Below are 47,870 nucleotides of genomic sequence, written 5' to 3' on the forward strand. Positions count from 1 at the left end.
CTGCTTCCTTAATACTCCAACCAGGAGCGATAGATGACCGGACCAGGAATTCAAGCGGTCCTCGACCGCTCCGTGGCGGCCGGCGACGCGGCGGGCGTGGCGGCCGCGGTGATCGGGCCGGAAGGGCCGCGTTTCATGGGCAGCGCCGGCACCACCGCGGCGGGCGGCAGCGTGCCGGTTACGGAAAGTTCCGTGTTCTGGATCGCTTCCATGACCAAGCCGGTTGCCTCCGTCGCTGCCATGCAGTTAGTCGAGCAGGGGAAGCTATCGCTCGACGCGCCGATCGGCGATTTGCTCCCTGTCCTCGCCCATCCGCAGATTCTCGAAGACAGCCGCCTGCGCCCAGCGCGGCGCAAGATCACGCTGCGGCATTTGCTCACCCACACCGCCGGCTTCGCCTATTCCTTCACCCGCGCGGAATACGGCGCCTATATTGCGGCCCACAACATCCCGCCCTCCGGCACGCTCGGCGCGCTCAACATGCCGTTGCTGTTCGAGCCGGGAGAACGCTGGGAATACGGCATCAACACGGACTGGGTGGGTCTGGCGGTGGAAGTGGCCTCCGGCCTCAAGCTCGATGCCTATTTCCAAAACCACGTTTTTGGTCCGCTCGGCATGGATGACACGACGTTCCTGCCGAATGAGGATCAGCAGGCGCGCCGCGTCGCCATGCACCAGCGCGAAGCGGATGGAAGCCTCACGCCGCGCCCGCTTACGCCGGTGAATGCGCCGGAATTCTGGTCCGCCGGCTCCGGGCTCTACTCCACCTTGGCCGATTACCAGAAATTTTTACGCGCGCTGCTCAATGGCGGCGGCGGGCTTTTGCAGCCGGCCACGGTCACAGAAATGTTCAGCAACCAGGTGGGTGAGCTGCGCGCCGGCTATCTGCCTTCCGCCAATCCCGCTTTGCATACCGGTGCCGACGCCACACCGGGCGCGAATTGCGGCTGGGGATTCGGATTCATGGTCTATCCGGAGCAAAAACCCGGCGGACGCCGAGCCGGCAGCGTCAGCTGGGGGGGCCTCGCCAACACGCATTTCTGGGTTGATCCCGCGGCCGGTCTGGCGGCCATGATGCTCACGCAGGTGCTGCCGTTCTGCGACGAACGGGTGCTGAAAACCTATGGCAGCTTTGAACGGGCCGTATACGCTGCATTGCAATAAGCGGTATAAGCGGCGGCGAAACAACAAGCTAAGGGCCCAAGCATGAACGCGTACGCGACGAACGCCTCCAAGACCAAGGTCACAGCGCTCCCCGGGGACGGCATCGGCCCCGAAGTCATGCAGGCGACCATGACCATTCTCAAGGCCGCCAACGCGCCGATCGAATGGGAAACGGCCGAAGCCGGCGCGGAAGTGTTCAAAAAGGGCTTGGTCACCGGCGTGCCGCGCGAAACGCTGGACTCCATCGCCCGCAACGGGCTGGCGCTGAAAAGCCCGCTGGAAACCCCGGTCGGCTATGGCGGCAAATCCGCCAACGTCACGCTACGCAAGCATTTCGAACTCTACGCGAATATCCGCCCGGTGCGTGAGCTGCCGGGTGTCACCACGCCCTTCTCCGGGCGCGGCATCGACATGGTGATCGTGCGCGAGAACGTCGAGGACGTGTATGCCGGCATCGAGCATATGCAGACCACCACCGTCGCGCAGTGCCTGAAGCTGATGACCGCCCCGGGCTGCGAGCGTATCATCCGCGCCGCCTTCGGCCTGGCCCGGGCTGAAGGCCGCCACAAGGTGACGACCGCGACCAAGGCGAACATCATGAAACTGACCGAGGGGCTGATGAAGCGCGTCTCGGAAAAGGTCGCACCGGAATTCGCTGACCTCAAATCCGACCATATCATCATTGACAACTGCGCCCATCAGCTGGTGATCGCGCCGGAAAAATTCGATGTCATCGTCACCTCCAACATGAACGGTGACATCATCTCCGACCTCGCGGCCGGACTGGTCGGCGGGCTCGGCATCGCGCCCTCCTCCAATCTCGGCGACCGCGCCGCGATTTTCGAGGCAGTGCACGGCTCGGCGCCGGACATCGCAGGCAAGGGGCTGGCCAACCCGACCGCCTTACTCTCCGCCGCGATCATGCTGCTGCGCCATATCAGCGCCTTCGAGGTGGCGGAGAAGGTCGAGCAGGCGCTGTTCATCACCCTGGCCGAAGGCAAGAACCTGACCGGCGACCTGTCCCCGCGCGGCCACGGCGTCGGCACCGCCGCCTTCACCGACCAGGTCATCGCCAATCTCGGCCGCACCTCCAACCTGCCCTCACGCCACTACAAGAAACTCGAGCTGAAGAGCTGGCCGGAACTGACCGCGCATATGGAGCCCGGCACCCGTGAACTGGTCGGCATCGACGTGTTCCTGGAGACCGATCTTGGCGCCGAGGACCTGGGCAAGGCGCTGGAAGAGGTGGCGCAGGACACGCCGTTCCGCCTCAACGGCATCTCCAACCGCGGCGTGCAGGTTTATCCGTCGACCGGCGGCCAGACCTTCCTGGTCGACCATTTCGCCGCGCGCTTCATGCTGAAGGCGCCGATCCCCCTCAGCCAGTCCACCGCCAGCGGCCAGCCCGAGATCAGCTACCTGGTGCAGCGCATCGGCGCGAAATTCACCTGGATGCATATCGAGAAACTGCAGCGTTTCGACGGCAAGGACGCGTTCGAGCGGCCGCAGGGCGAAGGTTAAGAGAAGCGGAAGACTTCTTTTTGTGAACAAAAAGAAGCAAAAAAACTTTTTTAATGCTGCGCCATGGGCGTCGTCGCTGACAACGCCCATGGCGCACGCCTCCGTCACTTCATTTTAGCGAAGACCTGACGGTCCTTGTTTTCCTGCATGAGCATGGAGAAGCTCGGGATTTTTTCGAAGCCCAGTCCCAAGGGCCGGTCGGTCTCCGGATCCAGCACAATATCCCCGTAACCGGCGCTGGCGATTTTTTCCCATTTGCCCGCCGGTTTCTTCACCTCCAGCCCGGCGACGGTCACCTTGAAGACCAGCCGTACGATTGCCTCCTTCGGCGCGGATGGTTTCGTCAGGCTGGGGCAGCCGGCCATCATCTGCCAGCCATTGGCCAGCGCCCAGCCGGTCAGTTCTTCACGAGTCATGAAGCGCTATTTTTTCGGGCTGATCTTGTCGATGACAGGCTCCGCCTTCGCAGCAGCGGCTTTCGCCCGCTCCGCGTCGGTCTTTTTCGGCTTTTTCGCTTCGCGGTTCGACCTTAATTGACCTTTGGCCATGACGTTGTCTCCTCATGTTGGACGTCATCTATAATCATAGCACGGAAGAGAAAAAATACAGCAAATACGGGGTCCGGGGCCTCCCGGCCCCGGTGGGGTCCAGGGGCAAAGCCCCTGGCCTTTCTTCGCTTTCCACCCTTTCCGTACGTTTCCCCTTCAGCTAAAGCCGGACCATGAACAAGGCGCTCCCTAATAGTTTACGTTCCGGCCCGGATGGGCGCGGCCGGTTTGGCGAATTCGGCGGCCGTTTCGTGGCCGAAACCCTCATGCCGCTGATCCTCGAGCTGGAAGCCGCGTATGAGGCGGCGAAGGCCGATCCCAGCTTCCAGACCGAGCTGGATTATTACCTCAAACACTATGTGGGACGGCCAAGCCCGCTCTGGTTCGCAGAGCGCCTGACGAAGGAACTCGGCGGCGCGAAAATCTATTTCAAGCGCGACGAGCTGAACCATACCGGCGCGCACAAGATCAACAACTGCCTGGGGCAGATTTTGCTGGCCAAGCGCATGGGCAAGACCCGCATCATCGCCGAGACCGGCGCCGGGCAGCACGGTGTCGCCACCGCCACGGTCTGCGCTTTATTCGGCCTGCCCTGCACCATTTATATGGGCGCCACCGACGTAGAGCGGCAGAAGCCTAACGTCTTCCGCATGAAATTGTTGGGCGCCGAGGTGGTGCCGGTAACGTCGGGTGCGGCGACGCTGAAGGACGCGATGAACGACGCCATGCGCGACTGGGTCGCGAATGTGCGGGACACGTTCTACATCATCGGCACCGCGGCCGGGCCGCACCCCTACCCCGCGATGGTGCGCGACTTCCAATGCGTGATCGGCGTCGAGGCCAAGGCGCAGATGCAGGAGGCTGAAGGCCGGCTGCCGGATGTGGCGGTGGCGGCGATCGGCGGCGGCTCGAACGCCATCGGCCTGTTCCACCCGTTCCTGGATGATTCCTCGGTGCGGCTGATCGGCGTGGAAGCCGCCGGGCACGGGCTGGACTCCGGTGCTCATGCGGCGAGCTTGAGCCGCGGGCGGCCGGGCGTGCTGCATGGCAACCGCACCTATCTGCTGCAGGACGATGACGGGCAGATCCTCGAAGCCCATTCGATCTCCGCCGGGCTCGATTATCCTGGCATCGGCCCGGAACATTCCTGGCTGCACGAGATTGGCCGCGTCGAATACGTGGCGATCACCGACAAGGAGGCACTGGCCGCCTTCCAGCTCTGCACCCGCACCGAAGGCATCATCCCGGCGCTGGAGCCGAGCCACGCGCTGGCGCACGTAGCCAAACTCGCCCCCATGCTGGGCAAGGACCAGATTATTCTCATGAATCTCTGCGGACGCGGGGACAAGGATATTTTCGCCGTGGCCAAGCATCTGGGGTTTGATCTGTGAGCCGGATTGCAAGCGTCTTTGCCGCGCTAAAAGCGCAGAACCGCGCGGCGCTGATCACGTTCGTGGAGGCCTATGACCCGGATCGCGCCACCTCGCTGAGCTTGCTGCGGGGCATGGCCGAACGCGGCGCCGACATCATCGAAATTGGCATGCCCTTCACCGACCCGATGGCCGATGGCCCGACCATCCAGGCCGCCGGCCGGCGTGGGCTGGAAGCCGGCGCCACGATGGCCGGACTGCTTGGCTTGGTGCGGGAGTTTCGCGTTACCGACAGCCGGACCCCGATTGTGGTGATGGGATATCTGAATCCGATCCTCTCCTACGGCGTGGCACGCTTCTGCATCGATGCGGCGCAGGCCGGCGTCGACGGGCTGATCGTGGTCGATCTGCCCACCGAGGAAGCTGACCTGTTGCTGCCCGACGCGGCGACGAACGGGTTGGACGTGATCCGCCTGGTTGCGCCCACCACCAGCGACGAGCGCCTGCCGAAAGTGCTGAACGGCTCCTCGGGCTTTGTGTATTATGTCAGCATCACCGGCATCACCGGCACGCGCACCGCAACGGCCGAAGATCTGGCACGGGACATTCCGCGCCTCCGCGCCGCCACCGACCTGCCGATCGCGGTCGGATTCGGCGTGCGCACGCCGGAGCAGGCGGGCGTCGTCGCGGAACATGCCGACGGCGCGATCGTCGCCTCGGCCCTGATCGAGAAACTGGTGCTGGCCGGCGCGCTGGCGGTGCTGGACGATGTCGCGGCACTCGTCCAGGGCGTCCGTAGCGCCCGCAAGGCAAGCTAGAAAGGGAAGGCTACTTTTTGTGAACAAAAAGCAGCAAAAAACTTTGTTAATTTGGGCCATAAGCGTTGTCTCTGACAACGCCCATGGCCCAGCGAAAAAGAAATTTTTGCGCCGCTTTTTTCAAAAAGCGGCCTCTTCCCTTCTAAACCTCAGTGGCCGTACCCGCCATGGCCGTAATCGCCTTGGCCAGGTCCGCCGTGGCCATAACCGCCATGGCCGTAATCACCGCCATGGTCATGATAACCGTGATGCCACCAGACACAGCCCGACAAGCTGATCGCGAGAAGGGCAAACGCCAGGGGCGCTGAAACGTATTTTTTCATACCCTGGATATGGAAGTTTTCCGACGCGGCTTCAACGTCCGCGAGTAACGGCGGCATGAAACTATCGCAATCCCCAGACAAAGAAATCCGGATTTTCAAAGCCTTGCTTGCCGTAGCGGAGCGGTTCGCCGGCGGTGGTGAGCACGCACCCGCCGGCCGCCTCGAGCACCGCCTGAGGGGCGGCGGTGTCCCATTCCATGGTGCGGCCGAGGCGGGGATAGAAATCCGCCACCCCATCGGCGACCCGCAGGAATTTCAGGGCCGAGCCGATATTGGTCAACGAGGCGATCCTGTACCGCGCCAGCAGTGCCGCCAGCGCCGGGTCGTCGGCGTAATGGCGCGAGGCCATGACTGTCAGCCCTTCCGGCGGCGCCTTGCGGGCAAAAATACGCACCGTCTCGCCGTGCCGGCGGCGAAAGGCCCCCTGCCCCAGCGCGCCATAATGCACCTCATGCAGAGCCGGCGAGGCGACGGCGCCGAGCACCGCCACGCCGTCGCGGATCAGCCCGATATTCACCGCGAACTCCTGCCGCCCGGCCGCGAATTCACGCGTGCCGTCGAGCGGGTCCACCAGCCAGTATTGCGTCGCCAAAGCGGTGACATGGCCGGCGGCCACCTCCTCCTCGGCGATCACCGGAATATCGGGCCTGGCCGCGCGCAGCCCGGCGGTGATGATCGCCTCGGCCTGCATGTCGGCGATGGTGACCGGGGTGTCGTCCGCCTTGGCGGAAACCGAAAACCCCGCCGCGCGCACTTGCATGATGGCGGCGGCGGCCTGCTCGACGAGGGTAACAGCGAGGTCAAGAAGCGCGGAATCGTCCATGATCCTTGGTTTAGACGCATGTTCCGCACTGGCCAAGCGGCGCCGTAATGTTATGGTTATTGGCAGTTTCATGACAGGGGTTAGGAATGCTCGAGATCGCGTTTGCGAAGGCCGTGGCGCAAAAATCCGGCGTGGTGGTGGTGCCGCTGGCCGAGGGCGCAGCACTGACCGGCCAGGCGGCGGCTCTGGACAAGGCACTGTCCGGCGCGCTGAAGCGGGCCATCGCCGCCGCTGACTTCACCGGCAAGAAGGACCAGCAGGCCAATCTCCTGGCGCCGAGCGCCGCGCTGAAGCGGGTGCTGCTCATCGGCACCGGCAGCGAAGAGGCTTTTGCCGCGCGCGGCGCGGAGAGGCTCGGCGGCGCCATCGCCGCTGCCCTGTCGAAGGAGACCGAAGCGACGGTGCTGGCCGAGACGCTGGACGCCGCGGCGGCGGCGGCGCTCGCCCTGGGTGCACGGCTGCGGGCCTATCGGTTCGACAAATACCGCACCACGCAGAAAGCCGACGAGACACCGAAGCTCGCGAAGCTGACGATCATGCCCGCCGACGCGGTGGCGGCGCGCGCCGCCTGTGGGCCGGTGATGGCCGTGGCCCAGGGCGTGGAACTGACCCGCGACCTGGTCACCGAGCCCGCCAATATTTTGTTCCCCGAGGAATTCGCGGACCGTGCCGAGGGCTTGAAGAAACTCGGCGTCAAGGTCGAGGTTTTCGACCAAAAGGATCTCGAGAAACTCGGCTTCGGCGCGCTCCTCAGCGTCTCCCAGGGCAGCGCGCGCGCGCCGCGCATGGTGGTGATGCAGTGGCTCGGCGCCTCCGGCAACGTGGCTGCCGACGGCAAGAAGATCAAAAAGCCGAAGGACCCGGTGGTGTTCGTCGGCAAGGGGGTGACCTTCGACACCGGTGGCATCTCGATCAAGCCCGCCGGCGGCATGGAGGACATGAAATGGGACATGGCCGGCGCCGGCACCGTGGTGGGGCTGATGGCGGCCCTCGCGGGGCGCAAGGCGAAGGTGGACGCGGTCGGCCTGGTCGGGCTGGTGGAGAACATGCCCTCCGGCACCGCCATGCGCCCGGGTGACGTGGTGACGAGCTATTCCGGCCAGACCATCGAGGTTTTGAATACCGACGCCGAAGGCCGGCTGGTGCTGGCCGATGTGCTGTATTACGCGCAACAGCGCTTCGCCCCGAAATTCATGATCGACCTGGCGACGCTGACCGGCGCCATCATCGTCGGGCTCGGCCATGAATATGCCGGCCTGTTCAGCAATGACGACGCGCTGGCGGAGCGGCTGTTTGCCGCCGGCAAGGCGACCGGCGAGGATGTGTGGCGCATGCCGCTGGCCCCGCTCGGCGAGCGCTACGACAAGAACCTCAAATCCGCGATCGCCGACGTACAGAATATCGGCGGCGGCCGGGCCGGCGGCTCCATCACCGCCGCGCAGTTTCTGCAGCGTTTCGTGGACGGCAAGCCCTGGGCGCATCTGGACATCGCCGGCATGGCCTGGGCCACGAAGGACTCGGCCGTGACACCGAAAGGCGCCAGCGCCTTCGGCGTGCGCCTACTCGACCGATTGGTCGCCGACCATTATGAAGGCTGAGTCTTAGAGAGCCTTTGCGTGCGTTGAGCGGAAAGCCTGAAACTTCCCGCTTAACGCACATTGCTCTGACGTTATGATCGCTTTAAGGTTGATATTCGCGCCACATGAACAAAAGAACAACCGTTAAAAATCTGCATCTTTTTTTGCGATTGCATGGCGGTGACAGTTATTTTTTCTAACCAAAGGCTGGCGGCACCGAATGCGGCATGACGATATCTGGCGGGCGATTGACACCCTGGCGGCCGAGCATGGGCTCTCGCCCTCGGGCTTGGCGCGCAAGGCGGGGCTCGATCCGACCAGTTTCAACCTCTCCAAACGGCGCACGGGCGAGGGCAAATTCCGCTGGCCCTCCACCGAGAGCCTGGCGAAGGTGCTGCAGGCGACCGGCGCGCGGCTGGAGGATTTTACCGCCCTGGTGATGGGCGCACGCGCCCTGCCCGAGGGACGGCAGCGGCGTGGCCGGACCAGACTCCCGCTGATCGACATGGCGCAGGCCGGCCGCGCCGGGTTTTTCGACGATGGCGGCTACCCCGCCGGCGCCGGCTGGGACCAGACGGAAATGCCGGCCACCAGCGACGCCAATGCCTACGCGCTGCGTATCGCCGGCGCTTCCCTGGAGCCGGTGTATCGCGAGGGCGACATCATCCTGGCGTCACCCGCCGCCCCGGTGCGCGTGGGTGACCGGGTGGTGGCGCGCGCCGTAGGCGGCATCGTGATGGCCAAACGTCTCGCGCGGCGAACCGCCACGCGCATCGAACTCGCAGGCCTGAACCCGGCAGATCCCGAGCTGCGCTTCGCGACGGAAGAACTCACCTGGATGCACCGCATCGTCTGGGCCAGCCAGTAAACAAAAAAGAAAGGCTACTTTTTGTGAACAAAAAGTAGCAAAAAAACTTTACTATGCTGGGCCATGGGCTGTGTCTGCGACAACGCCCATGGCCCAGCATAGCCAAAAGTTTTTGCGCCGCTTTTTTCAAAAAGCGGCTGCTTCCCTTCAGGCGCTGCGCGGCAATTTCGGCTGCTTCACCATGCGCAGATAGGGCTTGAGCGTCTTGAAGCCTTCGGGGAAACGGGCCTTGGCCTCCTCGTCGGACAGCGACGGCACGATGATCACGTCCTGCCCATCCTGCCAGTTCACCGGCGTCGCCACCTTATGCGCGTCGGTCAGCTGCAGGCTGTCCACCACGCGCAGAACCTCCTGGAAATTGCGCCCGGCGGAAGGCGGATAGGTGAGGATCAGACGCACCTTCTTCGCCGGGTCGATCACGAACACCGAACGCACCGTGACCGACGGATCAGCCTCGGGATGCACCATGCCATACAGACCGGAGACCTTGCGGTCGGCATCGGCCAGCACCGGGAAGTTCAGCTCGGCACCTTGGGTTTCCGCAATGTCCCGGGCCCAGCCGACATGATTCTCACCGGTATCGACCGAGAGACCGAGCGGCTTGACGTTGCGCTTGTCCCATTCCGGCTTCAACCGCGCGACCTCGGCGAGTTCGGTGGTGCAGACCGGGGTGAAGTCCTTCGGATGGCTGAACAGAATGCCCCAGGACGAGCTGAGATACTCATGCAGGCTGATTTTGCCCTGCGAGGACTCCTGCTCGAAATCCGGTGCGATCTGGCCTAGTTGGATGGTCATATTCGATGCGTTCCTTCACCAATGGCGGTTGAGGCGGTATCGCCCAGAAAGAAAAAATTGTCTACAAAGTGACGATTTTTCGGGCAAAAAAACAAAAAAATTTTAACACGACGTTTTGTTTTGTTAAATATTGGCCAAACTAAAAACAACGACAGCAGAAGTTTCGCGCCTGAAAAACGACGCACCAGCGCACGGCTAACGCAATGGCCTGAGCGCCCCGCCCCGACGGCCCACAAGGCCTCATCGTGCCTCTAAAGACACGATTACAACCAATTGAAAAGATTAATGGATTTGGTGGGCACAACAGGGATTGAACCTGTGACCCCCACCATGTCAAGGTGGTGCTCTACCGCTGAGCTATGTGCCCAAATCCGGCCCGGTCTTTAGCGGCGTTGGAGGCATGAGGCAAGTGGTGGAAGTGATAGAAGACAAACTAAATCGGAGGTCGCTCTGGCTCTCCCGCCGGACCTGGCGGCGGCGCTTGGTCTTTTGGGTTGGCGCCTTGCTGGTGGGCGTGACCAGCGTGCTGTTCACCAAGGCCGCCAACTGGGCGCAGGCCGTGTTTTTGCACGGCAGCCAGCATTTCTGGGGCCTGCCGCTGCTCCTCACCCCCGCCGGATTCGTGCTCTGCGCCTGGATGGCGCGGGAATTTTTTCCCGGGTCCCAGGGCAGCGGCATCCCGCAGGCGATCGCGGCGCGGCATTTCGAGCGCAGCGCCGACCGGCACCGGCTGCTGTCGGTGAAAATCGCGCTGGGAAAAATCTTCTTGACGATCATCGGCCTGCTCTGCGGCGCCTCGGTGGGGCGCGAGGGGCCAACCGTGCAGATCGGCGCCTCGTTCATGCTTCAGGTGGCGCGGCTGCGCGGCCTGCAGCATGAGCGCGGGTTGATCCTCGCCGGTTCCGCTGCCGGCATCGCCGCCGCCTTCAACGCGCCGTTGGCGGGGATCGTCTTCGCGATCGAGGAAATGAGCCGCTCCTTCGAGGCGCGCACCAACGGCCTCGTGCTCTATGCCGTGATCATCTCCGGCCTGGTCTCGCTGGCGCTGGTCGGCAACTACACCTATTTCGGCACCACCTCGGCTACGGTCACCACGACGTTGGACTGGGTACTGGTGCTGCTCTGCGGTGTGGCCGGCGGCCTGCTCGGCGGCCTCTTCGGCCGGCTCCTGCTGGAAGGCACGAATCGCGCGCAGGCCTGGCTCGCCCGGCAAAGCCGGATGAGAAAACTGCTGCTGCCGCTGGCCTGCGGCGTGCTGGTGGCGCTGCTCGGCATCGCCACGCAGGGCGCCACGTTCGGCACCGGCTACGCACAGGCGCACAGCGCCGTGGCCGGTCATGCACTCGCCTGGTATGTCTGGCCGGCCAAATTCGTCGCCAATCTGGCGACCGCCATCTCCGGCATTCCCGGGGGCATTTTCGCGCCCTCGCTCGCGGTCGGCGCCGGGCTGGGGAACTGGCTGGCGGGCTTTGGCATGAAGGCGGTCAGCCTCGGCGCCGTGCTCGGCATGGCGGGATATTTCGCCGGGGTGGTGCAGGCGCCGATGACCGCGTTCGTGATCATCCTGGAAATGACCGGCAACGACAGCAACGTGATCCCGCTGATGGTAGCGTCCGTGCTCGGCTTCGGCGCCTCGAAGCTGGTCATGAAACAGCCGCTCTATCACGCCTTGTCGAAGAATTTCATGCCGCCGGCATAAGCCAAGGGAAGACTTCTTTTTGTGAACAAAAAGAAGCAAAAAAACTTTATTATGCTGGGCCATGGGCTTTGTCGCCGACCCAGCCCATGGCCCAGCGTAACAAAAATTTTTGCGCCGCTTTTTTAAAAGCGGCTGCTTTCTTTTACGGCTGAAACCGCGGATCGCCGGTGCGCCAGAGAATAAAGGCGATCAGATCGGCGGTCTCCCGATCGCGTTGAGCGCGGGTCGACCCGATGCCGTGCCCGGCATCCGCTTCGACCCGCAGCAGCACGGGGTTGTTCGACGCCGTCGCCGCCTGCAGCCGCGCGGTCATTTTCGTCGCCTCCCAGGGGGCGACTCGCGGGTCGTTCAACCCGGTGGTGAGCAGCACGGAGGGATATTTAACCCCGTCATGCACGTGCTGATACGCATCCATTGCCAGCAGGCCGTGAAAGCCCGACTCGGTGGTGACGCTGCCGAATTCCGGGATGTTCGGGGGGCCGTTAGGCGAAAACTCGCTGCGCAGTGCGTCCGACACGCCGACCTCGGAGATCACCACTGAAGCCAGATCCGGCCGCTCGGTGAGCAGCCGCCCGACCGTGATGCCGCCGGCCGAGCCGCCGACCACGGCCAAGCGCCGGTGCGAGGTCCAGCGCTCGCTGATCAGGAACGAAGCGCAATCGATCATGTCCTGCCAGGAGTGGAATTTTTGCTGCGTCTTGCCGGCCATATGCCAGTCCTCTCCGCGCTCGCCGCCGCCGCGCACATGCGCCACCGCGAACACGCCACCGAGATCGAGAAACGGCAGCCAACGTGCGAGAAACACCGGGTCCAGCGTGATGCCATAGGCGCCGTAGGCCTCCAGCAGCAGCGGCGCCTGGCCGTCGCGCTTCAGCCCCTGGCGATAGACGATCGACAACGGAATTCTGATCCCATCCCGCGCCGGGGCAAAAATTTCTTCCGAAGTATAAGACGAAAGATCCAAGGGCGGCGACGGCGCGATGTCGGTCTGCGTCACCGTGCCGTTCGGCGCCACGTGGCAGGCGACGGGTGGGCGCACCCAGCCCTGCAGCAGGAACCAGGCGCCGTCTTGAAGCGAATCGGCGTAGAAGGAGTCCTGGTCGATGGAGCCGGCGAAAGGCAGCTTGATATTCGTGACCGTGCCATCCGGCGCCAGGCGGCGCATCCCGCTGAGACCGGCATCGAGGTCGAGAATGTAGAGCGCGTCACGCGCGGCCTGGATGCCGCGGATCACCGCCGCGCTCTGCGGCACCGCCAGCGCGGCCTGCGCCACGGCGGGGGCGGCGGCGCTGACTTTGAGGATTTGATAGCGCGAGGCGTGCTGATGCGAGAGCAGGTAAATGTCCGCGCCCCGCACGGCGAAGGCGGTGACGTTGTCCGCTGGGGTGCAGATCGTCCGCCAGGCTGGCTTGCCTGCAGCGGCGTCGGCCGCCGTGGCGGCGTAAAGGCCCAGCTCGTTCTGCACGCCCGACTCCAGCATGCCGATGACGAGCGGCGAGCCTGGCGTGGCGGTGACCGAAGGAAAGTCGATATCCCGCACCGGCACGGACGGGCTTAAGCCTTTGCCCAGCACCTTGATATCGCTGGCGGGATCGGTGCCGAGCTTGTGGAACCAGCAGACGCTGTCTTCCTCGTAATGCACGCTGGTTCGCGGCACGTCCTGCAGGCGGTTGTAGAAGAGGCCGGAATTGTCCGGCAGCCAGGAAGGGCTGGCGTCGGTGGTGCGGCTGATGGCCTCCGGCAGCAGCGCCCCGGTGGCGGTGACGAGGATATGCAAGCTCGATTGCTCGCCGCCGCCCAGCGAGATGCCGAATACCACATGCGCCCCATCCGGCGCGCAGGCCCACCAGTCAAGCGCGTCATGCGTGCCGGGCCGGGCATAGCGGTCCGGATCGAGCAGCAGCCGATCCTGGCCCGTCAGGCTCTCGCGCACATAAAGTTTTGAGGTGTTCGCACCGGCCGGGCGCACCTCGGAAAAGATTTTGCTCCCGCCGGTCTGGATCGCGATCACCGCGACGACCACGCCGCTGTCATGGGCGATGGCGGCGGCGATCCGGTCCCGGCCGGGGATTTTTGCGAGCACCGAAGCCGTATAGGCGCCCTGCGCACGCACATAATTCTGCCATCCCGCGTCTTCGGATTCCATCCAGCGGTAGCGGTCAGTGATTTTTACACCGTAGCAAGTTTCGGTGACGGGACGTACGGGGGCGACCGGCGGCCCCTGGCCGGCGATGTCTTGCACCGGCGTCATATAACTTTGCGCCAGCGCTGCGTTAGCGCGGGCCGCTACGAGACTGACGGCGGTGGACGCAAGGAAGGCACGGCGGTGCAGGGCACGCATGAAAATCCCCCAGAAGAAAGCAGCCGCTTTTTGAAAAAAGCGGCGCAAAAACTTTTTTTATGCTGGGCTATGGGCGTTGTCGGCGACAAAGCCCATAGCCCAAATTAACAAAGTTTTTTTGCTACTTTTTGTTCACAAAAAGTAGTCTTCCTTTCTCTCTAAACATCCTCGACCCGTTCCACGCCCGGCACCATTTTCATTGCCTGCGCCAGCTTCGGCGAGACGTTGAAGCCGCCGGGCAGCACCACGTCGAGATTGCGCTCGAACCCGGTCTTCGGCACCAGCGTCACGCGTCCCTTGCCCCTGCCCTCGCGCTCGAGCAACGCGCGGATATGCGGCACCGCCTCGGTGCGGTCGAGCCAGACGCGCAACGAGGCCCCGGCCTTCGCCGCCGCCTCGTCCAGCAGCACCACGTCGCTGGCGGTGATGCGCAGCGCCTCCCCCTCGATCTTCACATCCGCGGTCACCAGCAACGCCGTGCCCTCTGCGAGAAGCTCCCGGCTGCGTCCCAGAACTTCGGAAAACAAAGTGACCTCGAAGCTGCCCTCGATATCGGAGAGCATGATCCAGGCCATGCGGCTGCCGGTGCGGGTGATGCGCTCTTTTTTCGCGCCCATGGTGCCGGCGAGCTTGAGGCGCGTCGCGCCGGCCTGGGCGCGGCGCTCAATGTGCGTGGAGGACACCACGCCGATGCGCTTCAAGGCCAGCGCGTACATGTCGAGCGGGTGCGCGCTGATGTGAAAGCCGACCGCCTCGGCCTCGTTGGCGAGCCGGTCGGTCTCAGGCCAGTCGGGCGTGTTGGGCAGGCGCACCGGCTCCGCAGCACCGCCGCCGAACAGGCCGATCTGCCCGGAGCTGCGCTCCTCGGCCTGGGTTTGCGCCAGACGAATGACCGTTTCAGCCAACGCGAAAGCTTGGGCGCGGTTGGGAACCACAGAATCGAACGTACCGGCTTTCGCCAAAATTTCGATATTCGCGCGGGTGAGCGACTTGGCGTCGATCCTGGCGGCGAAATCCGCAAAATCCTTGAACTTCTTGTCGCCCCGCGCCTTCACCAGCTCCTGCATCGCGGCGATGCCGACGCGCTTGATCGCGCCCAGTGCGTAGCGGATGGCGTAGCTGCCGTCCTCCTGCCGTTCCGGCTGGAAATCAGCGGCGGATTTGTTCACGTCCGGCGGCAGCACCTTGATACCGAGGCGGGTCGCTTCACCGCGCAGGATCGGCAGCTTGTCGGTGTTGGTGATGGCAAGCGACATGCAGGCGGCGAGCATGGCGACGGGATGGTTCGCGCGCAGGTAAGCGGTCTGGTACGAGACCAGCGCGTAAGCCGCCGCGTGCGATTTGTTGAAGCCATAGTCGGCGAACTTGGCCATCAGGTCGAAAATCTCGTTGGCCTTTTCTTCCGTATGGCCAAGCTTCAGCGCACCGTCCAAAAAGATCTTGCGCTGCGCATCCATCTCCGCGCGGATCTTCTTGCCCATGGCGCGGCGCAGCAGGTCGGCGCCGGCGAGCGTGTAGCCCGCCATCACCTGGGCGATCTGCATCACCTGTTCCTGATAGATGATGATGCCGTAGGTTTCCTCGAGAATCTCGTGGATCGCCTTATCGGGCGCGCTCCAGGCAGCACCCCGCTTACGCGCGCAATAATCCGGAATGTTGGCCATCGGCCCCGGGCGGTTCAGCGCCTGGATGGCGACCAGATCCTCGAACCGGTCGGGGCGCAACTGCTGCAGCGCACCGCGATAGATCGCGGTTTCGAAGGTGAACACGCCGCCGGTGTCGCCGCGCGCGATCATCTCGTAGGTTTTCTTGTCGTCCAGCGGGATTTTCGAAATATCCAGCTCGATGCCCTGATCGCGCAGGAAGCCGAGCGCCCGGTCGATGATGGTGAGCGTGGTGAGGCCGAGGAAGTCGAATTTCACCAGCCCCGCCTGCTCGACATATTTCATCGAGAACTGCGTCACCAGCAGATCTGAACGCGGATCCTTGTAGAGCGGCACCAGCTGGTCGAGCGGGCGGTCGCCGATCACTACGCCGGCGGCGTGCGTGCTGGCGTGGCGATACAGCCCCTCCAGCTGCAGCGCGATTTCCATCAGCCGCGCCAGCCCCTCATCGGAATCGCGCAACTCGCGCAGCTTGATCTCGCCGTCGATCGCCTGCTGCAGCGTCACCGGCTTGGCCGGGTTGTTGGGGATCAACTCCGCGACCTTGTTCACCTGGCCGTAGGGCAGCCCAAGCACGCGACCGACGTCGCGCACCGCGGCGCGCGCCTGCAATTTACCGAAGGTGATGATCTGCGCGACGCGCTCGGCGCCGTATTCGTTGAGGACGTAGTTGATCACCTCGTCGCGCCGTTCCTGGCAGAAATCGATGTCGAAGTCCGGCATCGACACGCGCTCAGGGTTCAGGAAGCGCTCGAATAGCAGCCCGTAGCGCAGCGGGTTGAGGTCGGTGATGCGCAGCGCCCAGGCGACCAGCGAACCCGCGCCCGACCCGCGCCCGGGCCCGACCGGAATGCTATGGTCCTTGGCCCATTGGATGAAGTCCGCCACGATCAGGAAGTAGCCCGGAAAGCCCATCTGGATGATGATGCTGAGCTCGAATTCCAGCCGCTTCCAATAGGGCTCCTGCTCGGCCTCCTGGAGGCCCTCCGTCGCCAGCCGCGCGCGCAGGCCTTCCTCGGCCATGGCCTGCACCGTCTCCGCCTCGGTGGCGCCGGGGCGCACCTTCGGGCAGATCGGCAGCAGCGGCTTGCGCGCCTCGGCCATCACCGCGCAGGAGCGGGCGATGGCGAGCGTGTTGTCGCAGGCTTCCGGCAGGTCGGCGAACAATTCCCGCATGGTATCGGCCGGCTTGAACCAGTGCTCGACGGTGACGCGCCGGCGCTCTTGCTCCGCCAGCACCCTGCCCTCGGCGATGCAGAGCAGCGCGTCATGCGCCTCGTGCATCGAGGACTTGGCGAAAAACGCCTCGTTGGTGGCGACCAGGGGAATGGCGCGCGCGTCGGCCAGCGTGATCATGCCGGGCTCGATGGCGCGCTCCAGTCTCTCGCCGTGGCGCTGCAACTCCATGGCGATGCGGTCGGGAAAGCCCTCGGCGAGCTGGGCCAGATACTTGTCAGCCTCGTCGAACAGGCCCTCGGCGAGCAGCCGGCCGATCGGCCCGGACGGGCCGCCGGTGAGCAGGAACAGCCCTTCGGCATGGTCGAACAAGGTGTTAAGCGGAATTTGCGGCTTGGACACGGCGTCGCCCTGCAGGAAACTCGCCGACGAGAGCTTTTGCAGATTGGCGAACCCCGCCGCGTTCTGCGCCAACAGCACCACCGGGTCCGGCGCCAGGTTCAGCCCCGGCCGCGCCAAGCCGAGCTGGCAGCCGATGATCGGCTGCACCCCCTCCTTGGTGCAATATTGCGAGAATTCCAGCGCGCCGAACATGTTGGACGTGTCGGTGATCGCTACCGCCGGCATGCCGAGCTCGCGCGCCAGAGAGGCAATCTTGTCCGGTTTGATCGCCCCCTCGGAGAGCGAGTAGGCGGAGTGGACCCGAAGATGAACGAAATTCTGGTGCGGCATGGGCGACTCCTGGCAGGCAGCCCAGAGTCGCCCCGATTCCGGTCTCGATCAAGCCCGTGAGAGAGGAAAGAAAGCAGCCGCTTTTTGAAAAAAGCGGCGCAAAAACTTTTGGTTAATCTGGGCCATGGGCGTTGTCCCTGACGACGCCCATGGCCCAGATTAATAAAGTTTTTTTGCTACTTTTTGTTCACAAAAAGTAGCCTTGCCTTCAGCTGCGATAATCGATCGGCGCGTGTTCGATCTGCCGGCAGGCGGCGTCCCAGACCATTTCCAGATGCGCGCTGCGCTGCGGCTCCGGCCGCTGGAACTGCGCGGCGGTGTGACGGCAGACCTCTTCGGAGGGGATGTTCAGTTTCGCGCCCCCAGACAGCGCCGCCACCTGCGCCTGGCAGGACCGCTCCAGGTAATAAATTTCCAGGAACGCATCCGCGGCGTTGGTGCCGCCGACCAGCAGGCCGTGATTGACGAGAATCATCGCCTTGTTGGTGGGGCCGAGATCCGCGACCAGGCGCGGGCACTCCTCCTCATCCAGCGCGATGCCCTCGTATTTATGGTAGGAGAGCTTGCCATAAAATTTCATCGAATGCTGCGAGATCGGCAGCAGCCCCTGCTCCTGCGCGGCCACGGCCATGCCAGCGGCGGTATGGGTGTGGATGACGAAGCGCAGATCGTGCCGGGCGGAATGGATCGCGGAATGGATGGTGAAGCCCGCCTGGTTGACGTTTTTCGCGCTTTGCGCGTCCTGGTTCACGATGTTGCCGTCAAGGTCGATCTTCACCAGGCCCGACGCCCGCATATCCTCGAACAGCACGCCGTACTGGTTGATCAAGAAATGATTTTCGGGTCCCGGGAGCCGGGCGCTGATATGGGTGTAGATGAAATCCGTCATGCGGTAATGCGCCATCAGGCGGTACAGAGCCGCAAGGTCACAGCGGACATTCCACTCGGCCTCATCCATCCCCGCGGGGGCGATCCTCGTCGTCACGTTCATTTTTTGATTTCCTCCTGATTTTTATAGTGAAGAAAGTAGCCGCTTTTTAAAAAAAGCGGCGCAAAAACTTTTGTTATGCTGGGCCTGAGGTTGCGACAGCGACAACGCCCATGGCCCAGATTAATAAAGTTTTTTTGCTACTTTTTGTTCACAAAAAGTAGTCCTTCCTTAGCTTTGATGGTCAGTTATCCTGACAATGTTCGGCCCGAAACTATGGAGGGTCAAGTTAAAAGAAGGTCTGTCTCGTAACCGATGCTGACCAGATACAGCCCCTCGGGTGGCGCGGTCGGGCCGGCCACGGCGCGGTTTTTCGCCTCCAGCACGTCGCCTACGCGAGATTCGGGCCATCTGCCCTCCCCCACCATCTTCAGCGAGCCGACCATGTTGCGCACCTGATGATGCAAAAAGCTGCGTGCCTTGGCGTGCACGATCAGCCGCTCCTCCTGCCGCGTGATGGTCAGTTCATCGAGCGTGCGCATCGGCGACTTCGCCTGACAGGCGGAAGCGCGGAAGGAGGAGAAATCGTGGTGGCCGAGCAGCAGGTTGGCGGCGCGCTGCATCGCCGCCTCGTCGAGACGCTGTTTCACGTGCCAGACGCGTCCGGCCTCGACGGCGGGAAACGCCGCGCGGTTGGAAATCACGTAGCGGTAAGTTCGGGAAATGGCGGAAAACCGCGCATTCCACCCCGCCGGCGCGAGGCCGGCGCGCAGCACCACCACCGGATGCGGCTTCATGTGATAGTTCAGCGCCTCGCGGATGCGGTGCGGCGGGAAATCCGGCAGGTCGATCTGCACAACCTGCCCCAGCGCATGCACCCCGGCATCGGTGCGGCCGGACGCGGTGGCCTGCGGCATGGTTTCGCCGCAGATTTTGGCGGCAGCCTCCTCGACGACCTGCTGGATGGCGAGGCCGTGCTTCTGGCGCTGCCAGCCCATGAAGCTGGTGCCGTCATACTCCACTTCCAGAGCCCAGGTGATCAGCTGCGGTTCGGCCATCAAAAGAAGCGGGCGCCGGCGGGGAGCGAAAAGCCGCGCAGAAAATCCTGCGCGCTCATCGCCGCCTTGCCGGCGCGCTGGATTTTGGTCGGCCGCAGCGCGCCCTCGCCACAGGCGATGGTGAGCTTGTCGTCCAGAATGTCTCCGGGAACCGCCTCGGCGTTCCCCGGCACCACCTCGGCGGCGAGAAATTTCAGCACCATGTCGCCGAGCAAGGCCAAGGAGCCCGGCCAGGGCGTGAAGGCGCGGATCTGCCGTTCCAGTTCCGCGGCCGGCCTCGTGAAATTGAGCCTTGCATCCTCACGGGACAGTTTCGGCGCGTAGGTGGAAAGCGCCTCGTCCTGCGCCACGGGGGCCGGCATCTTGTCCAGCGCTTGCAACACCAGGCGACCGCCGATGGCGGCGAGCCGGTCGTGCAGATCGGCGGCCGTATCCCTCGGCCCGATCGGCGTCGCCTCGCGCAGAAGCATGGCGCCGGTGTCCAGCCCCTCATCCATCTGCATGATGGTGATGCCTGTCTCAGCGTCGCCGGCCAGGATCGCCGCCTGGATCGGCGCCGCACCGCGCCAGCGCGGCAGCAGGCTGGCGTGGATGTTGAAACAGCCGCGTCGCGGCGCTTGGAGGATTTCGGCGGGCAGGATCAGACCGTAGGCAGCGACCACCGCCGCATCGAGATCAAGGCTGCGCAAGAAGGCTGCCTCCTCCTCGTTTTTGCGCAGCCGGCGCGGCGTGCGCACGGGAAGCCCCAGCTCCAGCGCCGCCTGGTGCACCGGGCAAGGCGTCTCCTTCTGGCCACGATGCGCCGGCTTGGGTGGCTGCGCATACACCACCGCCACCTCATGCCCCGCCGCGACCAGCGCTTTAAGCGCCGGGACCGAAAAATCCGGCGAGCCCATGAAAGCGAGCTTCACTTGCGCGCCGCCTTGTCCTTCTGCTCCTTGGCGAGCTTGCGGAGCAGCATGTTGCGCTTTAGCGCCGAGAGGTAATCGACGAACAGGACACCGTTCAGATGGTCGATCTCGTGCTGCAGGCAGGCGGCCATCAGCCCCTCGCCCTCGATCTCTTTTTTGACGCCGGTCTCGTCCAGATAGCGGACTGCTACCCGCGCCGGGCGGGTCACTTCGGCGTATTGCTCGGGCAGCGAAAGACAGCCTTCCTCGCGCGAGGCCGTCTCGTCCGAGGCGGCGATGATCTCGGGGTTGATCAGCACGATCGGCTCCAGCACCTTTTCCGGCGCCAGATCGATGACCACCAGGCGGAGCAGGCGACCGACTTGCGGCGCCGCCAGGCCGATGCCGGGGGCCGCGTACATGGTGGCGAACATCGCCGGGATCAGCCCCCGCACCTCCTCCATGTCCGCCGGCGTGACGGCGCGCGCGACCTTGCGCAACACCGGATCCGGCACAATGTGGATGGGCAACAACGGCGTTTCGGTTTCTGCAACTGACATGCCACGCCTCTAGAGCGAATTTACCACAAGGAAAACCGGGGCGGATGAAATTCCGGCCCGCGCCGCTCAGCTCCAGGTTGCCACCTGGTCATTGCGTGCCCCGAAACCCTGCCATGCCGCCGATGCCGCAACGCCACACTGGGCGGAAACCTGCTATGTATCAGGGCATTAGGGCTTGCATTGCCAGGTGTTTATGACAATCTCTGTCGTGGATGCCTTCGGGGTCCATGACCTGCTTCGCTCACACTGGGGGAGCCTGAAAGAGATGAATACACGCGTTTTTACCCCGCCTTTGTTTCTGGGCTTCGACCATCTCGAACAGATGATCGAACGCGCCGCGAAAAACTCGTCGGACGGGTACCCGCCGTACAATATCGAGCAACTCAGCCCCGTCTCGCTGCGTATCACCCTGGCGGTGGCGGGATTCACGATGGACGACCTGCAGATTACCCTGGAGGATAATCAGTTGGTAATCCGGGGTCGCCAGACTGATGACGGGCACGGACGCGTGTTCCTGCATCGCGGGATTGCCGCCAGGCAGTTCCAGCGCGCCTTTGTGATCGCCGAGGGAATCGAGGTGAAAGGCGCGTGGCTTGATAACGGCTTGCTGCACGTCGATCTGGTCCGGCCGGTGCCCCAGCCGGTGGTGAAAACCATCCCGATCTCGCGCGGCCAGGCGAAAACTTCTGTGGCGCCGACTCGCATGGTGGATGGAGAGTCACAGACCTCCGAAGGCTGAACGATCAAGCGTCCGCAATTTTGACACGCTATGGCCAGATACTGGCTTTAAAGTGGCATCTGGCCTGAAAGGATTTTCAATGAACGTGAAAACGCATGATGGCAGCGCCAATTTCGTCCCGGGCACGGTGATCGACATTCATCACATCACCGCCGCCCAGCTGGCGACCCTTGGCATGGAAGAGATCGCCTTCGTCAAACCCGTGATGACCGAGAGCGGGCCAGCTTTCGCGATCCATGCCGCCGACGGCACGCCCATGGCGCTGGCCTCCGACGCCACCCTGGCCGCCGCGGCGATCATCCAGAACGACATGGTGCCCAGCCTCGTCCATTAACGCGCACCCCACGCTCTCTGCAAAGGGGCGGCCCTAGCGCCGCCCCTTTGGCTTGCTCAAGGAAAGCAAAGGGAAGGCTTCTTTTTGTGAACAAAAAGAAGCAAAAAAACTTTATTAATCTGGGCCATGGGCGATGTCGGCGACAACGCCCATGACCCAGCATTAATAAAAGTTTTTGCGCCGCTTTTACTCGAAAAGCGGCCGCTTCCTCTCTCGCCTGTTCACCTTTTGGCCGTTTCTGCGTATGTCTCGTCCATGACCGAAACGCCCATCGACCTGATCCGCAATTTCTCCATCATCGCCCATATCGACCACGGGAAATCCACCCTAGCCGACCGGTTGATCCAATATTGCGGCGGCCTCACGGCGCGCGAGATGACCGAACAGGTTCTCGACAACATGGACATCGAGAAAGAGCGCGGCATCACCATCAAGGCGCAGACCGTGCGCCTCGCCTATCCGGCCAAGGATGGCAAGACTTATACGCTGAACCTGATGGACACGCCCGGCCATGTGGACTTTGCCTATGAGGTGAGCCGCTCGCTCGCCGCCTGCGAGGGCTCGCTGCTGGTGGTCGACGCCTCCCAGGGCGTGGAGGCGCAGACGCTGGCGAATGTGTACCAGGCGATCGACGCCCGGCACGAGATCGTGCCGGTGCTCAACAAGATCGACCTGCCGGCCGCCGACGTGCCGCGCGTCAAACAGCAGATCGAGGACGTGATCGGCATCGACGCCTCGGACGCGGTGGAGATTTCCGCGAAAACCGGGATCAACATCGAAGGCGTGCTGGAGGCGCTGGTGACCCGGCTGCCGTCGCCGAAAGGTGACGCCGCAGCCGAACTCTCAGCGCTTCTGATCGATAGCTGGTATGACCAGTACCTTGGCGTCGTGATTCTCGTCCGCATTAAAAACGGCATCCTGCGGCGCGGCCAGAAAATCCGCATGATGTCGACCGGCGCGGTGCACCCGGTCGAGCAGCTCGGCGTCTTCACCCCGAAGATGCGCGCCGTGGAGGCGCTGGGGCCCGGCGAGATGGGCTACATCACCGCCGCCATCAAGACCGTCGCGGACTGCAATGTCGGCGACACCATCACCGACGACCGGCACCCGGTGGCCGAGGCGCTGCCCGGCTTCAAGCCCTCGGTTCCGGTGGTGTGGTGCGGGCTGTATCCGGTCGATGCCGATGATTTCGAGAAGCTGCGCGACTCCCTGGCCAAGCTGCGGCTGAACGATGCCAGCTTCCATTATGAAGCGGAGACGTCGGCGGCGCTCGGCTTCGGCTTCCGCTGCGGGTTTCTCGGCCTGTTGCACCTAGAGATCATCCAGGAGCGGCTCAGCCGAGAATTCGACCTCAACCTGATCGCCACCGCGCCCTCGGTCGTCTACAAAATTTTCCGCACCAACGGCGAGATGGAGCTGCTGCACAACCCGTCGGACATGCCGGATGGCAGCATCATCGATCATATCGAGGAGCCCTGGATCCGCGCCACCATCATGGTGCCCGACGATTATCTCGGCGCGGTGCTGACCCTGTGCACCGAACGCCGCGGCCAGCAGGTCGACCTTACCTATGTCGGCAACCGGGCGATGGCGGTTTACCGCCTGCCGCTGAACGAGGTGGTCTTCGATTTTTACGACCGGCTGAAATCCATCAGCCGCGGCTATGCCAGCTTCGATTACCAGATCGAGGATTATGCCGAGGCGGACCTGGTGAAAATCTCCATCCTGGTGAACCTGGAGCCGGTGGACGCGCTCTCTTTCATCGCCCATCGCGCGGCGGCGGAAAGCCGTGGCCGCGCGATCTGCGCCAAGCTGAAAGAGCTGATCCCCAAGCAGCTGTTCAAGATCGCCATCCAGGCCGCGATCGGCAGCCGCGTGGTGGCCCGCGAGACCATTTCCGCCCTCTCCAAGGACGTCACCGCCAAATGCTATGGCGGCGACATCTCGCGCAAGCGCAAGCTGCTGGAGAAGCAGAAAGAGGGCAAAAAACGCATGCGCCAGTTCGGCAAGGTGGAAATCCCACAGAGCGCCTTCCTCGCCGCGCTGAAAATGGACGTATAATCTTTTTGTCTCCGGAGGCTCCCTGCCCTTGAGCAGCGCCACCGATTTGGGCTAAGGAGGCCCCGGAGCCGGTTTCCCGGCTCCAGCTCGTTTAAGGGCACGGTTTCCAAAGGGGCGCGACTGCGCCAACCGGACCGTTCCCGTGCCGGAGAGATGGCCGAGCGGCTTAAGGCGCACGCTTGGAAAGCGTGTGTGCGTGAAAGCGTACCCAGGGTTCGAATCCCTGTCTCTCCGCCAAAAATTCTTAATTTTCAATGACTTACGAGGCGATTTGGGAAAATTCCCTTATCGATATCCTTGGCGCTGGGGCGAACAAAACCGGACGGTGATGGACTGAAATCCGTGTGACACGGATGCAACGAGCCATCCTGTCGGTAATCGACTTTCGGCTCCGCGCATCGCAGCCTGGAGCGGCGTCGAGGTAGGGAACACACCAAGGCGCCGGACACCCCCGCTCACCTGCCGGCGCGTTCACAGGTCCGCCAGCAGAAGCCGATTTATCAGGTTTTCCGACCAATGCTACCTTAGATTGTTATGAGTCTTGACGTATCATTGCCGCTTCGGCATAGATTACCGTTAATTTATGTCCTGGATACGTTTGGGTAATTAACTTGAAGAAAGCATTTAAGGCGGCGCATTCGCCAGACGCTGCCGGTTACTCAGAATTTTGCATTCGCGTGGACGGTAAAACGTTCGGAATCTTTTTTTTAAGCCTTACTGAAGCAACGACGGCTGCTCTCGATCTGCAGGCTCAGGGTAGGAAGTGCGAAATATTCTCCCGGGAAAGCGGTCAGGTCGTTATTCGATTTGATCGCTGCAAAATGGCTGCTGGTGCATAGGGCAAACGAAACGGGAGCCTAACCGCTGTCGGGATTACCTGACGTTCGCCAATGAGCCAGCTGGCACGGTGGCTTAGCGTCCCTTATCGCCGTTCAGCCAAGCAGTTCTGCTGCTCCAAAGCGGACGCAGCCCTGGTGGGATGTGGGCAGCATAGCCGCGTTGCTATTCCGTATTGACAGGACCAATTTAGTCCGGATACACCCGTTCTAATTGAGAATAATTCTTATTCGCATTTAGGACGAGGACTGACCGACCATGCCGCGTAATATTCATTACCTTGCCGCGATCGGGTTCACATTGGGCCTCGGCCTTCAGGGCGCCAGCGCACAACCCGACACATTGACCCTCTATAGCGCCCAGCACCCGCAGGTTGACGCCATGCTTGTGGCGGCCTTCACCAAAGAAACGGGCATCAAAGTACGAGTGCACGAAGGTGAAGGGCCGGATATCGCCTCCCAGATCATCCAGGAGGGCTCGGCGTCTCCTGCAGACGTGTTTTTTACTGAAAACTCGCCGGAACTGAATCTGCTTGATGAGAAGCAATTATTGGCGCCTGTCGCACCAGGAACGCTCTCGCAGATCCCCGCTCAATACAATGCTCAGGACGGCGATTGGCTTGGCGTGCTGGCGCGGGAGAACGTCCTCGCCTTTAATCCAGACGAGATCAATGCCAGCGCTTTGCCGCCTTCATTGCTCGATCTCGCCAAACCGGAATGGAAGGGCAAAGTCGGGATTGCCCCGAGCGATGCAGATTTCCTGCCCCTCGTTAGTGCCGTCATCAAACAATATGGCAAGCCCGCCGCCCTCGCCTGGCTCCAGGGACTGAAAGAAAATGGGGCGATCTACCAGGATGACGAAGGCGTGGTCGCCGCGGTCAACCGTGGCAGCGTCGCCACCGGCATCATCAATAATTATTATTGGTACCGACTCGAAACCGAGCTGGGGGCCGACAAAACCATTAGCCGAATTCATCATTTTTCCGACGGCGATATCGGCGCCCTGATCAATGTGTCCGGTGCCGCCATTCTCAAATCCTCCCGTCATCAGGCAGAAGCGCAAAAATTCCTGGCATTTCTTGTGAGCCCATCCGCTCAGGAAATGTTGGGCGCAAGCAATATCGACTATGAATATCCTCTCCGCCCTGGTGTGTCGGCGAACAAAAAATTGCCCCCTTTCAAATCCCTGCAACCGCCCGTGATCTCCGTGTCACAGCTCGGCGATGACCAGGAGGCGGGGCAACTTCTCCAGCAGGCTGGGCTCATTTGAAATGTTCACCGCTTCCCTACGCGCAGGCCTGCTCAAGGCAACGCCAAAACGCCCTCCGCTTGGACTTTTGGCTGCAGGATTCGCTGTCTCTGCTTTGGTGCTGCTGCCGTTCTGCGTGACGGCGGTAAGCGCCGCCAGGGGCGGAATAAGCGTAGCGGTTGACTTGCTGTGGCGCCCGTTAGTGGGAGAGTTACTGTTCAATTCCTTGTTGCTGATCGTTTGCACGACGCTGTGCTGTGCGGTGATCGGTACGACAGCCGCGTGGCTCGTGGAACGGACGGACCTGCCTGGAAAAAAATTTTTCGCCGTCCTGGCTGTCATACCGTTAGCCATACCCGCGTTCATAACAAGCTATGCTTGGCTATCGCTGAGCCCGGCATTGGAGACGTTCTGGGGCGCCTTGCTGGTCGTGACGATGTCCTACTATCCCCTCGTTTATCTGCCGGTGGCGGCGGCGCTGCGGGAGATGGATCCGGCCCTGGAAGAGACCGCCCGGGTGCTTGGCAATAATGTTACCGCGGTGTTTCTGCGCGTGGTTCTACCGCAGCTGCGGCCAGCCTTGCTCGGCGGTATGCTGCTCGTCGCCTTAAATACCCTGGTGGAATTCGGGGCCTTCGCCTTATTGCGCTTCAGAACATTCACCACGGCGATCTATGCAGCCTATCGAGCCGGATTTTCCGGTGCTGAGCCGGCACTTTTGGCGATGATTCTGATCGTGCTTTGCCTGGCCTGCCTTGTCGGCGAGCATTTCGCGCGTGGTAAAGCGCAATATGGCAGGCTGGCCCGTGGGGTACGGCGCGAGGCGGCCAAATATGAACTCGGAGGCAGCGCGGCACTGGCATTTATCGGGTTTATTGTCTTCGCCGTCGTCGCAGTTGGCGTACCGCTCGGAACGATCGGCTACTGGCTTACGCAGCCAAGCGATCCGGCGACGACTGTCTCCCCCTATTCCCTATCGGCACTGGCGCAGGCCACCTGGGCATCCGTGCGGTTGGCGAGCGGCGGTGCGGCACTGACACTCTTTCTGGCACTGCCACTTGCCATTCTGGCGACTCGATACGAGAATTGGTTAACGACGTTGCTCGAACGCTGCGCTTATCTTGCCCAAGGCGCTCCCGGAATTGTCGTGGCCTTGGCATTGATTTCATTGACCGTGCACAGTGTCAGCCCGCTTTATCAAAGCACATTTCTATTGTTGGTCGCCTACGCCATCGTCTTTCTGCCATTGGCGCTCGTCAGCGTGCGCGCCGCCTTGTTGCAGGCACAAAAACAACTCGAGGAAGCAGGAAGATCCCTGGGCTTGGGCCGGCTATCTGTCCTGCTACGAATAACCTTGCCGCTGGCGGCACCAGGACTGGGAGCCGCACTCGCCATGGTGTTCATCGCGACGCTCACTGAACTAACCGCAACATTGCTTTTAGCGCCTATCGGCACGCAAACATTGGCAACGCAGATCTGGGCGGACACATCAACCGTGGCGTTCGCGGCGGCGGCACCTTTTGCTGCGGTCATGGCGGTGCTGTCCATGGCGGCGTCCTGGCTGCTGGCCCGGCGTTTTGGCACGGCCAGCGTGTTTGCCCCCAAGACCTCCGCTGGTGCGGTATGATGGCGGCGTTAAAAATCTCGCATCTTACGAAGTCTTTTGGGAGCTCGATCGTGCTCCGCGACGTGACATTGCAAATCGAGTCCGGCGATCTGGTGGCCATTTTGGGCGCATCCGGCAGCGGGAAGACGACCCTGTTGCGTTTGATCGCCGGTTTCGAGCGGGCCGAATCGGGCGACATTGAAATCGACCGCGAGGTGGTTGCATCTGACACCGTCTTCAAGCGTCCGGAGCAGCGCGGCATTGGCTATGTCGCACAGGAAGGTGCGCTGTTCCCCCATCTTTCGGTTGCGGACAACATCACCTTTGGTCTGAGCAAGAAACTGCGAAAGTCCAGATACCGGGTCAGTGAATTACTCACGCTCGTCGATCTGCCCGTTACCTATGCGGATCGCGGGCCCCAGGCGCTCTCCGGAGGTGAGCAGCAACGCGTGGCGTTGGCCCGCGCGCTGGCACCGAACCCAAAACTGGTTCTCCTCGATGAGCCCTTCTCCGCGCTCGACGCCGGCCTCCGAGCGGAAACGAGAGAGGCCGTGGCACTCGCCATTCGTGCCGCGGGCGCCACGGCGATCCTGGTCACGCATGACCAGTCCGAAGCCCTCTCGATGGGCAGCCGCGTCGGCGTCTTGCAGCAAGGCGTTTTGACGCAGATGAGCAGACCCGAAGATCTATACAGGCAACCGCAGAGCGCAGGAATCGCGAATTTTATCGGTGACGCGGTGTTTCTGCCGGGCATCGCAAGGTATGGAAAAATCGACTGCGTACTTGGCGCTCTTTCTGCGAGTGACCTTGGACTGGACGGCCCCGTCGAGGTGATGATCCGGCCGGAGCAGATCAAACTCATAGATGAACCGAGCGTGGATGCGGCCGAAGCCATAGTCGGGACGGTGGTTTTTCATGGCCACGACGCGATCGTGACGCTTCGTCTCCAGAACACATCCCTTGCCACCGACATCACGGCTCGCGTGTTCAGCCAAATTTTGCCGAAGCCGGACGCCACGGTGTGGTTAAAAGTGGAGGGAGACGTTGTGGCTTACCCGACCTTAAACGCAACGACGCTACCTCGCGCCGTTTCAGCCTTAAATGCTGACACGCCGTATTATGGTTCCAATACACCCTAACAAATTTGTCCCGATGGAGAGACACAAATGACGCGGAATATTCTTTTAAGTATGACGACCCTCTCATGTTTGGCGCTGGCCGCTGCCGTTCCTGGCGCCCACGCACAAACCGCCGATGCGTCGGCGTTCCTTGCGACGGTCCATAAGCATCATCTGCTGACGTCTACGGTCCCGGATAACGGAGATCAGAATCCTTACGCTCTGGTGGTCGCCCCCGTGACCTCTGGTTCCGTGCAAAAGAATGATGTCTTGGTCAACAATTTCAATAACAACAAAAATCTTCAAGGAACCGGCAGCACAATTATGGATTATCGTCCGTCTACCGGACAAACCACCGTTTTCGCCGAAATTCCGCACAATCAGCCGGGTTGCCCCGGTGGAATCGGATTAAGCACGGCGATGGTGATGCTCAAATCAGGCTGGGTGATCGTCGGGAGCGCACCCAGCACTGACGGTACAACAAAAACTTTGGGAGCTGGTTGCCTGCTCGTCCTCAATTCCGAGGGTGGCGTTGCAGATACGATCACCAGCCCTGAGATCGATGACCCCTGGGGCAATATGGCGCTGATCGACAACGGGGATACCGCGACGTTGTTTATGAGCGATGTTGGATTCGGCATTGGCGCGGCAGGCCAAGCCGTTCAGTACAAGGCCAACGTGCTACGGCTTGCTTTAGCAATCCCATCAGGGAAACCGCCACAAGTCACGAGCCAGACGGTCATCGGGAGCGGCTTCGGTGCTCAGGCTGATGCCGGCGTCTTCCTGATCGGTCCGACCGGCTTGACCCTCGGCAAGACCGGCGAGCTGTATGTCTCGGATGCCATCGGCAACCGTGTTGTGGAGATCCCAAATGCCGCGACCCGGACGGACAGTGCGAACACCGGTATCCTCGTGACCAAGGACGGCCTTCTCAAAAGACCACTGGCGATGGATATGACGCCAAACGGTCACCTTCTGGTGGCTAACGGGTTGAACGGTCAAGTGGTTGAGATCGATCCTTCAAGTCACACGCAACTTGGCGCGCAATGGGCTGACGCTGACGAAGCGCAAACACCACCGGGCAGCGGTGATCTGTTCGGGATTGTTATGAAGCCCAATGGGAAAGGCTTCTATTATGTGGAGGACGACGTGAACACGCTTGTGCAAGCCCAATGAGTACGGACCGCGGGAAAGACGCAAAGCCATCGCGGCGGATTTTTCTTGCCGCTGCTGGTGGGTTGGTGGGGAGCACCGCCACGGCCCACATGGTTATGGCAAACCCACGGCCAGTCCCATCGCGCCCTGAGCAGGAACTCGACGAAGGAGAACCATTCTACGGACTCCACCAGAGTGGCATTACCACGCCGATGCAAAGCGCTCTTTATTTTGCATCCTTCGATTTAGCGACCGACAAGCGCAGCGATGTGGTTGAGCTCTTGCAAGCATGGACGGCCGCAGCGGCCAGACTGACTGCGGGCCTACCGGCGGTCGCAGGCAAGCAGGACGAACATCAGCCTGGTTTAGATAGTGGTGAAGCCATCGGGTTAGGACGCTCTCAACTCACGCTAACCTTTGGCTTTGGACCTGATTTATTCTCTCTCAATGGACATGACCGATATGGCCTCAACGCCAGTCGTCCAGAAGCTCTGGCAGAGCTGCCAGGATTCAATGGTGACCAGTTAGTGGATGGACAATGCGGTGGCGCACTCTGCATTCAGGCTTGCGCCAACGACCCTCAGGTCGCCTTCCACGCGGTTCGTCAATTGGCGCGCCTATCCTATGGCACCACCACCCTGAAATGGGTCCAGAGCGGTTTCATTGGCGCCAATAAAATCAAAGGTACGCCCCGGAATCTGATGGGGTTTAAAGATGGCACAATAAATCCCGACGCCGGTGCTGTCGATGACGTTGTCTGGGCGGGTGCTGAAGGCCCCGACTGGATGCGACAAGGCAGCTACATGGTGACAAGACGCATCCGTATCGCACTCGAGCACTGGGATCGAACGAGCATAGCGTTCCAGGAAAAAACCATCGGACGAGAAAAACTTTCTGGCGCTCCGCTTGGCGGCAAACACGAATTCGACACGCCGGATTTTCAAGCGACTGATGCGGACGGTGATTTCGTCATTCCGGAGACGGCTCACATAAGGCTCGCCGCCCCGGCGACAAACAGTGGTGTTCAGCTGTTGCGGCGCGCTTACTCCTATAATGACGGTGCGAATTTCACTGCCGAACGTTGGCCGCCTTGGCGTCAAGGGATTGAATATGATTCCGGCCTGTTCTTTGTCGCTTATCAAAATGACCCCCGTACCGGATTCATAAAGCTCTTCGATAAAATGTCGAAGATCGACGCGATCAATCAGTTCACGACACATGTCGGAAGCGCGGTATTCGCCTGCCCGCCCGGCTTAAAGAATGGCGAATATATCGGTCAGAGATTGTTTGAATCATAGCGCCCACCCCAGTCAGGTTCGCCGCAAAAAATCTTGGAAACTCAAATGAAACTTCGAATTGAAATTGCTGATACTCTTGCGGAACCGCGCGGGCGTTCCATGATGGAAAAATTCGCTCGATTTTGGCCGCAAAGAAGTTTGGCAACACTTTCGTTCACGGCCGTGTTGAGTGGTGGTGCCGTTATGCCGGCATTGGCGCAAAGCGCCAACACAGGACTCCTTGGTAATATGGGCGGCCTTAGGACGATCCTGGGGAATTATGGTGTCACTCTGGGCATAACCGACAGTGAAAATCTGCTCGGCAATGTCGCAGGTGGCGTCAAGCAAGGTGCGACATTGCAGGGCGTTACGACCTCCACTCTGGATGTCGATACCGGTGAAGCATTCGGCCTTCAGGGCGGTACATTTCATGTCAGCGCGCTGCAAATTCACGGCCAGGAGCTGAGCCCATCCTATCTTGACAACCTGCAGACAGCGAACGGAAATGAAGCTGAAGATGCTACCAGACTTTGGGAAATCTGGTACGATCAAGCGTTTGATTATTCACGGGCCGACATAAAGATCGGCCAACAAAGCATCGACAACGAATTCATCGTCAGCCAGTATTCCGGCTTATTCGTCAATACGATGGCTGGTTGGCCACTCATTCCGTCGGATGATCTCTATGGCGGAGGACCGGCGTACCCGCTTTCATCGCTTGGCGCACGGCTACGCTTCAAACCATCTGACAACGCGAACATTCTGGCGGGTGTCTTTGACGACAACCCTGGAGGCGGCAGCTTCGATGACGACGCCCAGGCACTTGATCGAAATGGCGCCAGATTTAACCTCAACACCGGAGCGCTGTTCATTGCCGAGCTGCAGTACACGACCAACGAGCCGACTGTTGGGGACATGGTGCAGAATGGCTCGCAATCATCCGGTCTACCTGGGACCTATAAGATCGGCTTCTGGTATGACACCGCATTCTTTCCTGATCAGGAGTTTGGCACCGACGGACTCTCGCTTGCAAATCCGAACAGCAACGGGGAGCCGGTCATGCATAAGGGCAATTACAGCCTCTATGGCGTGGTCGACCAAACAATCTGGCAGTCAAAAGTTGACGCAGCCCGGACGTTAAATGTTTTCGGACGCATTATGGGGGCGCCCTCCAATCAGAACCTCATCGCCTTTAGCTTCAACGGCGGCATCACGCTCACGGCTCCTTTCCCCCACCGCGACAATGACCAAGTCGGCATCGATTTTGGCTTGGCCAAGGTGAGTTCTCGAGTGGCCGATTTGGATCGGGACGCCGGTGTTACCGCTCAGGGGACCGAAGAGTTGATAGAATTGACATATCAAGCCCAGGTCAAGCCTTGGCTAACCCTGCAACCAGACCTACAATATATTGTAAATCCAGGTGCGGGAATCCCCGATCCCAATAATTTGAGCCACAACTTGTCGAATGAGCTCGTCGTCGGAGTCAGGAGCATCGTGACATTTTAGCGGCCGGCCTGGAGCAGCGCGGTAAGATGCGTCGAAAGCCTATGTTCCGCCTGGAACTTGTACGACCGCCTCCGCTTGAGCTACGTACACGCAGCATCGCTGGCATGCGAGCGGATGGGGTCAAACGGATCTTCATGACGTTGGCCACGGCTGCACCGCAATCGCCTTTGCCGCCTATCGCAAGACGCGCGTCGTAGAGGCCGTTTCCCACAGCTCCTGCGTCAAGCGAGATACGACCTGACAAGTTTCAGCTGATGGAGCAGAATCAAGCCCTACCACCTGGTCCCGTCGCACCGCGTTAACGTGACCATCATAAAGCAACTCCGCCGTCACCATCGTACTGGCACGCGGCGTATAGACGTTTGCGAAGTGAACTCGTATTTGCCAGTTCGGATTGACTTGCGTGTCGATTGTTCTCGACGGGATTGTCGTGGCGACGCACGGACTTACCATCCGGGCCAATCCTCGGTCGGTATAACCGGTCATCGTACCTGTAATGGCGACGGTCGCGGCACCGTTCGAGCTTGTGGCTTTTGCGTGCACAACCGCCAAGGCCGGCGCGGTAAAGGCGCCAAGAGTCAAAAGGACAGACGCCAATCCAATCGCGACACGCATTTGTGAAGTTAACAATTTCAATGACTCCCCTGCAGAGCTGTGGCCGCTGGGAAGAAGAGAAAGACCTCACGACATGGATAGCAGATATGCACGTTGACTCCGACGAAGCAATTGAACCGTTGCTTCGGATAGCAGGGGTTGCTGACGTGAAACTGACAAGTTTGGGAGGGTCGCAATCGCCCGCAGCGGCAATTCTGCGATCGTTCTTGCATCGCCCTGCCCTCACCCGATCATGCACCACGCTGCCCGGTGCATCGGCACGTAAACTGGCGTCTGGTTGCGGTTTACGGCAGGCTTAGGGAATAATGACGAAGCGTCCAGACCCGGGATCGTTGGCGCATGGCTGGTGAGGGAAACGTAATGCAGTTTTCGATGTGGACTTATCCTTGGGATGTTCAGGATCTAACCGCCGATCGCGTCGTAGGAGAGCTGGAGGAATGCGGCTGCACCACGATCAGCCTCGCGATCTCCTATCACGCTGGACATTTCCTCCAGCCGCGGAGCCCATATCGAAAATCGTATTTTCCGCAGGACGGCACCATCTATTTCGAACCGCGTCCGGCACTCTGGGCGGACGCGCCGATCCAACCGCTGGTCGCGCGTATTGTCCGGGATGGTAACGACGTGTTGGCCGATCTCATCCGGCGGCGTGACGCAGGCGGTCTTGCTGTCTCGTGCTGGACGGTTTGCCTTCATAACACGCGGCTCGGGCTTTTGCATCCCGGGGCGGTAACCCGCAATGCCTTCAATGATCCGAATATTTTCAATCTCTGTCCGTCGCACCCGCATGTACGGCACTATGTCCGCACGCTCGTGCGGGATCTTTCAGAACAGTACAGGCCCGATGCCATCGAGCTGGAAAGCCTTGGTTTCATGGGCTTCGTCCACGGATTCCACCACGAGAAGGATGGCGTCGGGCTGACCGCCGAGGACGATTTTCTTTTGTCACTGTGTTTCTGTCCGGCTTGCACGGCGCGCGCGACGGCAGCGGGGCTCGATGTCGAGCGGGCGCGAATAACGGTTCGGCGCTGGATCATCGATGCCTGTGAGCGGGAGTTCCCCGCACCGCGTTGGCCAGAGTTTCCTGATTTAGGTATCGATGTGTTTCGGAACCATCCGGAGGTTTATGACTTCCTCCTATGGCGCTTTGAACCTGTTACCAGCCTTGTCGCCGAAACCCGCTCGGAAGCCGCACCCGAAACTAAAATTCATCTGATCGACCTCAAGGATGGTTGGCGCGGCGGCTGCGATATCGGCGCGACTGCACAGGCTTGCGATGGCGCCATTGTCTGCGGCTACGACATGACACCGACAGGCATCCATGCACTTCTGGCCGGCGCACGGTCCAGGATCGGGACAAAATTTCTCGGCACCGGGTTTCGCCTGTTTTATCCCGAGATGTCCGGGGCCGCGGACGTTGCAGCCCGTGTCATGGCGGCAGTGCAAGCCGGCGCCGAGCGTATCAATTTCTACAATTACGGCCTGATTCCCGCCGCCCGCCTCGCATGGGTGCGCCACGCCATCGAAGCGGCGAAGACGTAACCGGTAGCAGGCGCCATCGACTAACATCCAACCACACGCCCTGCCACGGCAGTACCTGCTCCAGGTCGACCAGAAATGCCGCCCGCCGTGACGTGACAATGCCGCCCGAAGAACGAAACTTCTCGCATGGCGCCAAACCAGAAAATTATAGACTTTTGTGGAATGACAGCGCTATCATTGCCACGATATTTCTAACATTTTTTTGAATTACGCTATTGCGGCCTGCAACGGTATGTCTCGAAACAAAAACCAACGCTTCAACGCCAACGCGGGATCCAACCGGAAGAACGCTTGGAGGAAACGAAAAATGATCACCGATGGAACGGTGCGGCAGGACCATCATCACCGCGCGGAGGAAGTGTGAAATGTCCGAAAAACTCTCGCCGCTCGATAGCCGTGTACGCTGGGTGCGCCTCATACCCGTGGTGTTCCTTGTCTACACCATCGCCTATTTTGACCGCGTTAATATTGGTGTCGCTCTTCCGGGCATGTCGCGCGACCTGCATCTCTCGCCGACACAGGCCGGGCTCGCCGGCGGCATCTTTTTCTGGGGCTATCTGATCACGTTTCTTGCAGCGGGCTGGCTTGCCCCGCGGTTTGGCGCACGCCGGGTGATTCTCGGCACCCTGATCGCATGGGGTGCCTTCGCAATGGGCGCCGGCCTGGTCCAGAACTTCCGCGAGCTGCTGGTGATGCGGTTCCTGCTTGGTGCCGCGGAGGGGCCAATATTCACCTCGGTTTCCATGCTGCTGGCACAGTGGTTCGTCGCCCCCGAACGCGCGCGCGCGTTCGGGTTATGGAATCTCTGCATGCCGATTGGTGCGATGATCGCGGGCCCGGTATCGGGGCTGATACTGAGCCATGCGACCTGGCATCTCATGTTTGTGCTCGAAGGGCTGCCGGCATGGGCCTGGGCCTTCATCTGGGTGCGGACGGTGCCGCGCACGCTGGAAGACGCGCCCTGGCTTGACGCCGTGGAGCGCACCGCACTTTCGCGTGCGCTGGAGGCGGAACAGGCGGAACTGCGCAGCCACCATCGCGGACAGTGGCGCGATATTCTGCGCGAGCCGAATGTGTGGCTGCTGGCCGCTGCCTTCGCGCTCATCAATATCAGCACCTATGGCTTTGGTCTCTGGCTCCCGAGCGTGATCAAGGCTGCGAGCCAGCTCGATATCGGCCGTGTCGGGCTGCTGGCAGCACTTCCCTATGCCGCGAGCACAATCGGGGTGATCACGATCTCGCGCAGCTCGGATCGAAACCGCGAGCGTCGATACCATGCGGGCTTGCCGATGATTGCGATCGGCATATTGATGTGGGTCGGTGTCTATTTTGGCCGTGCTTCGATCGCGCTTGAGATCGGTACGTTCACCCTCATGGGGTTGTTCCTCTTTACGTATCTGCCGCTCTTCTTCACCTTCATCACAGAGACCCTGCCGCGGGACATGGCAATTCCGGCGATCTCCTTCGTCGGTGGAATCGGCAATCTCTTTGGCGGCTTCATCGGGCCGACCTTGGTCGGTTGGGTGAAGGGCGAGACGGGATCTTTCACCATCGCCTTCACCATTCTGGCGATTTTCAGTGTCCTGGCTGGCGTTCTGATGCTGCTCCTCCGCCTGCCGGGCAATGCGCTTGAGGCGTTGCCGGAAGTCTATGAGGGGGCACGGGTCGAAAAAGCGAGATGACCGAATTGCCCGTGTGTACAGCTGACAGGAGCGCGCGATGCATCTTCGTATGATCCCGGTACAGGCTGCCATACTGGCCGGGATATTGCCGGCTTTGGCTGCCGCGAGTGTCACCTCCTACCACAACGATCCCGCGCGGGACGGTATTTTCACCGCACCGGGATTATCCTGGCGCGCGGCGTCATCCTTGCATCTCGATAAGGGGTTTCACGGCGCGGTGGGTGGCGCTGTTTATGCACAGCCTTTATATTGGCGTCCCCCGGGCTCGGCCAATGGCTTGCTGATCGTCGCCACCGAGGCGGACGAGGTGGACGCGCTGGATGCCGATACCGGCCAAACGGTGTGGCGCACGCAGCTGGGAAAGCCCGTGCCTCTTGCGCAGCTCCCCTGCGGGGATATCGACCCGCTCGGCATCACCGGTACGCCGGTCATCGACGCCACGCGGGACGCTGTCTATCTGGACGCCATGGTCGAACAAAACGGGACGCCGCAGCATCTTGTCTTCGGGCTGCATCTGTCTGATGGGTCGATCCTGCCCGGCTGGCCGGTGAACGTGCAGCAGGCCTTGCGCGGAAATTTCAATCCGGCGTTGCAGAACCAGCGCGGGGCGCTCGCTTTGCTCGGGCATCGCCTGTTCGTCGCTTATGGCGGCCAATTCGGCGATTGCGGGGATTATCACGGCACGGTTCTCGGCCTGGCGACGGATCCGCCGCATGTGCTCGCCTCCTGGGTCACGCGCGGCAGCAAAGGCGGCATCTGGGCGCCGGGCGGCATCAGCGAGGCTGACGGGGTATTATTTTTCGCGACCGGCAATACGGATACCGGCGCTGCCTGGGCGGATGGCGAGGGGGTGTTCCGCCTCTCAGCCGATCTGACGCGTACCACCGATCCCCATGCGTTTTTCGTGCCCGGAAACTGGAAGACACTGGATGACGAGGACCTCGATATCAGCGGGGTCGCACCACTGCCGTTCGATCTGCCCGGCGGAGCGCGACGCCTGTTGGCGCTGGGCAAGGACGGTGACGCCTATTTGCTGGACCGGGACAGTCTTGGCGGCGTCAACGGCCAGATCGCGCGGCGGCATGTCGCGAATTCGGCGATCATAACTGCCCCCGCTTCATTTCCGGATGGGGCAAACGAAACGGTGGTGTTCCAGGCGCGCGGCGCGCTCTGCCCGGACGGCACGTTCTCGGGCGGTCTTGCAGCACTCACCGTTTCCGCCACGGAGGTCAGGCCCTTGTGGTGCGCGCCACTGCAGGGGCGCGGCGCACCAATCGTTACGATAACAGATAGACATGCCGACCCCATCGTCTGGGTCGATGGCGCGCAAGGAGATGACCGGCTGCATGCGTTCCGTGGCGATACCGGCGCGCCACTTTTCACCAGCGCGGACACCATTCCCGGCGTGCGGCATTTCGAAACTCTGCTCGCGGCGAACCACCATCTGTATATCGCAGAGGATGGCCGCATTGTCGCATTCAGTTGGGGGCCGGCTTAGGCGGTTATCCAGCCCAGGCCTTTCGGATATAAGAAAGTGGCCGCTTTTTGAAAAAAGCGGCGCAAAAACTTTTGGTCCGCTGGGCCTGTGGCGCTGAAAACAGCACGGGTTAAAAGGTGCAGAAAAACTACTTTTTATTCACAAAAAATACCCTTCCCCTCGCGCGCCAGAGCCATCAAGCTGATCTTCTTGCCCGGAAGCTGTAAGGCGCTTAATAGGCCGGGGATCGCTAGGCAGCTATATAATATTTTACTGGGCATGATCGACGCATGAAAATTCTTCTGACCGGCGGCTGCGGGTTTATCGGCTCGGCGGTGATCCGGTGCGCCGTTGCTGGCGGCGCGCATGACATCGTCAATATCGACAAGCTGACCTATGCGGCCTCCGAGGCAGCGCTGGAGACCGCCCTTCACCATCCCGGCCACAGCCTGGTGAGAGCGGATATCACGGATGCGGCGGCGATGCGCGCGGCCTTTGCGGCACATCAACCGGATGCGGTGATGCATCTGGCGGCGGAGAGCCACGTGGACCGCTCGATCGACGGACCGGCGGATTTTATCCACACCAATATCACCGGAACATTCGTGCTGCTCGAGGCCGCGCGGGCGTATTATGCCACGTTAGAGGGCGACAAGCGCGCCAAATTCCGCTTTCATCACGTCTCGACCGATGAGGTCTTCGGCGCGCTGGCCGATGGCGATCCACCGTTCAACGCGCAGACGCCCTATGACCCGCGCAGCCCCTACTCCGCGAGCAAGGCGGCCTCGGACCATCTCGTGCGTGCCTGGGGACATACTTACGGCTTGCCGGTCATCGTCTCCAACACCACGAACAATTACGGCCCCTGGCAGTTCCCCGAGAAACTGATCCCGCTGATCCTGATCAACGCGCTTGAGGAAAAGCCGTTGCCGGTCTATGGCGATGGCCGAAATACCCGCGACTGGCTGTTCGTGAACGACCATGCCGAGGCGCTGTTGAAAATCGTCGAGACCGGCGTGCCGGGGGCGACCTATTGCATCGGCGCACGCCAGCCGCGCCGCAATATCGAGGTGGTGCGGGCCATCTGCGCCCTGCTGGACCAGAAGCTGCCGAGCCCGCATGGTGCGCGGGAGCGGCTGATCACCTATGTGCGCGACCGGCCCGGCCATGACCATCGCTATGAAATCGACCCCGGCGCGGCGGAGACGGCGCTGGGCTGGACCGCGGCGCATGACTTCGAGCGCGGGCTGGCGGCGACCATCGACTGGTACCTGAACCACCAGGCCTGGTGGCAGGAAATTCGAGGCAAAACCTATTCAGGGCAGCGGCTGGGAGGCGCAAAAAAGTGATTCGCAAAGGCATATTGCTCGCAGGCGGCTCCGGCACGCGGCTGCATCCGATGACCCTGGGCACGTCGAAGCAGCTACTGCCGGTCTACGACAAGCCGATGGTGCATTACCCCCTCTCGACTCTGCTGCTGGCCGGCATTCGGGACGTCCTGATTATCTCCACCCCGACCGACCTGCCGCAATTCCAGCGCCTGTTCCATGACGGCTCACATCTGGGCATCCGCATCAGCTATGCCGAACAGCCGAGCCCGGATGGGCTCGCCCAGGCCTTCCTCATCGGCGCGCAATGGATCGACGGCGAGCCCTGCGCATTGGCCCTGGGCGACAACCTGATCCATGGCGACCATCTCTCGACGCTGCTCCGCGCCGCCAGCGCCAGGCCGGAAGGGGCCACCGTGTTCGCCTACCAGGTGCGCGACCCGGAACGCTATGGCGTGGTCTCCTTCGATGCGCAGGGCAAGGCGATCGAGATCGTGGAGAAGCCCAAAACCCCCACTTCCCCCTGGGCGGTGACGGGGCTGTATTTCTACGACCACCGCGTCACGGAATTCGCCCGCGCGGTCAGGCCCTCGGCCCGGGGCGAGTTGGAGATCACCGATCTCAACCAGATGTACCTGCAGCAAGGCACCCTGCATGTCGAGCGGCTGGGCCGCGGCACGGCCTGGCTCGATGCGGGCACACCCGATTCGCTGTTACAGGCGGCGACCTTCGTGCAGACCATCCAGACGCGCCAGGGCAATCTGGTCGGCTGCCCCGAGGAGGTCGCCTTCCGCATGGGCTATATTGACGCCGCGGCGCTGCGTGAGCGCGCCGCACTCATCGGCAAGACCGAGCTCGGCCGCATACTCCATGACATCTCGAACGGGGCGCCACACAGATGAACATCGAACCGCTCAACATCCCCGAAGTCCTGCGGATCACGCCGCCGAAATTCGGTGATTCACGGGGGTTTTTCTCGGAGACCTGGAACAGCGCCAAGCTCGCTGCGCAGGGGTTCAAGGCGCAGTTCGTGCAGGATAACCAGAGCCTGAGCACGCAGGCGGGGACGATCCGCGGCCTGCATTGCCAGGTCGCGCCCAGCGTCCAGGGCAAACTGGTGCGGGTGATCAAGGGCGCCATCTGGGATGTCGCCGTGGATATCCGCGCCGGCTCGCCAACCTATGGCCAGTATGCCGCGACCAAGCTCAGCGCCGAAAACTGGGCGCAATTATGGATCCCCGGCGGGTTTCTGCACGGCTTCTGCACGCTCGTGCCGGACACCGAGGTGATCTATAAAGTCACCGCCGATTACGACCGCGACGCCGAGCGCGCGGTCATCTGGAATGACCCGTCGCTCGCTTTGCCATGGCCGGTTGAACCGGGACAGGAAGTGCTTTCGGACAAGGATAAAACATTGCCCCGCCTGGCGGATTGCGCACCCTGGTTCAGCTATCCATGATTCTGATCGCGGGCGGCTCCGGGCAACTCGGCCATGCGCTGACCGGATTGGCCAAAGCGCGCGGACTGGAGTTCCGGGCGGTCAGCCGGCCGGAACTGAATTTTGCAACACCCGACTCCATCGATGCATGCTTTGCCGCCGCGCAACCGTCGCTGGTGATCAACGCCGCGGCCTATACCGCCGTGGACGCGGCCGAGACAAATCGTGACGCGGCGGTCGCCGGGAATGTCACGGGCCCGCAGCGTCTGGCGCAGCTTTGCGCGGACGCCGGAATTCCCTTCATCCATGTCTCGACCGATTACGTGTTCGACGGCGCGAAGGGCGCGCCCTATGTCGAGACCGACCCCACCGGACCGACCGGCGTTTATGGTGAAACCAAGCTGCAGGGCGAGCAGGCGGTTTTAGCAACGGGGGCCGATGCGATCATCCTGCGCACGGCCTGGGTCTATGGCGCCCATGGCAAAAACTTCGCCCGCACCATGCTGCAGGCCGGGGCCAAGCTGCCGCAATTGCGCGTCGTGGCGGACCAGCTTGGCACGCCGACCGCCGCACCGGAACTGGCCCGCGTGATTCTGGACATCGCCGATACATTGCGCCGCACCGGCTGGCGGGCAGAATATCGCGGCATTTTTCATGCCACCGGCGCCGGCGAGACGACCTGGCATGGCTTTGCGACGGCGATTTTCGCGGCAGCCGCCGCCATGGGCTACAACCCGCCCGCGTTGCAGGCCATCACCACCGCCGACTGGCCGACTCCGGCCCGCCGCCCCGCAGATTCCCGCCTGGATTGCCGCAAATTGGCCCGTGTCTTCGGCATCACCTCGCCCGAATGGCGCGAAAATCTCGGCCCGATCGTGCAGCAATTGCTGAGTATGGACAGGCCAAACTGAGATCCAAGCCGGGCTTTCGTCCATTTTCAATCCGACCAGATTGTCTTCGCTGCAGACGCGCAGTAAGCGGCCGCTTTTCGAGCCAAAGCGGCGCAACAACTTTTACTATGCTGGGCCATGGGCGTTGTCACCGACAATGCCAACGGCCCAAGTCAATAAAGTTTTTTTGCTTCTTTTTGTTCACAAAAAGAAGCCTTCCCTTCATTTCCTGAGAAAGTTCCGTCGCTCAATCGGATCGCCTCAGGCCGGCCGCCCCCGAAGCACATTTTTTAGCCATCCGGATTTGTTTGCCGCTGTCCATGCCGATCCGGCAGGCAGCTGCCAGGGATATTCCCGCCGCGCCGTTCCTCAGGATTTCCCGCCTTTTGGTTCGGTCGGCCTGAGCATGCAGCCGGAAGGCTATGATATCGACATGGCGAACCTCATCGCGCGCGCGCTCGGCGTGAAGCTCGTGCTGGTGCCGGTGACTTCGGACAACCGTATCCCCTTCCTGCAGACCAACAAGGTCGATCTGGTGATCTCCAGCCTGGGCAAAACCCCCGCCCGCGCAAAGGTCATTGATTTCTCCGAGGATTATGCACCGTTCTTCAGCGGCGTATTCGGGCCGTCCAGCATTGCTGTGAGCAAGCCGGCCGACCTCGCCGGCAAGACGATCGGCGTGACGCGCGGTGCGATCGAGGATCTGGCCCTGACCAAGGTCGCGCCGCCGGACGCGATCATTCACCGGTACGGCGACAACGACGCGAACATTGCCGCTTTCCTCTCCGGCCAGACCCAATTAATCGCAACGGCGGTCTCCGTTGCCGCGGCGATCACCGCACGGCACCCGCCCCGCCTACCGGAGCTGAAGTTCGTGCTGCAGAATTCTCCTTGCTATGTCGGCGTCGCCCAGGGAAATCCCGCCTTGCTGGCCAAGGTGAACGCCATCATCGAGCAAGCCAAGGAGAACGGCGCGCTCAACAAAATTTCTATCAAATGGTTAGGCACGCCTCTGCCGGCCGGGTTCTGATGCCGCCCCGATACGATCAGGCTTCCGCTCGACGATGAACTATCACTTCGATTTCGGCGTCTTGCTGAACTACGCGCCCATGCTGGCCCACGGCGTGCTGATCACCACCGAACTTACCGTCATCGGGGGTGGATTGGGGTGCGTGCTTGCGGTTCTCTGCGCATGGGCTCGGACCGGCGGCCCGGCATGGCTGCGCCGGCCGATCGGCGCTTATGTCGAGGTGATCCGCAACACGCCTTTCATCATCCAGCTCTTCTTCCTGTTCTTCGGCCTGCCGTCGACGGGACTCAAACTGCCGGCAATACAGGCGGCGGTGCTGGCGATGGTGATCAATCTCGGCGCTTACGGCACCGAGATTGTGCGCGCCGGGATCGAGGCGACGCCGCGCGGGCAATTCGAAGCCGGGGCAAGCCTCGGCATGTCAGGCCCCGAGGTGTTCCGCCATGTCGTGCTGTTGCCGGCACTGGCACGCATCTGGCCGGCACTTTCCGCGCAGATCGTGATTGTGATGCTGGGCTCCGCGGTCTGCTCCCAGATCGACGTCCAGGAGCTCACCTATGCCGCGGGATTCATCCAGTCGCGCAGTTTCCGCGCCTTCGAAGCCTATTTCGGGGTCACGGTGATTTATCTCGCACTGGCACTGTTGCTCCGGCTGGCACTCCGCGTGGGCGGGCGCTACCTGTTTCCTGGACAGAACCTGCGATGATCTCGTTCACCCTTTGGGACATCTTCCGCAATCTGCTGCTAGCGACGCGCTGGACCATCCTGTTATCGGCCGGCGCCTTCGTCGGTGGCGGACTGGTCGGTCTTGCGGTGCTGCTCGTCCGCGTTCTGCCGTACCGATGGGCGGTAAGGGCGGCCCGGCTTTACATCGAGCTGTTCCAGGGCACGCCGCTGTTGATGCAGCTTTTCCTCGCGTTTTTCGCGCCCGCCTTGTTTGGTTTCAATGTGCCGGCCTGGATCGCCGCGTGGAGTGCGCTCACGCTTTGGGCGGGGGCCTTCCTCGCGGAAATATGGCGCGGCTGCGTCGAGGCCATTCCGGCTGGCCAATGGGAGGCCGCGAGCAGTCTCGGGCTGTCGTTTATCGAGCAGATGCGTTACGTGATCCTTCCGCAGGCGCTCCGCATCGCGGTGGCACCGACCGTCGGGTTTCTCGTGCAGGTGATCAAGGGCACGGCACTGACCTCGATCATCGGCTTCATCGAATTGTCGGCGGCGGGCACCGAAATCACCAACGCAATCTTCGAGCCGTTCACTGTTTATGGCTGCGTCGCACTGATCTACTTCGCCCTCTGCTTCCCGATATCGCGGGGCAGCCGCTGGCTGGAACGGAGACTTAATGTCGCTCATCTCACTCACTGACCTGCGCAAGAGCTATGGTGAGCACGAAGTCCTGAAGGGCATCTCGCTGAATGTGGCGCCAGGCGAAGTGGTGGCGCTGATCGGCAAGAGCGGTTCGGGCAAGAGCACGCTGCTCCGCTGCATCAACGGGCTGGAGACGTTCCAGAACGGCGTTATCAACGTCTCTGGCCTCGAGGTTCATGCGAACAAGGCAGAACTCCGTGCGTTACGCCAGAAGGTCGGCATGATCTTCCAGCAGTTCAATCTGTTCCCGCACCTCACCGTCCAACGCAACGTCATGCTCGCGCTGACGGTCGTGAAGAAGATCAAACAGGACGAAGCCGCGGCAATCGCGCGAACCGTGTTGGAGCGGGTCGGGCTCAGCAGCAAATGCGATGCCTATCCCTCGCAACTCTCGGGCGGGCAGCAACAGCGTGTCGCGATCGCCCGGGCGCTCGCCATGCAGCCGGTCGCCCTGCTCTGCGACGAGATCACCTCGGCGCTCGATCCCGAACTGGTGAACGAAGTGCTCGCCGTGATGCGGGATCTGGCCCATCAGGGCATGACCCTGATGATGGTGACGCACGAAATGCGCTTCGCGCGCGAAGTCTGTCACCGCGTGGTATTCATGCACCAGGGGCGGGTCCACGAGGTCGGACCGCCAGAAGCGGTATTCGTAGCACCCGCGACACAAGAGCTGCGGCAGTTTCTTGATACGGGCTAAAAAAAAGAAGGCTTCTTTTTGTAAACAAAAAGAAGCAAAAAAACTTTATTAATCTGGGTCATGGGCGTTGTCGGCGACAGCGCCCATGACCCAGCATAGCAAAAGTTTTTGCGCCGCTTTTTTCAAAAAGCGGCTGCTTGGCTTCTCCTCCGCACGATTGCATAATGAAACGACGCCCTACACCGCAACACGGATTTTCCTCCTCATGACAATCTCCGCCCTCATCTCCGCCAGCGCCGCCAAACGCGAAGCCTTTCTTGCCGCTCTGGTCAGGGCGCCATCCGACAATCCGCCCGGAGATTGCGCTGCGCATGCGCACATGACCGCGAAGCTTCTTGAAGACCTTGGTTTTCGCGTGGCGCGCCATGACGTACCTGCGGAACTTGCCGCGGCACATGGCATGATCAGCGCCACAAATCTCATCGTGCGGCACGAATTCGGCCCCGGCCCGACCATCGCGCTGAACGCGCATGGCGATGTGGTGCCGCCCGGCGAGGGCTGGCACACGGATCCCTACGGCGCCGCGATTATCGATGGCTGGATGTACGGGCGCGGCGTTGCGGTATCCAAATCCGACATCGCCACCTACGCCTTCGCTCTCAGGGCGCTGATTGATGCAGGTGTGAAGCTGCGCGGCGCGGTCGAGCTTCACATCACCTATGATGAAGAGACTGGCGGCGAGATCGGTCCTGCCTGGCTGCTGGCACAGGGGCTCACGAAGCCGAACTATGCTATCGCCGCCGGATTTTCGTACAGTGTCGTCACCGCGCATAATGGCTGCCTGCACCTGGAGGTGACCGTGCTGGGCCGTTCGGCGCATGCGGCGAAGCCGGAGACGGGCATCGATGCGCTTGCCGCCACCACAAAGCTCCTCGCCGCGCTATATGCTGAACGTGATGCACTGCGGGCGAAACCTTCCGCCCTGCCCGGCATCGGCGCGCCGGGCCTCACCGTGGGCCTCATCGCGGGTGGCATCAACACCAACGTGGTGCCGGACAAGGTCACGCTGCGGCTGGACCGGCGCATCACCCCTGACGAGAACGCCGCCGCGGTGGAAGCGGACCTGCGCGCACTCATCGGCGCGGCGGTTTCAGAAACCGCGGGTGCCACCTGCGAAATCTCGCGCATCCTGCTGGCCGCGCCGCTGACCCCGGCGCCGGGGGCACAAGCGCTGGCCGAGGCGCTGTGCCGCCAGGCCAGTGCGGTGTTCGGCGAGACCATCGGCAGCACCGGCGTGCCGCTCTACACCGACGCGCGGCATTACGCCGCCGCCGGCATTCCCATCGTGCTCTACGGCGCCGGGCCTCGCACGATCGAGGACGCCAATGCCCATCGCGCCAATGAACGGCTAAAACTCAGCGATCTGCATAAGGCGACTGAAGTGGTGGCGTTAGCCTTGGCCGAGCTCCTGGCGGACTAAAGCGAAGAGGAAGGCTTCTTTTTGTGAACAAAAAGAAGCAAAAAAACTTTATCAATTTTGGCCATGGGCGTTCGTGCCGACAACGCCCATGGCCCAGCACAAAAAAAGTTTTTGCGCCGCTTTTTTTAAAAAGCGGCTGCTTCCTTCTCTCCAAGCCGGCGCAGAAACCCCAGCATCACCTGAGCGGCGGTTTCCGCATCCGCCGCCTCGACATGCTCAGCCGGATTGTGGCTGATACCCGCACGGCAGCGGATGAACAGCATCGCGACCTTGCAGAGGGCAGCGACGCTCATGGCGTCATGCCCGGAGCCGCTCGGCAGATAAAACGGCCGCACGCTTTGCGCCGCCATGGCCTCGGCCAGCAATGCCTGGGCCCGCGCGTCGCAGAAGCAGGGGGCCAGACGCTGCACCACCTGCATCTCCACCACGACGCCGCGCCGCGCCGCAATCTCATCCAGGGTTCTGGCAAAATCCTGCTCCGCCGTGTCACGCGCCTCTTCCGTGGGCGCGCGAAGATCCACACTGAACACGGCGCGCCCGGGCACGACATTGCTCAGGCCCGGATGCGCTTCTATCGTCCCTACCGTGCCGACGATCCCCGCCACTGTGGCGATCCGTTCCAGCGCCAGCATCGCTTCAGCGGTGGCGACAAGGGCATCCCGTCGCAGGTTCATGGGGGTTGTGCCGGCGTGATTGGCCACGCCGCGCACGGTAATTTTCAGGCGCGTCTGAGCCGCGATGCCGGTGACAATGCCGACCGGCAATTTTTCCGCCTCAAGCACCGGCCCCTGCTCGATATGAGGCTCAAGATAGAGCAGCACATCCTCGCGCGCCCGCGCGGCTTCAGGCAGGCGCGCCACATCCAGCCCGAAGCCGTGCAGCGCCTCGGCCAGGCTCACGCCCTCGGTGTCCACCATCTCGGGCAGGATTGCGGGCAAGGTGCCAGCCAAGGCACGCGAGCCCAGCATCGAGGCGTGAAAACGCGACCCCTCCTCATCACCAAAGGCCAGCAGCTCGATGGCAAACGGCAGCCGTTCCCCCGACGCCGCCAGCGCCTCGATGCAGCCCAGCCCCAGCATCACACCCAGCGCGCCGTCATAGGCGCCGGCATCGCCCACCGTGTCGATATGCGAGCCGATCAGCACGGTCTTGCTCCCCGTGCCCTCATAACGGCCGATCAGCGTACCCGCTGCATCCAACCGCACACTCATGCCAGCTGCGCGCATCCAGCCCGCGAGTTGATCCAACGCAGCGCGATGCGCGGGCGTGAGGTAGCGCCGCGTCAAGCCCTGAGGCGTTTCACTGAAAGGCGGGTGCCGCCAGGCCGCGCAGCGCGCCATCGCCGTTTCGCCGATGCTCATGTGCAAGTTCGCCTCCGTTGCGCCGTCGCGTTCGATACCATCCTGCAGCGTAGCAAGAAAGCTGCCGCTTTTTGAAAAAAGCGGCGCAAAAACTTCTTTTGTGCTGGGCCATGGGCTGTGTCAGCGACAACGCCCATGACCCAGCATTACTAACTGGACGGGCAAATAGGTATCATAATAGGACGTGGGCTGCTATCACATAGGCATGCCCATCGATCGTGATTTCCGCAAACTCCCTGCATCGACACAGGCCGAACTGCGACGCGTCGCCGTGAACATGGTACTC

Annotated in this window: 39 protein-coding genes and 2 tRNA genes; 29 read left to right on the top strand and 12 right to left on the bottom strand. The window is 61.8% G+C overall.

The features are described 5' to 3' along the window. Nucleotides 1-33: 33 nt before the first annotated feature. Nucleotides 34-1,164, top strand: coding sequence for a serine hydrolase domain-containing protein (locus tag VGG47_RS14530; protein WP_331539816.1), 1,131 nt, complete (start codon nt 34-36; stop codon nt 1,162-1,164). A gap of 42 nt (nt 1,165-1,206) precedes the next feature. Continuing rightward, nucleotides 1,207-2,685, top strand: coding sequence for an NADP-dependent isocitrate dehydrogenase (locus VGG47_RS14535; protein WP_331539818.1), 1,479 nt, complete (start codon nt 1,207-1,209; stop codon nt 2,683-2,685). Between the two features lie 104 nt (nt 2,686-2,789). Here VGG47_RS14535 and VGG47_RS14540 read toward each other — a convergent pair whose 3' ends face one another. Continuing rightward, on the bottom strand, nt 2,790-3,101 hold the full coding sequence (locus tag VGG47_RS14540) for a hypothetical protein (protein WP_331539820.1): 312 nt from the start codon (nt 3,099-3,101) through the stop codon (nt 2,790-2,792). A 305-nt stretch (nt 3,102-3,406) separates the two neighbouring features. On the opposite strand from VGG47_RS14540, the gene trpB reads away from it, so the two are divergent. Together trpB and trpA are read left to right on the top strand one after the other, a co-directional pair. After that, a complete protein-coding gene (trpB, locus tag VGG47_RS14545) occupies nt 3,407-4,624 on the top strand; it encodes a tryptophan synthase subunit beta (RefSeq protein ID WP_331539822.1) in 1,218 nt (405 codons plus the stop codon). Continuing rightward, nucleotides 4,621-5,421 carry a tryptophan synthase subunit alpha gene (gene trpA, locus VGG47_RS14550; RefSeq protein ID WP_331539824.1) on the top strand — a complete coding sequence of 267 codons (801 nt, stop codon included), beginning with the start codon at nt 4,621-4,623 and terminating at the stop codon, nt 5,419-5,421. Before trpB ends, trpA begins: the two co-directional genes overlap by 4 nt. 149 nt (nt 5,422-5,570) lie before the next feature. On the opposite strand, the gene VGG47_RS14555 is transcribed toward trpA, so the two are convergent. Both VGG47_RS14555 and cysQ read right to left on the bottom strand, forming a co-directional pair. Then, nucleotides 5,571-5,801: a hypothetical protein gene (locus tag VGG47_RS14555; protein ID WP_331539826.1), complete on the bottom strand. Its 231-nt coding sequence runs from the start codon at nt 5,799-5,801 to the stop codon at nt 5,571-5,573. Between the two features lie 4 nt (nt 5,802-5,805). Further along, nucleotides 5,806-6,567 (bottom strand): 3'(2'),5'-bisphosphate nucleotidase CysQ, encoded by a 762-nt coding sequence (gene cysQ / locus VGG47_RS14560; protein WP_331539828.1) that lies wholly within the window; start codon nt 6,565-6,567, stop codon nt 5,806-5,808. A gap of 86 nt (nt 6,568-6,653) precedes the next feature. Here cysQ and VGG47_RS14565 point away from each other — a divergent pair, with 86 nt between their 5' ends. Both VGG47_RS14565 and VGG47_RS14570 read left to right on the top strand, forming a co-directional pair. Further along, nucleotides 6,654-8,165 carry a leucyl aminopeptidase gene (locus VGG47_RS14565; protein WP_331539830.1) on the top strand — a complete coding sequence of 504 codons (1,512 nt, stop codon included), beginning with the start codon at nt 6,654-6,656 and terminating at the stop codon, nt 8,163-8,165. Nucleotides 8,166-8,364: 199 nt separating this feature from the next. Next, entirely contained in the window at nt 8,365-9,012 is a 648-nt protein-coding gene (locus VGG47_RS14570) for a helix-turn-helix transcriptional regulator (protein WP_331539832.1), read from the top strand. 147 nt (nt 9,013-9,159) lie between these two features. On the opposite strand, the gene VGG47_RS14575 is transcribed toward VGG47_RS14570, so the two are convergent. Beyond that, nucleotides 9,160-9,807: a peroxiredoxin gene (locus VGG47_RS14575; protein ID WP_331539834.1), complete on the bottom strand. Its 648-nt coding sequence runs from the start codon at nt 9,805-9,807 to the stop codon at nt 9,160-9,162. Between the two features lie 292 nt (nt 9,808-10,099). Further along, nucleotides 10,100-10,174 (bottom strand) — tRNA-Val (locus VGG47_RS14580). Nucleotides 10,175-10,288: 114 nt separating this feature from the next. Between VGG47_RS14580 and VGG47_RS14585 the strand changes: the two genes are divergently transcribed. After that, nucleotides 10,289-11,506: a chloride channel protein gene (locus tag VGG47_RS14585; protein ID WP_331539836.1), complete on the top strand. Its 1,218-nt coding sequence runs from the start codon at nt 10,289-10,291 to the stop codon at nt 11,504-11,506. 142 nt (nt 11,507-11,648) lie between these two features. Here VGG47_RS14585 and VGG47_RS14590 read toward each other — a convergent pair whose 3' ends face one another. The 6 genes from VGG47_RS14590 to def all read right to left on the bottom strand — a co-directional run bounded on the left by VGG47_RS14590 (nt 11,649) and on the right by def (nt 20,855). Next, nucleotides 11,649-13,847, bottom strand: coding sequence for a prolyl oligopeptidase family serine peptidase (locus VGG47_RS14590; RefSeq protein ID WP_331539838.1), 2,199 nt, complete (start codon nt 13,845-13,847; stop codon nt 11,649-11,651). Nucleotides 13,848-14,005: 158 nt separating this feature from the next. After that, on the bottom strand, nt 14,006-17,419 hold the full coding sequence (gene dnaE, locus VGG47_RS14595; RefSeq protein WP_331539840.1) for a DNA polymerase III subunit alpha: 3,414 nt from the start codon (nt 17,417-17,419) through the stop codon (nt 14,006-14,008). Between the two features lie 208 nt (nt 17,420-17,627). Continuing rightward, the gene (locus tag VGG47_RS14600) at nt 17,628-18,410 is read right to left on the bottom strand and encodes a class II aldolase/adducin family protein (RefSeq protein WP_331539842.1); all 783 of its coding nucleotides are present in this window, start codon (nt 18,408-18,410) and stop codon (nt 17,628-17,630) included. A gap of 221 nt (nt 18,411-18,631) precedes the next feature. Further along, nucleotides 18,632-19,390: a tRNA pseudouridine(38-40) synthase TruA gene (gene truA / locus VGG47_RS14605; RefSeq protein WP_331539892.1), complete on the bottom strand. Its 759-nt coding sequence runs from the start codon at nt 19,388-19,390 to the stop codon at nt 18,632-18,634. Between the two features lie 14 nt (nt 19,391-19,404). Further along, a complete protein-coding gene (gene fmt / locus VGG47_RS14610; protein ID WP_331539844.1) occupies nt 19,405-20,316 on the bottom strand; it encodes a methionyl-tRNA formyltransferase in 912 nt (303 codons plus the stop codon). Continuing rightward, complete coding sequence (def, locus tag VGG47_RS14615) at nt 20,313-20,855, bottom strand: peptide deformylase (protein ID WP_331539846.1); 543 nt, start codon at nt 20,853-20,855, stop codon at nt 20,313-20,315. The genes fmt and def overlap by 4 nt, the downstream gene beginning before the upstream one ends. A gap of 265 nt (nt 20,856-21,120) precedes the next feature. On the opposite strand from def, the gene VGG47_RS14620 reads away from it, so the two are divergent. The 22 genes from VGG47_RS14620 to VGG47_RS14725 all read left to right on the top strand — a co-directional run bounded on the left by VGG47_RS14620 (nt 21,121) and on the right by VGG47_RS14725 (nt 46,223). Beyond that, nucleotides 21,121-21,594: an Hsp20 family protein gene (locus VGG47_RS14620; protein WP_331539848.1), complete on the top strand. Its 474-nt coding sequence runs from the start codon at nt 21,121-21,123 to the stop codon at nt 21,592-21,594. A gap of 79 nt (nt 21,595-21,673) precedes the next feature. Beyond that, complete coding sequence (locus VGG47_RS14625; RefSeq protein ID WP_331539850.1) at nt 21,674-21,928, top strand: DUF1150 family protein; 255 nt, start codon at nt 21,674-21,676, stop codon at nt 21,926-21,928. A gap of 255 nt (nt 21,929-22,183) precedes the next feature. Continuing rightward, complete coding sequence (lepA, locus tag VGG47_RS14630) at nt 22,184-23,989, top strand: translation elongation factor 4 (protein WP_331539852.1); 1,806 nt, start codon at nt 22,184-22,186, stop codon at nt 23,987-23,989. Between the two features lie 147 nt (nt 23,990-24,136). Beyond that, nucleotides 24,137-24,226: transfer RNA gene (locus tag VGG47_RS14635), tRNA-Ser, on the top strand. A gap of 858 nt (nt 24,227-25,084) precedes the next feature. Next, on the top strand, nt 25,085-26,095 hold the full coding sequence (locus tag VGG47_RS14640) for an iron ABC transporter substrate-binding protein (protein ID WP_331539854.1): 1,011 nt from the start codon (nt 25,085-25,087) through the stop codon (nt 26,093-26,095). A 1-nt stretch (nt 26,096) separates the two neighbouring features. After that, a complete protein-coding gene (locus VGG47_RS14645) occupies nt 26,097-27,701 on the top strand; it encodes an ABC transporter permease (RefSeq protein WP_331539856.1) in 1,605 nt (534 codons plus the stop codon). 50 nt (nt 27,702-27,751) lie between these two features. Continuing rightward, the gene (locus VGG47_RS14650; RefSeq protein WP_331539858.1) at nt 27,752-28,819 is read left to right on the top strand and encodes an ABC transporter ATP-binding protein; all 1,068 of its coding nucleotides are present in this window, start codon (nt 27,752-27,754) and stop codon (nt 28,817-28,819) included. Between the two features lie 27 nt (nt 28,820-28,846). Further along, entirely contained in the window at nt 28,847-29,974 is a 1,128-nt protein-coding gene (locus VGG47_RS14655; RefSeq protein ID WP_331539860.1) for a hypothetical protein, read from the top strand. After that, the gene (efeB, locus tag VGG47_RS14660; protein WP_331539862.1) at nt 29,971-31,251 is read left to right on the top strand and encodes an iron uptake transporter deferrochelatase/peroxidase subunit; all 1,281 of its coding nucleotides are present in this window, start codon (nt 29,971-29,973) and stop codon (nt 31,249-31,251) included. Before VGG47_RS14655 ends, efeB begins: the two co-directional genes overlap by 4 nt. A 45-nt stretch (nt 31,252-31,296) precedes the next feature. Beyond that, nucleotides 31,297-32,736, top strand: coding sequence for a carbohydrate porin (locus tag VGG47_RS14665; protein ID WP_331539864.1), 1,440 nt, complete (start codon nt 31,297-31,299; stop codon nt 32,734-32,736). 975 nt (nt 32,737-33,711) lie between these two features. Beyond that, nucleotides 33,712-34,893, top strand: a complete 1,182-nt coding sequence (locus VGG47_RS14670) for a hypothetical protein (RefSeq protein ID WP_331539866.1) — start codon at nt 33,712-33,714, stop codon at nt 34,891-34,893. Nucleotides 34,894-35,258: 365 nt separating this feature from the next. Beyond that, the gene (locus VGG47_RS14675; protein ID WP_331539868.1) at nt 35,259-36,575 is read left to right on the top strand and encodes an MFS transporter; all 1,317 of its coding nucleotides are present in this window, start codon (nt 35,259-35,261) and stop codon (nt 36,573-36,575) included. A 37-nt stretch (nt 36,576-36,612) separates the two neighbouring features. Further along, nucleotides 36,613-38,073 carry a PQQ-binding-like beta-propeller repeat protein gene (locus VGG47_RS14680; protein ID WP_331539870.1) on the top strand — a complete coding sequence of 487 codons (1,461 nt, stop codon included), beginning with the start codon at nt 36,613-36,615 and terminating at the stop codon, nt 38,071-38,073. A gap of 269 nt (nt 38,074-38,342) precedes the next feature. Next, complete coding sequence (rfbB, locus tag VGG47_RS14685; RefSeq protein ID WP_331539872.1) at nt 38,343-39,401, top strand: dTDP-glucose 4,6-dehydratase; 1,059 nt, start codon at nt 38,343-38,345, stop codon at nt 39,399-39,401. Next, nucleotides 39,398-40,282: a glucose-1-phosphate thymidylyltransferase RfbA gene (gene rfbA, locus VGG47_RS14690; RefSeq protein ID WP_331539874.1), complete on the top strand. Its 885-nt coding sequence runs from the start codon at nt 39,398-39,400 to the stop codon at nt 40,280-40,282. Before rfbB ends, rfbA begins: the two co-directional genes overlap by 4 nt. Continuing rightward, nucleotides 40,279-40,839, top strand: coding sequence for a dTDP-4-dehydrorhamnose 3,5-epimerase (gene rfbC / locus VGG47_RS14695; protein ID WP_331539876.1), 561 nt, complete (start codon nt 40,279-40,281; stop codon nt 40,837-40,839). Before rfbA ends, rfbC begins: the two co-directional genes overlap by 4 nt. Then, nucleotides 40,836-41,729: a dTDP-4-dehydrorhamnose reductase gene (rfbD, locus tag VGG47_RS14700; RefSeq protein WP_331539878.1), complete on the top strand. Its 894-nt coding sequence runs from the start codon at nt 40,836-40,838 to the stop codon at nt 41,727-41,729. Before rfbC ends, rfbD begins: the two co-directional genes overlap by 4 nt. A 283-nt stretch (nt 41,730-42,012) precedes the next feature. Beyond that, nucleotides 42,013-42,738: a transporter substrate-binding domain-containing protein gene (locus VGG47_RS14705; protein ID WP_331539880.1), complete on the top strand. Its 726-nt coding sequence runs from the start codon at nt 42,013-42,015 to the stop codon at nt 42,736-42,738. Between the two features lie 34 nt (nt 42,739-42,772). After that, on the top strand, nt 42,773-43,444 hold the full coding sequence (locus VGG47_RS14710; protein WP_331539882.1) for an amino acid ABC transporter permease: 672 nt from the start codon (nt 42,773-42,775) through the stop codon (nt 43,442-43,444). Then, complete coding sequence (locus tag VGG47_RS14715; RefSeq protein WP_331539884.1) at nt 43,441-44,100, top strand: amino acid ABC transporter permease; 660 nt, start codon at nt 43,441-43,443, stop codon at nt 44,098-44,100. The genes VGG47_RS14710 and VGG47_RS14715 overlap by 4 nt, the downstream gene beginning before the upstream one ends. Continuing rightward, nucleotides 44,078-44,803, top strand: a complete 726-nt coding sequence (locus tag VGG47_RS14720) for an amino acid ABC transporter ATP-binding protein (RefSeq protein ID WP_331539886.1) — start codon at nt 44,078-44,080, stop codon at nt 44,801-44,803. The genes VGG47_RS14715 and VGG47_RS14720 overlap by 23 nt, the downstream gene beginning before the upstream one ends. 205 nt (nt 44,804-45,008) lie before the next feature. Further along, entirely contained in the window at nt 45,009-46,223 is a 1,215-nt protein-coding gene (locus VGG47_RS14725) for an ArgE/DapE family deacylase (protein WP_331539888.1), read from the top strand. A gap of 125 nt (nt 46,224-46,348) precedes the next feature. Here the strand turns inward: VGG47_RS14725 and VGG47_RS14730 are convergent, their stop codons facing one another. After that, a complete protein-coding gene (locus tag VGG47_RS14730) occupies nt 46,349-47,584 on the bottom strand; it encodes an allantoate amidohydrolase (RefSeq protein ID WP_331539890.1) in 1,236 nt (411 codons plus the stop codon). Nucleotides 47,585-47,870 lie beyond the last annotated feature (286 nt).

Source organism: Acidocella sp., from assembly GCF_036489515.1.
Taxonomy (GTDB): domain Bacteria; phylum Pseudomonadota; class Alphaproteobacteria; order Acetobacterales; family Acetobacteraceae; genus Acidocella.

Bases quoted from the DNA above. Each gene is read 5' to 3' on its own strand.
- VGG47_RS14625 (WP_331539850.1), top strand. From the start codon at position 21,674: ATGAACGTGAAAACGCATGATGGCAGCGCCAATTTCGTCCCGGGCACG.
- VGG47_RS14565 (WP_331539830.1), top strand. From the start codon at position 6,654: ATGCTCGAGATCGCGTTTGCGAAGGCCGTGGCGCAAAAATCCGGCGTG.
- VGG47_RS14540 (WP_331539820.1), bottom strand. From the start codon at position 3,101: ATGACTCGTGAAGAACTGACCGGCTGGGCGCTGGCCAATGGCTGGCAG.
- VGG47_RS14675 (WP_331539868.1), top strand. From the start codon at position 35,259: ATGTCCGAAAAACTCTCGCCGCTCGATAGCCGTGTACGCTGGGTGCGC.
- VGG47_RS14530 (WP_331539816.1), top strand. From the start codon at position 34: ATGACCGGACCAGGAATTCAAGCGGTCCTCGACCGCTCCGTGGCGGCC.
- VGG47_RS14535 (WP_331539818.1), top strand. From the start codon at position 1,207: ATGAACGCGTACGCGACGAACGCCTCCAAGACCAAGGTCACAGCGCTC.
- VGG47_RS14590 (WP_331539838.1), bottom strand. From the start codon at position 13,847: ATGCGTGCCCTGCACCGCCGTGCCTTCCTTGCGTCCACCGCCGTCAGT.
- VGG47_RS14665 (WP_331539864.1), top strand. From the start codon at position 31,297: ATGAAACTTCGAATTGAAATTGCTGATACTCTTGCGGAACCGCGCGGG.
- VGG47_RS14720 (WP_331539886.1), top strand. From the start codon at position 44,078: ATGTCGCTCATCTCACTCACTGACCTGCGCAAGAGCTATGGTGAGCAC.
- trpB (WP_331539822.1), top strand. From the start codon at position 3,407: ATGAACAAGGCGCTCCCTAATAGTTTACGTTCCGGCCCGGATGGGCGC.
- VGG47_RS14570 (WP_331539832.1), top strand. From the start codon at position 8,365: ATGCGGCATGACGATATCTGGCGGGCGATTGACACCCTGGCGGCCGAG.
- rfbD (WP_331539878.1), top strand. From the start codon at position 40,836: ATGATTCTGATCGCGGGCGGCTCCGGGCAACTCGGCCATGCGCTGACC.
- dnaE (WP_331539840.1), bottom strand. From the start codon at position 17,419: ATGCCGCACCAGAATTTCGTTCATCTTCGGGTCCACTCCGCCTACTCG.
- VGG47_RS14715 (WP_331539884.1), top strand. From the start codon at position 43,441: ATGATCTCGTTCACCCTTTGGGACATCTTCCGCAATCTGCTGCTAGCG.
- VGG47_RS14725 (WP_331539888.1), top strand. From the start codon at position 45,009: ATGACAATCTCCGCCCTCATCTCCGCCAGCGCCGCCAAACGCGAAGCC.
- VGG47_RS14555 (WP_331539826.1), bottom strand. From the start codon at position 5,801: ATGCCGCCGTTACTCGCGGACGTTGAAGCCGCGTCGGAAAACTTCCAT.
- VGG47_RS14645 (WP_331539856.1), top strand. From the start codon at position 26,097: ATGTTCACCGCTTCCCTACGCGCAGGCCTGCTCAAGGCAACGCCAAAA.
- VGG47_RS14730 (WP_331539890.1), bottom strand. From the start codon at position 47,584: ATGAGCATCGGCGAAACGGCGATGGCGCGCTGCGCGGCCTGGCGGCAC.
- VGG47_RS14575 (WP_331539834.1), bottom strand. From the start codon at position 9,807: ATGACCATCCAACTAGGCCAGATCGCACCGGATTTCGAGCAGGAGTCC.
- VGG47_RS14640 (WP_331539854.1), top strand. From the start codon at position 25,085: ATGCCGCGTAATATTCATTACCTTGCCGCGATCGGGTTCACATTGGGC.
- lepA (WP_331539852.1), top strand. From the start codon at position 22,184: ATGACCGAAACGCCCATCGACCTGATCCGCAATTTCTCCATCATCGCC.
- rfbC (WP_331539876.1), top strand. From the start codon at position 40,279: ATGAACATCGAACCGCTCAACATCCCCGAAGTCCTGCGGATCACGCCG.
- cysQ (WP_331539828.1), bottom strand. From the start codon at position 6,567: ATGGACGATTCCGCGCTTCTTGACCTCGCTGTTACCCTCGTCGAGCAG.
- rfbB (WP_331539872.1), top strand. From the start codon at position 38,343: ATGAAAATTCTTCTGACCGGCGGCTGCGGGTTTATCGGCTCGGCGGTG.
- VGG47_RS14655 (WP_331539860.1), top strand. From the start codon at position 28,847: ATGACGCGGAATATTCTTTTAAGTATGACGACCCTCTCATGTTTGGCG.
- efeB (WP_331539862.1), top strand. From the start codon at position 29,971: ATGAGTACGGACCGCGGGAAAGACGCAAAGCCATCGCGGCGGATTTTT.
- def (WP_331539846.1), bottom strand. From the start codon at position 20,855: ATGTCAGTTGCAGAAACCGAAACGCCGTTGTTGCCCATCCACATTGTG.
- VGG47_RS14680 (WP_331539870.1), top strand. From the start codon at position 36,613: ATGCATCTTCGTATGATCCCGGTACAGGCTGCCATACTGGCCGGGATA.
- VGG47_RS14620 (WP_331539848.1), top strand. From the start codon at position 21,121: ATGAATACACGCGTTTTTACCCCGCCTTTGTTTCTGGGCTTCGACCAT.
- VGG47_RS14670 (WP_331539866.1), top strand. From the start codon at position 33,712: ATGCAGTTTTCGATGTGGACTTATCCTTGGGATGTTCAGGATCTAACC.
- VGG47_RS14600 (WP_331539842.1), bottom strand. From the start codon at position 18,410: ATGAACGTGACGACGAGGATCGCCCCCGCGGGGATGGATGAGGCCGAG.
- VGG47_RS14710 (WP_331539882.1), top strand. From the start codon at position 42,773: ATGAACTATCACTTCGATTTCGGCGTCTTGCTGAACTACGCGCCCATG.